We start from the raw sequence: 57,671 nt of genomic DNA, 5'->3' as shown, positions 1-57,671 counted from the left end.
GTCGAGGAACAGACACGCAACTGCCTTGCCACCATCGGCAAGGTTTTGGTCGATGCCGGCTTTTCCTTCGAGGATGTCGTGCGCTGCCACTATTACGTGACCGAAGCCGCCTTCGCCGACCGTGTCTTCCCGATCCTCGGCGAAACCTTCGGCACGATCCGCCCAGCCGCCACCATGGTCGTCTGCGATCTCATCCGGCCGGAAATGCGGATCGAAATCGAAGTCACGGCACTCCGGCAGAGCTGAATCGTCAGCGCAAAATTCTTTCGTTTCGGCGATTTTCCTTGAACGGAAGTTGCGCTAAGAAGCGCGCGACCCATTCGTGACATCAAGGAAAATCCCATGACAGCGCGTAACCTCCTCCTCCTGCCCGGCGACGGCATCGGCCCGGAAGCCATGGCGGAAGTCCGCAAGATCATCGCCTATATGAACGCCGAGCTCGGCGCCGGTTTTACGACCGACGAAGGCCTCGTCGGCGGCTCGGCCTATGACGCCCATGGCGTGGCGATCTCGGAAGGCGACATGGAGAAGGCGCTTGCGGCGGATGCCGTGCTGTTCGGCGCCGTCGGCGGCCCGAAGTGGGATGCCGTTCCCTATGAGGTGCGCCCGGAAGCCGGCCTGCTGCGCCTGCGCAAGGACCTGAAGCTCTTCGCAAACCTGCGCCCGGCCATCTGCTACCCGGCGCTTGCCAACGCGTCCTCGCTGAAGCCGGAACTCGTCGAAGGCCTCGATATCCTCATCGTGCGCGAACTGACGGGCGGCGTCTATTTCGGCGAGCCGAAGGAAATCATCGATCTCGGCAACGGCCAGAAGCGCGGCATCGACACGCAGGTCTATGACACCTACGAGATCGAACGCATCGCCGGCGTCGCCTTCGAACTCGCCCGCACGCGCGGCAACCGCGTCTGCTCGATGGAAAAGCGCAACGTCATGAAGTCGGGCGTTCTGTGGAACCAGGTCGTCACCGAAACGCACAAGCGCGCCTATTCCGACGTACAGCTGGAACACATGCTGGCCGACGCCGGCGGCATGCAGCTCGTCCGTGCGCCAAAACAGTTCGACGTCATCGTGACGGACAACCTGTTCGGCGACATGCTCTCCGACGTCGCCGCCATGCTGACCGGCTCGCTCGGCATGCTGCCGTCGGCCTCGCTCGGTGCGCCGGACGCCAAGGGCCAGCGTAAGGCGCTCTATGAGCCCGTGCACGGCTCGGCACCCGACATCGCCGGCAAGGGCATCGCCAACCCGATCGCCATGATCGCCTCCTTCGCCATGTGCCTGCGCTACTCGTTCAACATGGTCGCGGAAGCCGACAACCTCGAAAAGGCGATCGCCGACGTGCTCGACAGCGGTATCCGCACCGGCGACATCATGTCGGAAGGCAGCCGGCAGGTCGGCACGACCGAAATGGGCGACGCCATCCTCGCGGCGTTCAAGACACTCTCGGCCTGAGCCGAAACCCGTCGCTGAAAAGGCTCCCGGCGCAACTGCTCCGGGAGCCTTTTTCGTTTTCATCCCTTGAAAAGCCGCGTTGCGCCAGCACATGGAAGCGACGCCATTTGCAAGGGATGACCATGAACCGATCGCTCGCGACCTCCTCGCTCTGGATCCTCGCCGCCACCGTCGTGCTCGTCGTGGCGCTTCTTCCCTTCGATCCCGCCATTTCGCAACGCGCCCAGGGACTTCCCGGCGCCGTCGTCACCTTCAACCAGCGCATCACCGATTTCGGCACGTTCAGCTGGATGATCTACGGCTCCGGCTTTCTCGTCATCCTCGCCTATGTCGCGCACCGGATCAGCCGCAACGAGACGCTGACGGGCAAAACGCGGACTGCGTGGCGGCTGCCGCTCTATTTTTTCGTGACGACAGGCGCGACCACCACACTCGTGCATCTGGTCAAATTGCTCGTCGGCCGGGCGCGGCCGGAACTGTTTGCCGACCATGGCGCCTACAGCCTGACGCCCTTCGCCTATAACGACCTCTATTCCAGCTTTCCCTCAGGCCATTCGGCGGCCGTGGGGGCATTTTTCGGCGCGTTTTCCATGCTCGTGCCGCGCCTGCGGCCGCTCTTCCTGCTCGGTGCGCTGGTAATCGGCCTTTCGCGCATCATCGTCGGTGCGCATTATCCGAGCGATGTCGCCGCCGGCCTGCTGCTCGGCCTCTGGACGGCCGTTGCCACCGCCTTCTTCTTCGCCCGCAGGGACTGGCTCTTCCGCTTCGACGAGCGCGGCTGGCCCTTGCCGAAATCCATGCTGCCAAGACCCTGAAACGAAGAACCCGGCGCGTGTTGCCACGCGCCGGGTCCGCCAAGGATTGTTCGGAAGGGGGAGATCAATCCATGGCGTGGATGTCGCGGTCCTTCGTTTCCGGCAGGAAGAGAAGACCGATGACCAGCGTGATGCCTGCAAAGACGATCGGGTACCACAGGCCGTAGTAGATATCGCCCTGGGCAGCGCTCATCGCGAAGGCCATTGCCGGCAAAAGACCGCCGAACCAGCCGTTGCCGATATGATAGGGCAGCGACATGCCGGTGTAGCGGATGCGGGTCGGGAACAGTTCGACCAAGAGCGCGGCGATCGGGCCGTAGACCATCGTGACATAGATCACGAGCACGGTCAGCACGGCGATGATCGTGATCCAGTTCACCTGGGCCGGATCGGCGACCATGGTATAGGCACCACCGCCGGCAATCGAGTAGACGGCCATGTCGGTGACGCCGGCGGCTTCCTCGGCCGTCAGCAGCTTGCCGGAGACGAGATCGGCGGCAGGCATGCTGGCCTTTTCACCGGCGCGGATGGCCGCTGCATCGAGCTTCAGCTCCGGGTTGGCGGCAACGAAGGCGTCAAGCTTCGCATCCGGCACCTTTGCGACGCCACGGACCAGCGGGTAGCCGGCATCGTGCAGCGCCATGTTGGTCTGCTTCTGGAAGGCGCCGTCGAGCGCCTTGGCCTGATCACCGGCAGCAACAGCGTCGTAGCTGTTGATCGTCTGCTCGCCGATCTTCACCGTCGCCGCCGTGCCGGCCGCCGCCGTGGTGACGACGTCATAGGGCACGGAGTTGCGGGTCAGGAACGAGGTCGCGATATCGCACGAGGTGGTGAACTTCGCCGTGCCCGTCGGGTTGAACTGGAACTTGCAGTCGCCGGGGGCTGCGGTGACGGTCGCGCGGACCGTGTCCTGTGCCGTGGCGAGTGCCGGATTGCCGGCCCAGGTCAACGCCTTGAACAGCGGGAAGTAGGTGAGCATGGCAAGCAGCAGGCCGGCCATGATGATCGGCTTGCGGCCGATCTTGTCCGACAGCCAGCCGAAGAAGACGAAGAAGCCGGTGCCGATCAGGAGCGAGCAGGCGACCATGATATTGGCCGACTGGCCGTCCACCTTCAGCACGCCGGTCAGGAAGAACAGCGCGTAGAACTGGCCGGAATACCAGACGACGGCCTGGCCGACGACGGCGCCGAACAGCGCGAGCAGCGCGATCTTGGCATTGCGCCACTGGCCGAAGGCTTCCGTCAGCGGTGCCTTGGAGCCCTTGCCCTCTTCCTTCATCTTCGCGAAGGCCGGCGATTCGTTCATCTTGAGACGGATCCATACGGAAACGCCGAGCAGAACGGCTGAAAGCAAGAACGGAACGCGCCAGCCCCAGGCCGCGAAGGCTTCCTTGCCGAGAAGGAACTGCACGGCGAGAATGACCACAAGCGACAGGAACAGGCCGAGCGTCGCCGTCGTCTGGATCCATGAGGTGAAGTAACCGCGCCGTCCATCCGGCGCATGTTCGGCGACATAGGTCGCCGCACCGCCATACTCGCCGCCGAGCGCCAGGCCCTGCAGCATGCGCAGCAGGATCAGGATGATCGGAGCGGCGATGCCGATGGTGGCGGCATCCGGCAGCAGGCCCACGACGAAGGTCGAAAAGCCCATGATCAGAATGGTGACGAGGAAGGTGTATTTGCGCCCGACGAGATCGCCGAGGCGGCCGAACACCAGCGCACCGAACGGGCGCACCAGAAAGCCGGCGGCGAAGGCGAGCAGCGCGAAGATGTTGCGCGTCGTTTCCGGATACTGGCTGAAGAAAGCGGACGCGATATAGAGCGTCAAAGAGCCGTAGAGATAGAAATCGTACCACTCGAAAACGGTGCCGAGAGAAGAGGCGAAGATCACCTTCTTCTGCTCGCCGGTCATGGGCGCCGACTTGGCGGTGCCCACCGTCGAAACATTTGCCATTTGTTTGTCCTCCACAAAAACGGCGTGTCGGGGCAGCCCGTATGAGGTCCGATCTTTCTCCCTAAAAACATCGGACAGGGTGCGCCTGATGGAAGGATGGCAGAAAACGAAACGCCGCATCAGCACTGCTTTGGACTTATGACTTTCGGTGTAGGACTTAAGTCGGAGGCAGGGAGCGGCCGTGATTTGTCCGAACCGGCACGCAAGGCTTGACTCTTCGGCAGATGAGCGTATTCAGCACGCACGCAAGGGAACCGCCATGTACCGCTTTGGACAGTCCATCGCCCGCATGATCGCTCCGGCCTTCAACGCCGGACGGGTTCGCTATTGCGTATCGATTTCCAAAACAATGGCCAAAACGACGACGAAAACCGTCTGACGTCTCTGGCCACCGCTCTCTCCCCGGTATGGCCGGGGACAGAAACCCGCGCTCATGGCCGGCGGGTTTCCCTCCAAAACCCGCGGAGAGACAGAGAAAGAGAGCTTTAGTCATGGGTTTCAAGATCGCAGTCGCCGGCGCGACCGGCAATGTCGGCCGGGAAATGCTGAACATCCTTTCCGAGCGTGGTTTCCCGGCTGATGAAGTCGTGGCGCTCGCTTCCAGCCGCTCCCAGGGCACCGAAGTCTCCTTCGGCGACAAGACGCTGAAGGTGCAGAACCTCGAAAACTACGATTTCTCCGACACGGACATCTGCCTGATGTCGGCCGGCGGCACGGTATCGCAGAAGTATTCGCCGAAGATCGGCGCCCAGGGCTGCGTCGTCATCGACAACTCCTCGGCCTGGCGCTACGACGCCGACGTTCCCTTGATCGTTCCGGAAGTGAACCCCGACGCCATCAGCCTGTTCACCCGCAAGAACATCATCGCCAACCCGAATTGCTCGACCGCCCAGCTCGTCGTCGCGCTGAAGCCGCTGCATGACCGCGCCAAGATCAAGCGCGTCGTCGTCTCGACCTACCAGTCGGTGTCCGGCGCCGGCAAGGAAGGCATGGACGAACTGTTCCAGCAGACCCGCGCCGTCTTCGTCGCCGATCCGGTCGAATCGAAGAAGTTCACCAAGCGCATCGCCTTCAACGTCATTCCGCATATCGATAGCTTCATGGAAGACGGCTACACGAAGGAAGAGTGGAAGGTTCTCGCCGAGACCAAGAAGATGCTCGACCCGAAGATCAAGGTGACCTGCACGGCCGTGCGCGTCCCGGTCTTCATCGGCCATTCCGAATCCGTCAACATCGAGTTCGAAAACGAGATCACGGCGGACGAAGCCCGCGACATCCTGCGCGAGGCACCGGGTTGCCAGGTCATCGACAAGCACGAGAACGGCGGCTACATCACGCCTTACGAATCGGCCGGTGAAGACGCCACCTACATCTCGCGTATCCGCGAGGACGCGACCGTCGAAAACGGCCTCAACATCTGGGTCGTCTCCGACAACCTGCGCAAGGGTGCCGCCCTCAACGCCATCCAGATCGCGGAACTGCTCGTTGCCCGCGGCCTGATCAAGGCGAAGAAGCAGGCCGCCTGATTTTTTGGAAGGGGTCGCGCATTTCGGTGAAATGTGGCAACGATCCTTTAACCAAGTTTAAATAAAAGTCCCGGTTGTTCCGTTTGAGAACAATCGGGACTTCGCTTTGAACCAGCCTTGCGGCCACGGCTCACGGCAAGGTGCGATGACAGGAACAAGGGAGCATGCCATGCTCCCGCAGCGGAATTCACGAGATCACGGGGTTTTTCATGGGCATGATCAAGAGCGTGGCCAAGGTGCTGGCCGCAATGATCGCCACGGCGGCGGTACCGGTAGCGGCTCAGGCCGCCAAGTGCGGAAATGATGCAGGCGGTTTTCCGGCCTGGGTCGAATCCTTCAAGGACGAGGCGGCCGGCCGCGGCATCAGCCGTTCGACGCTCGACAAGGCCTTCGCCAATGTCAGCTATGCCCGCGCCACGATCCGCGCCGACCGCGGCCAGAAGAGCTTCAAGCTCTCGCTCGACCAGTTCATGCAGAAGCGCGGCGGCAAGGCTATCATCAGCCGCGGCAAGAGCATGAAGAAGCAGAACGCCGCCCTGTTCGATCGTATCGAAGCCCGCTACGGCGTCCCGGCCGGCCCGCTGATCGCCATCTGGGGCATGGAAACCGGTTTTGGCGGCTTCCTCGGCAAGGAGCACACGCTGTCTGCCGTCGCGACGCTCGCCTATGACTGCCGCCGCACGGAATACTTCACCAACCAGCTCTACGCCGCCCTGCAGCTCGTGCAGAACGGTACGCTGAGCACCACGGCGCGCGGTGCAGCCCATGGCGAAATCGGCCAGACGCAGTTCCTGCCGGCCAACGTGCTGAAATACGGCGTCGACGGCGACGGCAACGGCCGCATCGACCTCGTCGGCTCGAAGGCCGACGCGCTTGCCTCCACCGCAAACTTCCTGCGCGGCCACGGCTGGAGCGCCGGCGGCGGATACCAGCCGGGCCAGGGCAATTTCGGCGCCTTGCAGGGCTGGAACGCGGCGAGCGTCTATCAGCGCGCGATCGCCATCATCGGTGCGGAAATCGACGGCGACTGATCACCGATCGCCCTGAAATTGAAAAAGCCCGGCTTGGGAGACCAAGCCGGGCTTTTTGTTGCCGCACTGTCCGGACTTACTTATGCACTCGGGCGTTTGAAGTCGCCGGTGGCGGCGTCCATGATCCAGAGCTCGCCGGTCGAGATGTCGAACCAGGCGCCATGCAGCTGGATACGGCCCTTCTCCTCGAGAATGCGCACGCAGGGAAACGTCCTGAGATTGGCGATGGAATTGCGGATCGAGACGCGCTCGAGCGCGCGCTGGCGCTCGCCCTGGGTCAGGATTTCCGCGCTCTGGATCTGCTCGGCGACGGGCTTCAGCATGCCCATCCACTTGCCGATGAAATCGCCCGGCGACAGCGGCTCGGCATCCGGATCGAGGGCCGCGGCAATACCGCCACATCGGCCGTGGCCCATCACCACGATATCGGTGACTTTCAGCGACTGGACCGCGAATTCCAGGGCGGCGGATGTCGCGTGGAACTGGCCGTCCGGCTCATAGGGCGGCACGAGATTGGCGACGTTGCGCACCACGAACAGTTCGCCCGGACCGCTGTCGAAGATCGTCTCCGGTGCCGCGCGGGAATCGCAACAGGCAATGACGAGGGTTTTGGGTTTCTGGCCGGTTTCGGCCAGCGCCCGGTAGCGGGCGGATTGTTCGGCATAACGGCCGGACATGAAATTGCGATAGCCATTCAGAAGACGATCGGGAAAGCGGTTCATAGGTCGGAATACCCCCGTGATACGATCCACCGGAAGAGGCTCCATCCGGTTTCCCGCATAAACCACTCGACGGGGACAGACGCAAGTCAGGATCGGCGCGGCTGCGCCGGATGAACGAGACGGCGCATGTGCACCATGGCCATCGGTGTGGAAATGCTGGAGGCATCCTGCTCCAGCGTCAGCTCGTCCGCGCCGCGCTTGGCGGTGCGCGCCACGATCTCGAAGACGCTCGCCGTGGCCAGCATCAGCGCCCGCTCCTCGGGCAGGTTTTCCATCAGCCGCGACAGGAAGACGGCGGCGAGCAGGTCGCCGGTGCCGTTCGGCGGATTGTCCACCAGCCGGTGCTCGGCCAAAAGCGCACTGCGTCCCGACAAAAACAGATTGCCCGTGCTGCCCGCCATCAGCGGCAGCGAGGAGGTGACGAGCATGCGCGCCGGACCGAGCGAAAGCGCGGCCTCCACGATCGCGTTGTTGGTCTCCAGCGGCGCCCCCGCGAGCCAGGCGAGCTCGAAGCGGTTCGGTGTGGCGATCGATGCGAGCGGGAGCAGGCTGTCGCGAATTGCCACCGCCGTCGCCTCCGGCACGTAGAGCCCGCGCTCATCACCGCAGACGGGGTCGCACATATAAAGAAGCTCGGGATTGTCGGCCCGCAGGCTAGCCACCAGCCGCGCCACGGACCGCGCCTGCGCCGCGCTGCCAAGATAACCTGACAGCACCGCCTTCACCTCCCCGCGCCAGGGCGAGCGGATCATGTCGGAGATGATCGCGTCGAAATCATCATCCGATATCGCGACCCGCGTCGCGCGGCCGTGACCGGGATGCCAGGGCAGGATGACCGTCGGCAGGGCCCAGACCGGGTGCCCCAGCGTTTCGAGCGCGAAGACGGCCGCCCGGTTGCCCACCGTGCCGCGCACCACATGGCTCGAAATGACGATGACGGTGCCCTTGTCGCTCTCGCTCATAGCCGGCTTCCTTCGTTTCGTCCGAGTGATGGCAAGGGGGTCAGGACCTGTCAACGGTCGCGCCGCATTTGGCACCTTACCGCAGAGCGGCATAAACGGAGTTCGGCCGGTTTTTGGCTGCTTTTCGACGAAAAAGCACGAATTTGGCGACGAAACGACAGCAAAACTGACCTATCTCGGACAAAATCGATTGAATTTTCTCGCAAATGCACAAATTTCGTCGCGTGTATTTTTTCTTCTGCTAACGTCCGGCCATCGGATTCGAGGGAGAATTCCATGGGTGCCCGGACTAACGTGAAACGAGAAAAACACATCGAGGCCGCAAAGGCCGCAGCCGCCGCTCTCGGCGCAAAAACACTCAACCCCGACATCCTTTTCGGGCGTGCCAGCAAGGACGATCTGGAGCACTATACCGGCCCGATGCTTGCCGCCGCCGCCGCCCATGCCATGGCGGAAATCGAGGCCTGGGACGGCAGTGAACCACGCGTCACCGTCACCACGCTTGCCGACGTCAAGCCGCAGGGCCAGCCGGTCTCCGTCCTCTCCGTCACCGACCGCAACCAGCCGTTCCTCTATGATTCGGTGATGGGCGAAGTGACGAGCACGCACCGCGATATCCATCTCGCAATCCATCCGATCCTCGTCGTCAACAAGGACGAAGCACCGAAACTCTTCTCGCCCGACGAGGAGAGCGAGCCGACGCAACGCGTCAGCCATATCGAAATCCACCTTTCCGAACTGGCGCCCAATGAAGCCGCAGCGCTGGCCGACCGGGTGATGCATGTGCTCAACCAAGTGCATCTGGCAGTTGACGACTGGCCCGCCATGCTGGAAAAGCTCAACGGCGCCACCGCCGACATGGAGCGCTACGCCAAGGACAAGCCCGGCAAGGGCGAGGCGCTCGCCTTCCTCGACTGGCTGCGCGGCAACAATTTCACCTTCCTCGGCATGCGGGAATATTCCTATTCCGGCAAGGGCGAACAGGCGACGGTGGAACGCGGCGGCGACGGCCTCGGCATTCTCTCCGATCCCGATGTGCGCGTGCTGCGACTGGGCAAGGACGCCGTGACGACGACGCCGGAAATCCTCGAATTCCTCGAAGGCCCGGATTTCCTGATCGTCACCAAGGCGAATGTGAAATCCGTCGTGCACCGCCGCGCCTATATGGATTATGTCGGCCTCAAGCGCTTCGACGAGAAGGGCAAGGTGGTGGGAGAACTCCGCATCGTCGGCCTTTTCACTTCAACGGCCTATACGCATGCCGCCGGCCAGATCCCGCTGCTGCGCTCCAAGGTCGAGGCGGTCATCGATCATTTCGGCTACGACCCGAAGAGCCATTCCGGCAAGATGCTGATCAACACGCTGGAATCCTATCCGCGTGACGACCTCTTCCAGATCGATCCCGGCCTGCTCGCCACCTTCTCGGAACAGATCAACGAGCTTTCCGACCGCCCGCGCATCCGTGTGCTGCCGCGCATCGACCGCTTCGACCGCTTCGTCTCCGTCATCGTCTACGTACCGCGCGAACAGTACGATTCCGATGTGCGCGAAAAGATCGGTACCTATCTGAAGTCGGCTTACGATGGCCGCGTCTCGGCCTATTACCCGGCTTTCCCAGAGGGTGGCCTTGCCCGCGTGCACTTCATTATCGGCCGCTCCGGCGGCAAGACACCGCGCATTGCGCAGAACAAGCTGGAACAGGCGGTGCGCGAGATCGCCACGCGCTGGAGCGACCGCTTCGAGGCGCTGTCCAGCGCCGACGGCCTGCGCCTCGCCACCGATCCCGGCTATCAGGAAGATTTTACGCCGGCCGAAGCCAATGCCGACCTCGCCCTCATTTCGACGGCGACCTCGGAAAACCCGATCCGCATCTCCTTCTACCGCAAGGCCTGGAACACCGACCTTGCCTCGGTGGAGCTGAAGATCTTCCACGCCGGCGAACCGGTTTCCCTGTCGCGCCGCGTGCCGCTGCTCGAAAATCTCGGCTTCAACGTCATCAGCGAGCAGACGCACGACCTGACACTCTCGACTTTCGACGGCCATGAGCGCCGCGTAATCCTGCATGACATGGAGCTGAAGCAGCGCGACGGCCTGGAGATCAACCTCGCCAAGCTGAGCCCCATGCTGGAGGAAGCCTTCCTGGCGGCATGGCACGGCGAGGTGGACGACGACGCGCTGAACCGCCTCGTTCTGACCGGCGGTCTCTCGGCCCGCGAGATCATGGCGCTGCGCACCTATTCGCGCTACCTGCGCCAGACCGGCATCGCCTATTCGCAGGGCTATATCGCCGATACGCTGAACAAGTATCCGGCCATTGCCGCCAATCTCTTCCGCCTGTTCGAGACCCGTCTCGACCCGAAGCTCACCGAGCGCCAGCGCGAGAAGAAGTCCGGCGACGTCTCCACCGCAATCGAAGAAGCCTTGGCCAACGTGCCGAGCCTAGACGAGGACCGGATCCTGCGCCGCTACGTCAACGCCATCCAGGCGACGCTTCGCACCAACTATTTCCAGCATGATGCCGACGGAAAGCCACGCAGGACCTTCGCGATCAAGCTCGATCCGAAGGCCCTCGACGGCCTGCCGGAACCGCGCCCGTTCCGCGAGATCTTCGTCTATGGCGCGGAAGTCGAGGGCGTGCATCTGCGCTTCGGCAAGGTCGCCCGCGGCGGCCTGCGCTGGTCGGACCGCGCCCAGGATTACCGCACGGAAGTGCTGGGCCTCGTCAAGGCGCAGCAGGTCAAGAACTCGGTCATCGTGCCGGTCGGCGCCAAGGGCGGCTTCTATCCGAAGCAGCTTCCCGTCGGCGGCAGCCGCGACGCGATCTTCAAGGCCGGCACCGAGGCCTACAAGACCTATATCCGCACGCTGCTTTCCGTCACCGACAACATCGTCGGCCAGGATGTCGTGCCGCCGGCCGATACGGTGCGCATCGACGGTGACGACCCCTATTTCGTCGTCGCCGCCGACAAGGGCACCGCGACCTTCTCCGATACCGCCAACGGCCTGGCGCAGGAGGCCGGCTTCTGGCTCGACGACGCCTTTGCATCCGGCGGCTCGGCCGGCTACGACCACAAGAAAATGGGCATCACCGCCCGTGGTGCCTGGGAAACCGTCAAGCGCCACTTCCGCGAGATGAACATCGACATCCAGAAGACGCCGTTTACGGTCGCCGGCGTCGGCGACATGTCGGGCGACGTCTTCGGCAACGGCATGCTGCTGTCGCGCAAGATCAAGCTCGTCGCGGCCTTCGACCACCGCGACATCTTCATCGATCCGTCGCCGGATACCGATACGTCCTTCGCCGAGCGCCGCCGCATGTTCAACCTGCCGCGCTCGAGCTGGCAGGATTATGATCGCTCCGTGCTCTCCAAGGGTGCGATGATCATCCCGCGCACGGAGAAATCCGTAACGCTGACGCCGGAGGCACAAGCCGTCATCGGCCTCGACAAGGCCAAAGCCACCCCGTTCGAGATCATGACGGCGATCCTGAAGGCGCCGGTCGATCTGATGTGGTTCGGCGGCATCGGCACCTATATCCGCGGCCAGAACGAGACGGACGCCGAAGTCGGCGACCGCGCCAACGACCCGATCCGCATCGTCGGCGAGGATGTTCGCGCCAAGGTGATCGGCGAAGGCGCCAATCTCGGGGTCACCCAGCGCGGCCGTATCGCTTTCGGCCTCAAGGGCGGCCGCAGCAACTCGGATGCCATCGACAACTCGGCCGGCGTGAACTCGTCGGACGTCGAGGTCAACATCAAGATCGCGCTCGCCTCGGCGATGCGCGACGAGCGGCTGACCCGCGCCAAGCGCAACGTGCTGCTCGCCTCGATGACCGACGAAGTCGGCCATCTCGTGCTGCGCAACAACTACCTGCAATCGCTGGCGATCTCGCTGACGGAAAAGCAGGGCACCGCCAACCGCGCGCCGCTCACCCGCCTGATGGACCGCTTCGAGGCGGCAGGCCTGCTCAACCGCAAGGTCGAGACGCTTCCCGACGACCGGACGCTTGCCGAACGCTACCAAGCCGGCAAGCCGCTGACGCGGCCGGAGATCGGCGTGCTGCTCTCCTATGCCAAGCTGGTGCTGTTCGACGAGATCGTTCATACCGATCTGCCGGACGAGCCCTATTTTGAACCGACGCTGACCGGCTACTTCCCGGCGAAGATGCAGAAGACCTATGCGGACGATATCCGCTCGCATCGCCTGCGCCGCGAGATCATCGCGACGATCCTCGCCAACGAGGTGATCAACCGCGGCGGCCCGGCCTTCATCAACGGCCTGACCGACGGCACCGGCTTCGGCCCGGCGGATGCGGTGAAGGCGGCGGTGATCGCCCGCGACGGCTATGGCCTCGCCGCGCTCTATGCCGGCGTCGATGCGCTCGACAACCAGGTCGCCGGCACCTTGCAGAACGAGCTCTACGAAGAGATCGGCCGCATCTATGCCAACGTCACCAGCCTGCTTCTGACCACCGGCGCCGTCTCCGGCCCGCTGGACCAGGCGGTGCACAAGCTGAAGCAGGCGCTGAAGCAGCTGCGTCCGCAGCTCTCCACGCTGGTTTCGGATGCCGCCGGCGACGAGGCGCGCCGCAAGGCCCATGCCTATGAGGACGAGGGCGTTCCGGCCGAGCTCGCGGAGGAAATCGCGACCCTCTCCATGCTCACCTTCGTGCCAGAGGTCATGCTGATCGCCAACGCGACCGGCGATTCGCTCGCCAAGACGGCGCAGACCTTCGCCGGCATCAGCGCGACGCTGAATATCGGCCGTCTGCTCTCGTCGGCAAGCCGCATCCCGACCGGCGATCTCTACGAGGCGCTCGCCCTCCAGCGCAGCCTCACCGACATCGCCAATGCCCGCCGTGACCTCGCCACCGTGGTGCTGACGCGCCACAAGGGCGACAAGGCGCCGCTCGCCGCCTGGCAGCAGGGCGACAAGGAACGGCTCACCCGCGTGACGGCAAACCTCTCGGCGCTGACGGAAGCCGGCGAAGCAACGCTGGCCAAGGTCTCGGTCGCTGCCGGCATCCTGAGCGACCTTGCGCAGGAAAGAGCGAAATGACACAGTCCCCTGCCGGCTGACAGAGCCTGTTAGCCGGCTTGAGGACGGGCGCGGTCATCGCCCCGACACCATACGGGAGGGGCGATGACGGTTGTCACGGAAGGCCGGGAGCCACGCACGGGCCGGCTCGGGATAACAGGCTGGATGCTGTTCGACTGGGCGGCACAGCCCTTTTTCACCGTTATCACCACCTTCATCTTCGGCCCCTATCTCGTCTCACGCCTGACAGAGGACCACGCCGCCGGCCAGGCCGCCTGGAGCTACACGCTCACCCTCTCCGGCATCGCGATTGCGTTGCTCGCCCCCATCATGGGCTCGATTGCCGACGCCTCCGGTGCGCGAAAACCCTGGATCGCCGTCTTTGCGGCCATCAAGATCCTCTCGCTTGCCGCGCTGTGGTATGCCGCCCCCGGCAGCGGCCTCCTCTACGCCATGGTGCTGATCGTTCTGGCGACGGTGGCGGCCGAATTCTCCATCGTCTTCAACGATTCCATGATGCCGCGGCTCGTGCGTCCGGAAGATACCGGCCGCATCTCCAACATCGCCTGGGGTCTCGGCTATCTCGGCGGCATGATCGTGTTGATCGCGGTCGTCACACTTCTCGCCGCCAATCCGGAAACCGGCAAGACCGCCATTGGCATCACTCCACTCTTCGGCCTTGATGCGAACGCCGGCGAGGATGCCCGCATCACGGGGCCGATCTCGGCGCTGTGGTATTTCGTCTTCATCCTGCCGATGTTCTTCTTCACGCCGGACCAGAGCAAGGGCCTGCCGATCGTTGCCGCCGTGCGCGCCGGCTTCGCCGACCTCTCCGAAGCGCTGAAGGACCTGCGCAGCAAGCCCGGCATCTTCCGCTTCCTCGTCGCCCGCATGATCTATCAGGACGGCGTCAACGGCCTGCTGGCGCTCGGCGGCACCTTCGCCGCCGGCATGTTCGCCTGGCAGACCTTCGAACTCGGCATCTACGGCATCATCCTCAATGTCGTCGCCATCGGCGGCTGCCTCTATGCCAGCCGGCTCGATACGCGCCTGGGCTCCAAGACCGTCGTCGTCATGAGCCTCGTCTGCCTGACCATCGCAACCATCGGCATCGTCTCGACCGGCCCCGGCTTCACCCTGTTCGGCCTGATCCCGCTTCCAACAGAGGATTCCGGCGGCCTCTTCGGTACCGCAGCGGAAAAGGCCTATATCCTCTACGGCCTGCTGATCGGCGTCGCCTTCGGCCCCGTGCAGGCCTCCGCGCGCTCCTATCTCGCAAGAAGCATCCATCCGGACGAGGCCGGCCGCTATTTCGGCCTCTACGCCCTCTCAGGCCGCGCCACGTCCTTCCTGGCGCCGCTCTCGGTCGCGCTCATCACCACCGTGACGGGCTCAGCCCGCGCGGGCATGATGGCGCTTATCGTCTTCCTCGTGGTGGGCTTCCTGCTCCTGCTGCGCACGCCCTATCCGGCCGCGAAAGTCGGCGCCTGAAACGCAAAACGCCCCGCAAGGGGGGGCGTTTCTATTTTTCGGATGATTCCGGCTAAGGATCAGTGGCGGAAATGGCGCATGCCGGTGAAGACCATGGCGACGCCCGCTTCATCCGCCGCCGCGATGACTTCGGCATCGCGCATCGAACCACCCGGCTGGATGACCGCCGTCGCACCGGCGGCAATCGCCGAGAGCAGGCCGTCAGCGAAGGGCAGGAAGGCTTCCGAGGCGACAGCGGAGCCGCGTGTCAGCGGTTCGGCCAGCCCCATGGCCTTGGCCGCTTCCTCGGCCTTGAGGCCAGCGATGCGGGCGGAATCGACGCGGCTCATCTGGCCGGCGCCGATACCGGCCGTCTGGCCATCCTTGGCGTAGACTACTGCATTCGACTTCACATGCTTGGCGACCTTGAAGGCGAACTTCATGTCGACAAGCTCCTGCGCCGTCGGCGCGCGCTTGGTGACGACCTTGAGCTCGAGGTCCTCGACCATGCCATTGTCGCGGCTCTGAACCAGCAGGCCACCGGAGACCGTTTTTGCCGAAAGACCGGGAATGCGCGGATCGGGCAGGGCACCCGTCACCAGCAGGCGCAGGTTCGGCTTGGAGGCGATGATGGCGCGGGCCTTCTCATCGGCATCGGGCGCGATGATGACCTCGGTGAACAGCTTGACGATCTCTTCCGCCGTCTCGCCGTCGAGTGTCGAATTCAGCGCGATGATGCCGCCGAAGGCCGAAACCGGATCGCAGGCGAGCGCCCGCGCATAGGCATCCTTCAGCGTCTTGCCGGTGGCCACGCCGCAGGGATTGGCGTGCTTGATGATCGCGCAGGCCGGACCGTTTTCCGGAAGGAACTCGGCGACCAGCTCGAAGGCGGCGTCGGTGTCGTTGATATTGTTGTAGGAGAGCTGCTTGCCCTGCAGCAGCGTCGCAGTGGCCACGCCGGGGCGGTTCTCGCCCGTGACATAGAAGCCCGCCTTCTGGTGCGGGTTCTCGCCGTAGCGCATCTCTTCCTTCAGCACGCCGCCGAGCACGCGGTGGCGCGGCATGGCGATATCGAGCGCCTCGGCAAACCAGTTGGAAATCGCAGCGTCATAGGCCGCCGTGCGGGCATAGGCCTTTGCAGCAAGACGCTGGCGGAAGGCATAGGAGGTCGAACCGTCGGCCAGCTCCTCCAGCAGCGCCGGATAGTCCGAGGGATCGGTGACGATGGTCACATAGGCATGGTTCTTCGCCGAAGCGCGGATCATCGCCGGGCCGCCGATATCGATATTCTCGACCGTCGTCGGATAGTCGCCGCCCTTGGCGCGAACCTCTTCGAACGGATAGAGATTGATGACCGCCAGATCGATCGCGCCGATGCCGTGCGCCTTCATCGCCTCGACATGCTCGGCATCGTCGCGGATCGCCAGCAGGCCGCCATGCACCGACGGGTGCAGCGTCTTCACGCGGCCATCCATGATTTCGGGAAAACCCGTGACCTCGGAAACGTCGGTGACGGCGAGGCCCGCATCGCTGAGCGCCTTGTGCGTGCCGCCCGTCGAGAGCAGGCGAACGCCCTTGTCGGCCAGCGCCTTTGCAAGCTCGACGATGCCGGCCTTGTCGGACACGGAGAGAAGCGCGGTGCGGATGGCAACGCGATCAGGGGCGGGGATTTTCTTGGAAACAACGGCCATGGGGCGCTCCGTTCTGCGGCCCCGGGAGGAGGGGCAAATGGTCATGCGCCCCGTTATCACAGGCGCGGGCGGGAGAAAACCTTGAAAGGCTGAATTCTCAACGTTGCCGCGCCAGCGACCACTGAACCTCGGGCATCTCGGAAAGCGGCATGGTCAGCGTCAGCTGCCGGGACGGGCGCACGCCTGAGGGGTCGGCGAAGAAAACGTCCTCTTCCTCCTCGACCGGCACATCCAGGCAGGTCAGCGCCCAGGCCTCGCCATCCGGCGCCACCAGCCGCGTCTCGTTGGCCGAGGCGCGGTAGAGCTGGATCGTCGGATGGACATGGAAGCGCACGACGGCCGTGCCCTTCTCGATGGGTGCATTCGGCGCGGCAATCTTGAAGAAGCGCTCGCGGCCGCGAATTTCGCCGCCCGTCGCCGACACCAGGATATCGCGCTCGTAAATGAGGCCGAAGCGCTTGAGATAACCGTCATGGCTGGCCGTCACGCCATCGGCACCGGAATCGCGCTCGATCCGCGCGACATTCACCTTGCTGACGCCGCCGATGATGATCGGCCCAAGGAAGCGCGAGGAGGAGATGCGCGAGGAGGACGTGTCGTTCAGCGTCGCCACCGAATGCGCTGCCGTCATGCGCGACATCTGCCGCATCGCCTCGCCGGCAAAACGCGGCCGGCCGGAATTGACGATGAAGCGGTTCTTTCCCGAGGAAATTTCGATGGAAAGCGTGCCGGCCGCCGCTGTCGACGAGAGATCGACGGATTTCGGCATGCCGGTATCCATGACCACGACGGTGTCCTTCACCGCCACCCGGTCATAATTGATCGAGGGCAGGGCCTTGAAGGGCGCGCCGCCGGTCTCGTCATAGCGCAGTGCCGACATCAGTTCGTTCGCCAGCGTATAGGTCGCGCCATTGAACAGCGCGAGTTCGCCGCCCTGATGGCGGAAGAAGCGCAGCGCCGGATAGATGCGGTCGATGCAGGGAATGAGCTGCGCCGGCATGTCATGGCCGAGATTGACATAGGTCTGGCGCAGCGGCAGCAGGTCAAGCAGCAGATCAAGCGCGGCGCGCGGATTGCGCGAGCAATGGCCGCCGTCCGGCAGGATCTGCCGGTCCAGCTCCTCGTCGAGATGGCGCGCGGCCTTGCGCATCTTGGACGGCGAGGAGGGCATGGCGATGGAGGCCATTGCAAGTGCGATGCGCACGCGCAGCCGCGGCTCACCGTCACGCGTCGTATCGGCGACATGGCGCAGGTAGCGCACCTGGAAGGCGAGGCTCTTCAGGAAACGGCGGTAGAAAGGATAATCGGCATCCTTCAGCACAACGGGCGAATGGGAGAGCCAGGCGATGATGCGCTGCGCCGTGACATCCGGCCGCCAGGCAAGCCCGCCGATGACGCGGCCATGGCTTTGCAGCCAATCGTCGACGATGAAGCGGGTGGTGTGCGCCGCCTTTTCCGGATCGACGAGGCGCATATGGCGCAGCCAGCCGAAGCAATGCAGGCGAACGGCGAACTCTTCCGACGGCAGTTCCAGCGCGAAGGGTGATTCACCCTCGCATTCGAGGCTGCGGCCGGCGAGCGGAAAACGGCCGGCCATGATTTCTTCGCCGGCAAAAGAATCGGCGGGATGCAAATCCGTCGGCGCGACGATCAGTCGATCGGGCGTGCCGCCGGAAAAACGCATGGCGCTGATCCGGCCCAAGGCAAGCCTGCGCGAGAAGCGCCGCCAGCCCTCACGCATATACAGATAGGATAGCCGCTGCCGGTCGGAAAGCTGCATGGTTAACGAATGCCTCCAAGCCTATAGGTAGGCCGAGGAGAGGAGCGTCGTCAATTCATCGCCTGCTGATGGACTGTTGATGACCTCGGCAATATTTTGGGATGATTTTGCGCTCAACCGGCTTTCCGAAGCCTTACCGCGTAAAATCCATCCAATCCGCCGGCATAGTCGCCCGTGGCCGGCAGCATGGCCGGCGTGGTGCGAAGCTCGCCGCGCGGTGAAACCGCATCCTCCAGACCCGGCCAGTCGGCGGGATCGGCGGGGATGATTCGCCAGTCCGGGTTGTCGGCGAGAACGCGCGAAACCATGTCCTCGCCCTCGTTGGGATCGAGCGAGCAATTGGAGAAGACGAGCTCGCCGCCGGGTTTGACCAGCGTCAGAGCATGGCGCAGCAGGCGCTCCTGCAGACGCGCGAGCTTTTCGATATCCTCGGGGCCTTTGGTCCAGAGCACGTCGGGATGTTTGCGGATCGTGCCGGTCGAGGAGCAGGGGGCATCGAGCAGAACGGCGTCGAAGAGATCGTCGGTGCGGAAATCCGCCATGTTGATCTCCTGCGTCGTCGCCGAAAGACCGAGACGCTCGAGATTGCCGACAAGCCGCTTCAGGCGGTTGCCGGACTGGTCGAGCGCCACGACGTCAGCGCCGGCGAGCAGCAGCTGCGCCGTCTTGCCGCCCGGTGCGGCACAGAGATCGGCGACGCGCTTGCCCGTGAGATCGCCAAACAGCCGCGCCGGCAGGCTCGCCGCCGCATCCTGCACCCACCATTGACCGTCCTCGAACCCTTCGAGCGCGGGAATCGCGCCGGAGGCGGCGGGAAGGCGGACGGATCCCGTCGGCAGGACGAGACCGCCGAGCCTTGCGGCCCAGCCTTCGGCATCCGACTTGACCGTCAGGTCGATGGCGGAAGGCTCCAGCATCGCCTCGGCGATGCTGGCGGTATGCTCCCGGCCGTAGATGGCGGCGAAGCGGTCATAGAACCAGTCGGGAATAACCGGAATGGCGCGGGTCGCGGTGAGATGCGTGGCCTTTTCGCGCGACAGCCGGCGCAGCACCGCATTGGTGAGGCTGGCGAAACGGCGGTTTCGCGGGTCGAGCTGCGCCTGCTCCACCGCGAGATCGACGGCCGAGTGGTCCGGCACGTCGAGATAAAGGATCTGCGCGGCGGCAACGGTCAGGACATGATGCAGCGCGCGGGCACCGTCCGGCAGCGGCGTGCCGACGAGCGTATCGAGAATGGCCTCGATGCGGGGGAGATGGCGCAGCGCCGTGTTGAGGATGGCGCGCACCAGTGCCCGGTCGGCATCGTTCAGCTGGCGATAGGCAGGGTTGCCGTTTTCCAGATCCAGCATGCCGTCGAGCGACGTCCTGCGATCGACCACGGCCGCGAGAATTTTTGCCGCCGCCTGCCGGGCGCGAAGACCAGGCTTTTCCGGCTGGCTTTCAGCCACCGCTTCCGGCGCGGGTCGTCGGGGGCCGCCGTGGCGTTTCGGATAGGGTTTGTTTCTGCGCGTGTCGTCGTTCAAGACCAGGGACCTTTGGGCGGTTCGGAACCACCGCGTCCCCAGCCCGTCGTCGGTACGGAGCGCGATTTGCGTGAGGCAGTATCAGCCCGGACCGGTTCCGTCGAGCGGGCCTGCATGGTGCGGGCCATTTCCTGAAGCGCCGCGATGCGGTTCTCCGTGTTTGGATGCGTCGAAAACAGGTTGTCCATACGTTCGCCCGAAAGCGGGTTGATGATGAACATATGCGCCGTCGCCGGATTGCGCTCGGCATCATTGTTGGGAACACGGCCGGCTGCGACAGCGATCTTGCCAAGAGCCGAGGCCAGCCACAGCGGGTTGCCGCAAATCTCCGCGCCTCGCTTATCGGCGGAATATTCGCGCGTGCGGCTGATCGCCATCTGCACCAGCATGGCGGCGAAGGGCGCGACGATCATCGCAATCAGCACACCGACGAAGCCGAGCGGATTGTTGTTCTCGCGGTTGTTGCTACCGCCGAAGAACATGGCGAAGTTGGCGAGCATGGAAATCGCACCGGCAAGCGTCGCCGTCAGCGTCATGGTCAGCGTGTCACGGTTCTGGATATGCGCCAGTTCATGGGCCATAACGCCCGCCACCTCTTCGTAGGAGAGCGCTTTCAGCAGGCCAGTGGAGGCGGCGACGGCGGAATTTTCCGGATTGCGGCCAGTCGCGAAGGCGTTGGGCTGGTCGCTGTTCATGACGAAGACGCGCGGCATCGGCAGGCCGGCGCGAGCAGCGAGATCCCGCACGATGCCGTAATATTCGGGTGCCGTGCGCTCATCGACCTGCTTGGCGCCATACATGGACAGCACCATCCGGTCGGAATTCCAGTAGGAGAAGACGTTCATGCCGATTGCGACGACGAGTGCGATCATCATGCCGCCCTTGCCACCGATGAGCAGGCCCACGCCCATGAAAAGCGCCGTCATGACGGCGAGCAGCATGGCTGTGCGAACGATGTTCATGCGTTTTCGGCTCCTGTATAAGGCTTCACCCGGTCGGCATTCCCAGGTGTCAAGGACATGTTTCACGTGAATCACCGCTTTCCACAGCGTCTTCACGCTCCTATAGGATGGGAAACCACCCGCACTTCTTCAATATCCCGGAAGGATGCCGATTTTCATGGACAGCGACAACGACAATCATTCCGACGGCCGCAAAGTGCTTTCGCCCGCAGCCCAGCGTGCCTTGCAGGAGGCCGAGGAGCGCCGCAAGTCGTCCCAGCCCGTCGAGCGTGCCGAGGAGATCGGCGGCCGCGGCGGCGAGGACCCTGCACGGTTCGGCGATTGGGAGATCAAGGGCAGGGCGATCGATTTTTGAGAGCGGAAGAATCCGGCTCAGGAATCCACTCGGTCTCATGCATCTCTGCCGCCACCTCTCCTCCGTCATCCTCGGGCTCGACCGGAGGATGACGTTTAGGGGGAGGAAGGGCGTTGCCCCATTCGAACGATCTCACAGGCAATCCCCCAAAACGAAAACGGCGGCCATCGGCCGCCGTTTCACTTTATTCGCTCCGCAAATCGGACCGCTTAGCCGCCAGCCTTGTTCTGACGATTCGCGATCAGGTCGTCCACTACGGCCGGATCAGCCAGCGTCGAGGTATCCCCGAGTGCGCCAAAATCGTCCTCGGCGATCTTGCGCAGGATGCGGCGCATGATCTTGCCGGAGCGGGTTTTCGGCAAGCCGGGTGCGAACTGGATTTTATCCGGCGTGGCGATGGGGCCGATTTCCTTGCGGACGTGTTTGACAAGGTCCTGGCGCAAAGCGTCGTTGCCCTCCTCGCCGGCCATCAGCGAGACGTAGCAATAGATGCCCTGGCCCTTGAGGCTGTGCGGATAGCCGACGACGGCGGCTTCCGACACGAGATGGTGCGAGACGAGGGCCGACTCGATTTCGGCCGTGCCGAGGCGGTGGCCGGAAATATTGAGCACGTCATCCACGCGACCGGTGATCCAGTAATAGCCGTCCTCGTCGCGGCGGCAGCCGTCGCCGGTGAAATACTTGCCCTTGTAGGTGGAGAAGTAGGTTTCGACGAAACGCTTGTGATCGCCATAGACCGTGCGCATCTGGCCCGGCCAGCTGTCGGTGATGCAGAGATTGCCGTCGGCCGCGCCTTCCAGCACATTGCCCTCGTTATCGACAAGCTCGGGCTTCACGCCAAAGAACGGCCGCGTCGCCGAACCCGGCTTCAGATCCGTCGCCCCCGGCAGCGGGGTGATCAGGATACCCCCGGTCTCCGTCTGCCACCAGGTATCGACGATCGGCGAGCGGCCTTCGCCGACCACGTTGTAATACCATTCCCAGGCTTCCGGGTTGATCGGCTCGCCGACCGAACCGAGCAGGCGCAGCGACGACCGGTCGGATCGCTTGACGAAATCGTCGCCGGCACCCATCAGCGCGCGGATCGCGGTCGGCGCGGTGTAGAAGATGTTGACCTTGTGCTTGTCGACCACCTCCCAGAAGCGGCCGGCATCCGGGAAGTTCGGCACGCCCTCGAACATCAGCGTGGTGGCGCGGTTCGCCAAGGGACCGTAGACGATATAAGAATGGCCGGTGACCCAGCCCACGTCGGCCGTGCACCAGTAGATATCGCCGTCCTGGTAATCGAAGACATATTTGTGCGTCATCGAGGCATAGACGAGATAGCCGGCCGTGGTGTGCAGCACGCCCTTCGGCTTGCCGGTCGAGCCCGAGGTGTAGAGGATGAACAGCGGGTCTTCCGCCTTCATCCTGGCCGGCGGACAATCGCGCGGCACGCTCAGCACTTCCTTGTGATGCCAGATGTCACGGCCGGGCGCCCAGCCGATCTTGCCGCCGGTGCGGCGCACGACCAGCACCTTGTTGACGATGACATGCTGCTTGGCGGCGATGTCGATGGCCATATCGGTGTTTTCCTTGAGCGGGATCGGCTTGCCGCCGCGCACGCCCTCGTCACAGGTGACGACGAAGGTCGATTCGCAGTCGACGATGCGGCCGGCCAGCGCGTCCGGCGAGAAGCCGCCGAAGACCACCGAATGGATGGCGCCGATGCGCGCGCAGGCGAGCATGGCATAGGCCGCTTCGGGGATCATCGGCATGTAGATGGTGACGCGGTCACCCTTCTTCACACCGTGCTTCTTCATCACGTTCGCCATGCGGCAGACGTGTTCGTAGAGCTCGTTATAGGTGATCTTCTTGTCGATATACGGGTTGTCGCCTTCCCAGATGATGGCGACGTCGTCGCCATGCGCCTTCAGGTGACGGTCGATGCAGTTGTAGGAGACATTGGTGATGCCGTCCTCGAACCACTTGATCGGGACCTTGCCGGAAAACGAGGTGTTCTTGACCTTCGTATAGGGCTTGAACCAGTCGATGCGCATGCCGTGTTTGTCCCAGAAGCGCTCCGGGTTCTCGACGCTCTCGCGATACCATTTCTGATAGGTATCGTTGTCGATGAGCGTACGGCTTTTTGCGGATTTCAGGACCGGATAGGTCTTTGCGGACATGGATGCCTCCCTATGGACTGCGCATGCGCGGGAAACCGTGTTTCTCCTCCGGTCCCGCCACTCCTGGGCGCATTCATATCAGGTCAAAGCATTACGGCAATTAGACAAAGGTCATTTGTCTCTTGAAGAATTGCATTTCTGCGACAGTGAGGGTATAGAGGGCGCAATTCCCGGAACATAGTGGTTAACTACCCGACGACCCGCGACACCGGCGCGGACGCACAGAAGGACTATATGCATGGCTCAGCAGCTCCTCATGCCAAAGGCGACCGCGGTCTGGCTGGTCGACAACACGGCGCTGTCGTTCGAACAGATCGCGACTTTCTGCAAACTGCATCCGCTTGAAGTGAAGGCGATCGCCGACGGCGAATCAGCCCAGGGCATCAAGGGCCTCGACCCGATCTCGACCGGCCAGCTGTCGCGCGAAGAAATCGCCCGCGCCGAAGGCAACCCGAACCACAAGCTGAAGCTTTCCGAGCCGAAGGTTCGCGTTCCCGAATCCAAGCGCAAGGGCCCGCGCTACACGCCGGTCTCCAAGCGCCAGGATCGCCCGAATGCCATTCTCTGGCTGGTGCGCAACCATCCGGAACTCAAGGACGCACAGATCTCGCGTCTCGTCGGCACCACCAAGTCGACGATCGAGCAGATCCGCGACCGCACCCACTGGAACTCGACGAACCTGACGCCGATGGATCCTGTCACGCTCGGCCTGTGCTCGCAGATCGATCTCGACCTCGAAGTCGAACGCGCCTCGAAGGGCCGCCCGCTGCCGACGGCCGCCGAACTCGGCGCCACGCTCGAATCCGCCCAGGAAACGGAAAAGCTGCCCTACAGCGACCGTGAAGAGGAAAAGGAAATCGACGCCGACGCCGTCTTCGCCAAGCTCAAGTCGCTCAAGTCCTCCACCCCGGACGAGGACGAAGACGACCGCTTCTAAGCATCGTCGCCATCACGGAATGACAAGACCGGTCGCCAAAAGCGGCCGGTTTTTTTGTGCCCGAACCGCCCCCTCTCCTCCTCTCCGTCATCCTCGGGCTTGACCCGAGGATCCATGCCACAGGCAGGACGGTGCGGATGCGTGGATCCTCGGGTCAAGCCCGAGGATGACGGAGGATAGGGAAGCGGGCTTATCTCCCAAGCCTGGCCTTGTGCGCAAACAGAAATCCCTAGCTGATCCGCCGCCCCGAGAGGACTTCGGCGATTTCATCCAGAATGGCCGGATCGTCGATCGTCGCCGGCATCTTCCAGTCTTCGCGGTCGGCAATCTTCTGCATCGTGCCGCGCAGGATTTTTCCCGAGCGGGTCTTGGGCAGACGCTTCACGCAGATCGCCGTCTTGAAGGCGGCGACGGGGCCGATCTTTTCGCGCACAAGGCGCACCACCTCCGCCTCCACGAGCGATGATTCACGTGAAACATTGCTCTTCAGCACGAGAAATCCGGCCGGCACCTGGCCCTTAATTACATCGGCAACGCCGATGACGGCGCATTCGGCGACGTCGGGATGGCCGGCGCAGACCTCCTCCATCGCGCCCGTCGAAAGACGGTGACCGGCGACATTGATGATGTCGTCGGTGCGCGACATGATGAAGACATAACCGTCATCGTCGATATAACCGGCATCCGCCGTCTTGTAGTAGCCGGGGAATTCCGAGAGGCAGGCGGTGCGAAACCGTTCGTCGGCATTCCAGAAGCTCGGCAGGCAGCCCGGAGGGAGGGGGAGCTTGATGGCGATATTGCCAAGCGTACCGGCCGGCACCTCATGGCCCGCATCGTCGAGCACATGGAGATCGTAGCCCGGCATGGGCACGGTGGGCGAGCCGTGTTTCACGGGCAGCACATCGAGGCCGAGCGGATTGCCGACGATCGCCCATCCGGTCTCCGTCTGCCACCAGTGATCGATGACGGGAACGCCGAGCACGGCTTCGGCCCAGCGCAGCGTATCGGGGTCGGCCCGCTCGCCGGCCAAGAACAGCGCCCGCAGACTGGAGAGATCGTAGTGCTTCACAAGCACTCCTTCGGGATCCTCCTTGCGAATGGCGCGGAAGGCCGTCGGCGCCGTGAAGAGCACGGAGACCTTGTACTCCTCCACCACCCGCCAGAAGGCGCCGGCATCCGGCGTACCGATTGGCTTGCCCTCATAGAGCACCGTCGTGCTGCCGTTCAGCAGCGGCGCATAGACGATGTAGGAATGGCCGACGACCCAGCCGATATCCGACGCCGCCCAATAGACCTCACCGGGTTTCACGCCGTAGAGCGCCCGCATGGTCCAGGCGAGCGCGACCATATGGCCGCCATTGTCGCGGATGACACCCTTCGGCTGGCCCGTCGTGCCTGATGTGTAGAGGATGTAGAGCGGATCGGTCGCCGCCAGCGATGCGCAGGTGACGGTGCGCCAACGGGCCGCGTCTAGCGCCGCACCCAGATCGATATCCCGGTCATCCTGCAGCGTCGCGGCAAGCTCCGGCCGCTGCAGCACGAGACAACGATCCGGCTTGTGGCGGGCCAGGTCGATGGCGGCATCGAGCAACGGCTTGTAGGCGACGAGGCGGTTCGGCTCGATGCCGCAGCTCGCCGTCACGACAAGCTTGGCCGTCGAATCGTCGATGCGCGCGGCAAGCTCGCTTGCAGCAAAACCACCAAACACCACGGAATGGATCGCGCCGATGCGCGCACAGGCCAGCATGGCGAAAATCGCCTCGGGGATCATCGGCATGTAGAGGATGACCCGGTCGCCCTGTTCCACGCCCTGATCGACCAGCACCGCCGCCATGGCGTTTACGCGCTCCAGCAGCTCGGCATAGGTGAAGAGGGCCTTCCGGCCGGTCACCGGGCTGTCGTAGATCAGCGCCGCGACATCGCCGCGGCCCGCCGCTACATGGCGGTCGACGCAGTTGTGGCAGGTATTGCCGCGCGCATCGGGAAACCAGCGGCCATAGACGCCCTGGGCAGCATCGAAGATGTCCGTCGGCTCCGTGAACCAGTCGATCGCCCGCGCGGCCTCACGCCAATGCGTCTGGTGATCGTCCTTCCACGCCCGATAAATCTCGGCATAGGTTTTTTGCATCGCTTCCTCCCGCCATGCGCAGCCGATTAACGGCCGGTTCCTCGGCAGGAAGAATAGGAGAGGGCAGGCAATCCGCAAAGCCAGACCAAAGCCTCAAAAGGCCGGCCCGTTTCTTGCCGTTCGTCAAACTGGGAACGGCGCGTTCCCGACGTCAGCGCGTTCCGAAGATCGCTGACCCGACGCGCACCGAGGTCGCGCCAAAACCGATGGCAACGTCGTAGTCGCCCGACATGCCCATGGAGAGCTTTTCGAGAGCGCAGCGCTCGGCGAGCTTGGCCAGCAACGCGAAATGCGGACCGGGATTTTCCTCTGCTGGCGGAATGCACATCAGCCCCTCGATCGACAGGCCGAGCTCCTCGCGGCAGAAAGTGACAAAAGCGACCGTATCGTCAGGTGCGATGCCCGCCTTCTGCGGCTCGAGGCCGGTATTGACCTGGACATAGAGCCGCAGGCTGCGGCCCTGCCGCTTCATTTCGTCGGCGATGCTGCGGGCGATCTTCTCGCGGTCGACCGTCTCAATGACATCGAACAGCGCCACGGCCTCGGCCGTCTTGTTGGATTGCAGCGGGCCGATCAGGTGCAGCTCGATGCTGTCGGTCTCGGCGCGCAGTTCAGGCCACTTGCCCTGCGCTTCCTGCACGCGATTTTCGCCAAAAACCCGCTGGCCGGCGGCGATGGCCGGGCGGATGGAATCGGCATCGAACGTCTTCGACACCGCGACAAGCGTGACCGCATCCGGCTTGCGGCCGGCTTCCGCCGCCGCCTTCTTCATCCGGCCCTGAACCTCTGCGAGGCGGTCCTGAAGCTCCATCGTCACTCTCCTCTGGTATCGAGGGTCAGGACCTAGCGAAAACGACGCCGCTTGCCAAGCGCGACAAGCCGGCCCGAGGCCGGAAAACTTGACGCTTCGGCGGTTTCATGATGAAGGTCTCGCCACTATATTCGCATGGGCGAACCGCTCGCCAAAACTCCCAAAAGACTTCCGGAACATCAAAGACATGGCCACCGAACGTTACAATCCGCGCGATGCCGAGCCCCGCTGGCAGGCAAAATGGAACGACGAGAACGTCTTCCTGACCGACAACGACGACCCGCGCGAAAAGTATTACGTCCTAGAGATGTTCCCCTATCCGTCGGGCCGCATCCATATGGGCCATGTGCGCAACTATGCGATGGGTGACGTCGTCGCCCGTTACAAGCGCGCCCGCGGCTATAACGTACTGCACCCGATGGGCTGGGACGCCTTCGGCATGCCTGCCGAAAACGCCGCCATGCAGAACAAGGTCCACCCCAAGGGCTGGACCTATGAAAACATCGCGACGATGCGCAAGCAGCTGAAGTCGATGGGCCTGTCGCTCGACTGGTCGCGCGAATTCGCCACCTGCGACGTGGAATATTATCAGCGCCAGCAGCACTTGTTCCTGGACTTCCTGGAAAAGGGCCTCGTCTACCGCAAGCAGTCCAAGGTGAACTGGGATCCGGTCGACCATACGGTTCTCGCCAACGAGCAGGTCATCGACGGCCGCGGCTGGCGTTCCGGCGCGCTCGTCGAGCAGCGCGAGCTGACCCAGTGGTTCTTCCGCATCACCGATTTCAGCCAGGACCTGCTCGATTCGCTGGAAACCCTCGACCAGTGGCCGGAAAAGGTCCGGCTGATGCAGAAGAACTGGATCGGCCGTTCCGAGGGCATGCTGGTGCGCTGGGAAATCGCTGAAGGCGCCCGCACCGCCGAGAAAGACGTGACCGTCTATACGACGCGTCCCGATACGATGTTCGGCGCCTCGTTCCTGGCGATTTCGGCCGATCATCCGCTGGCCAGGGAAGTGTCCGCCACGAACCCTGACATCATGGCCTTCTGCGAGGAATGCCGCCGCGCCGGCACGTCGCTTGCAGCGCTTGAGACCGCCGAGAAGAAGGGTATGGACACGGGCATCCGTGTGCGCCATCCCTTCGATCCCAGCTGGGAACTGCCGGTCTATATCGCGAACTTCGTTCTGATGGATTACGGCACGGGCGCCATCTTCGGCTGCCCCTCCGGCGACCAGCGCGACCTCGACTTCGCCCGCAAATACGACCTGTCCGTCGTACCCGTCGTCATGCCGAAGGACGGCGACGCCGCCACGTTCACGATCGGCGACGAGGCCTATGTCGGCGACGGCGTGATGATCAATTCGCGCTTCCTCGATGGCCTGAGCACCGAAGAGGCCTTCGAAGAGGTCGCCAAGCGCCTCACGGCGGCCACCCTGGGCAACGCGCCGCAGGGCGAGCGCAAGGTGAATTTCCGCCTGCGCGATTGGGGCATCTCGCGCCAGCGCTACTGGGGCTGCCCGATCCCAGTCATCCATTGCGAGGCCTGCGGCGTCGTGCCCGTGCCGAAGGCCGATCTGCCGGTGCAGCTGCCCGACGACGTCACCTTCGACAAGCCGGGCAACCCGCTCGACCGTCACGCCACCTGGCGCCACGTCGCCTGCCCTCAGTGCGGCAAGGATGCCCGCCGCGAGACGGACACGATGGACACCTTCGTCGATTCGTCCTGGTATTTCGCCCGCTTTACGGCACCCTGGGAAAACAATCCAACAGACCCGGTCGCGGCGAATGCCTGGCTGCCGGTCGATCAGTATATCGGCGGCATCGAGCATGCGATCCTGCACCTGCTCTATTCGCGCTTCTTCACCCGCGCCATGCAGGTCGCCGGCCATCTCGACCTGAAGGAGCCCTTCAAGGGCCTCTTCACACAAGGCATGGTCGTGCACGAAACCTATAGCCGCGCCATCGACGGCAAGCGCGAATGGGTGACGCCGGCTGAGATCCGCATCGAGGAAGTCGACGGCAAGCGCCGTGCGGTGCATCTCGAATCCGGCGAAGACATCGCCATCGGCTCCATCGAGAAGATGTCGAAATCGAAGAAGAACGTCGTCGATCCCGACGATATCATCGCCTCCTACGGCGCCGATACCGCCCGCTTCTTCGTCCTCTCGGACTCCCCGCCGGACCGCGACGTCATCTGGTCGGAAGCCGGCGTCGAAGGCGCCCACCGTTTCGTCCAGCGCGTCTGGCGCCTCATCTCCGAAGCAGCTCCTGCGCTGAAGGGCGCCGAAAGCCGCCCCGGCACGGATGGCGAAGCGCTGGCCATTTCGCAGATCGCGCACAAGACGCTGAAGGCCGTTCAGGCCGATTACGACAAGCTCGCCTTCAACAAGGCCGTCGCACGCATCTATGAATTCGTCAATGCGCTGGCCGCACCGCTGACCAATGCCGCCGCGGGCACCGCTTCGGCCGATCTGGTCTCGGCGCTGCGCGAAGCCGTCGGCATCCTGATCCGCATCGTCGCCCCGATGACGCCGCATCTTTCGGAAGAAGCCTGGCGCGAGATCGGCGGCGAGGGTCTCGTCGCAACCGCTGCGTGGCCGGCCTATGAAGACCGGCTGGTCGCGGAAAACGAAATCACCCTGCCGGTGCAGATCAACGGCAAGAAGCGTGCAGATTTGACAATCGCCCGCGATGCGGACCAGAGTGCAGTCGAAGCGGCCGTGCTCGCGCTCGAGCCCGTCCAGGCCGTGCTCGCCGGCCAGCGTCCCAAGAAGATCATCGTCGTACCGCAGAGGATCGTGAATGTTGTTGTCTGACGGAACCGGTCTTTCGCGCCTTGCAAAACTCGTCGCCGGCATCGCGCTTGTCAGCGCGCTGGCGGGCTGCCAAGTGCGTCCGCTCTATTCGACCGGTTCCGGTACGGATACGAAGCTGGCGGCCGTCGAGATTTCGGAGGCCGATACCCGTGTGGAACAGCAGGTCCGCAACGATCTGGTTTTCCTCTTCGCTGGGGGCGCCGGCGAACCCCAATCGGCGCTCTACCATCTGGAACTGAACGTATCGGTGCGCAACATCGGCGTGCTCGACGACGTGACCACGGATATCGCTCGCGCCGGCCGTATCGTCGTGTCCGCGGACTATAACCTGACGAAGTCCGACTCCGGCGAAACATTGGCTTCCGGAAAGCGCTCGAGCGTTGCCCTTGTCGATTTCCCGGTCCAGGAATTCGCCAAGCTGCGCGCCGTGCGTGACGGCGAAAACCGCGCTGCCCGCGAACTCGCCGAGCTCATCCGCGCGGACGTCGCGTCGGCTCTCGGCCGGCGTTGAGCCGGCTATGGCCGAAATCAAGTCGCACGAATTCGATGCTTTCCTGAAACGGAAACCTCTGCCCGTGCGGCTCTTCCTCATCTATGGACCGGATCGCGGCCTCGTTTCCGAACGCGCCGCAGCCCTTGCGGCTGCAAGCGGCGTTAATCTGGCGGATGCCTTCTCCGTCGTGAAACTCGACGCCGGAGAAATCGGCAACCAGGCCGGCAAGCTGATGGACGAGATGAATGCCATCGGCCTGTTCGGCGGCGATCGCCTCGTCTGGGTCCGCAATGCCGGCAGCGAAAAGGGCGTTTCGGATGCATTGGAGATGCTGGCCAAAATGCCTCCGGGCGATTCCACGCTGCTGATCGAAGCCGGTGACCTAAAAAAGGGCGCTGCGCTGCGCAAGGCGGCCGAGTCGTCGTCTCAGGCCGTCGCCATCGCCTGCTATGCCGACGATGGACGCGCCCTACAGGCGCTAATCGACCAGGAACTGGCAAGTGAAGGCCTGCGCATTTCCCCAGCCGCCCGTGACCGCCTGATGGAGACGATCGGCGGCGACCGCCTGGCCTCCCGCAACGAAGTGCGCAAACTCGCGCTTTATTGCCGTGGCCAAGAAACCATCGAGGAACAGGACGTCGAAGACATCGTCGGCGACGCCAGTGCTATTTCCACCGACGATGCCATCGACGCCATTCTCAAGGGCGACCGCGAAGGATTTCTGCACGCCATCCAGAAGATCGTTTCGTCGAAGACGCCGGTCTTCCTTGTCCTGCAAGGATGCCTGCGGCAGTTCCAGCTGCTGGAAATCATGCGCGCCGAAATGGATGAAAAGCGCGCGCCCGCCGGTCAGGTTATCGCGACGCTGGGCCGCCACCTGCATTTCCGCCGCAAGCCGATCGTGGAAAGTGCCCTGAAGACTTGGACCGGGCCGGCCATCCGCCGGGAAACCCAGCGCCTGCAAGCCGCAATCCTGCAAAGCCGCCAGCGGGCGTCGCTTGAGGATACAATCGCCATGCAAACCATGCTGGCAACCGTGCTGCAATCCGCAAGACGTTGAATCCGGCTAAATAGCCGGCTTTACCGCGATTGCTCAGCGGCGCTCGAGAAGCCGGCAGATTTCTTCCAGCTGCTCGAGGGTCTTGTAAGCGATCCTGAGCTGGCCGCCGGTCCCCTTGTGGTTCACGGTGACATCGAGACCGAGCACGTCGGACAGTGTGCGCTCCAGCGCCAACGTGTCCGCATCCTTCACGTCCTTCGGCGCCGTTTGGCCGTGGTTCGGGTCGCTCTGCGCCTTGATATCGTTCTGGGCCAACCGCTCGGCGTCGCGCACCGACATGCCCTTGGCAACGACAGCCTTGGCAAGCGCGATGGGATCCGACGTCGGAATGAGTGCACGCGCATGCCCGGCAGAGAGCGTGCCGGAAGCCAGCATGTCGCGCACCGGTTCCGGCAGCTTCAAGAGGCGAAGACTGTTTGCCACATGGCTGCGGCTCTTACCGATGATTTCACCGAGATCGTTCTGCGTGTAGCCATGGTCCGCGATTAGCAACTCATAGCCCATCGCTTCTTCCAGCGGATTGAGATCCGAACGCTGGACGTTCTCGACGATGGCGATTTCCAGCGCCGTGCGGTCATCGACATCCCGGATGATAACGGGGATTTCGATCAGGCCGGCAAGCTGCGCCGCCCGCCAGCGCCGTTCGCCTGCGATGATCTCGAAGCGGTTGTCCGCCGTGGTTCGGACGACAACCGGCTGCACGATACCATGCTGGCGGATCGAGGAGGCCAAATCCTGCAGTTCCGATTCATCAAAATAGCGGCGCGGGTTGCGCGGGTTGCGGCCGACAAATTCGATGGGCACGAGCCGATCCGGATTAACCGTTGGGCGCGCATCGATATCAGCGGCCGGAAGCTGGTCCATTTCACCGATCAGGGCTGCAAGGCCGCGGCCAAGGCGCCGCTTTGAGTTGTCATCATTCATCGGTTCTACTCACGGATACTAAAATCAGGCAGCTTTGCGCTGCCTTTCACGCTGGATTACTTCGGAAGCAAGCTGAAGATAGGCCTGGCTTCCGGCGCATTTGAGATCGTAGAGAATGGCCGGTTTGCCATAGGACGGCGCCTCGGACACACGCACATTGCGCGGGATAAGCGTATGATACACCTTTTCGCCGAGATGCGTACGAACATCGTTGACGACCTGCTGCGCCAGATTGTTGCGCGAGTCGAACATGGTCAGCACGATGCCCTGGATATCGAGCCGCGGATTGACAGTGCGCCGCACCTGATCGACAGTCTCGAGCAGCTGGCTCAGGCCCTCAAGAGCGAAGAATTCGCATTGCAGCGGCACGAGCACGGAATGCGCTGCCGCCAGCGCGTTCATCGTTAGAAGATTGAACGACGGCGGGCAATCGACGAGCACGTAAGAGTAAGACAATGCTTCAGGGGAGGCCAGCGCGCGCTTCAAGCGAAAGACGCGGTCATTCTGCTGGGCGATCTCCATCTCGACACCAAGCAGGTCCATTGTCGAGGGAATGATCGAGAGATTGGGGACGGCTGTCTGCATGACCGTCTCAACCACACCATGGCTGCCGACCATCAGGTCGTAGGAGGAAAGCTCGCGACTGCGGCGGTCGATCCCCAGGCCGGTGCTGGCGTTGCCCTGCGGGTCGAGGTCGACGATGAGCACACGTTCACCGATCGCGGCAAGGGCCGTTGCGAGATTTATAGCCGTCGTCGTCTTGCCGACGCCGCCCTTCTGGTTCGCAATGGTAATGATCCGGTTCTTTTCGCCTATCATGGACGCCGCCAATCCCTAGGAAGTTCGTGAGAGCTTGGACAGTTCGAGCACGACAGAATCCGGCTCGACGACACTGGCATGTTTTACCAGATCGAATCTCCAGCGACCAAGCGCTTTATCGACCTCGCGCTGGTAATCCCTGCCTTTATGGAGGAAAAAGCGCAAATCCGAATTGCGCTCCGCCCAGGGAGCCCCGAATTCCATCAGGAGATCGAGGTCGGCGAGGGCCCGTGCGGAAATCGCATCGCATTTCGCAATGACCGACGGCGCTTCTTCGATTCGAATCGGATGTACGGACGCGCGAGCTCCCGTCTCAAGGATCGCCGTTCGCAGGAAAGCCGCCTTCTTATTGTTGCTCTCTACAAGATGGACCCATCCGCCACCCGCGCCGCAGAGCAAAATGCCCGTCACAATGCCCGGAAAGCCGCCACCACTGCCCAAATCCGCCCAGATTCGCGGGCCGGGATTGAGCGCATAAATTTGCGCGCTGTCAGCGACATGTCGGCTCCAAACTTCCGCCAATGTAGAGGGAGCTACCAGATTGATCGCCTTTGCCCACTTTTGGAAAAGGGCTACAAAGGTGTTCAGCCGGTCGATCGTTTCACGTGAAACATTCAGACCGTTCAATTCGCGCGGCAGACTCGTCATGCGTGAGAAACCTGTGCCTGATCTTCCTCCGGCAAGCGCTTAAGGTGCACCAACAGCAGTGTCAACGCCGCCGGCGTCATACCATCAACCCGTGCCGCTTGGGCAAGATTGGCCGGCCGTGATATCGACAGCTTCTGCCGCAGCTCGATGGACAGGCCGGGAAGCGTACTATAGTCGAAATCTACCGGTATCCTCCGCTCCTCTTCCCGTCGCGTTTCGACGATGTCGCTCTGCTGACGGTTCAAATAAACTGCATAGGCTGCTTCGATCTCCACCGCCTCCCGCACGCGGGGCGCATACCCGCCAAGGGCCTCCGGCCACACGGAAACAAGTCGCGCGTAGTCGATCTCGGGATAGGCCAACAGATCGTAGCCGGTTCGACGAACACCGTCTTGATTGAGCTTCAATCCATGAACGGCAGCCTCGTTTGGGGATAGACGGAGGTTCTTTAACGTCTCGCGCGCCGCGGTCATCTCGCCGGACCAATCCGCAAAGCGCCGTCTGCGATCATGGCCGACAAGACCGAGCTCCAGACCGAGCGGGGTCAGGCGCGCATCCGCATTATCGGCACGAAGAGACAGGCGATATTCAGCACGGGAGGTAAACATACGATAGGGTTCGGTCACGCCGCGTGACGTCAAGTCATCCAGCATCACGCCGATGTAGCTCTCAGTGCGGCTCAAGATATAGCCATCGCGGCCACCAGCGCGCCGGGCAGCATTCATGCCGGCAATCAGGCCTTGCGCGGCGGCCTCCTCATATCCCGTGGTCCCGTTGATCTGCCCGGCGAGAAAGAGGCCCGGCTGACTTCTGACCTCCAGCGTCGCCGACAATTCACGGGGATCGATATGATCATATTCGATCGCATAACCCGGCTGAAGGATCGTTACCTTTTCGAGGCCCGGAATCGTCCGAATAAATACATCCTGAACATCAGCCGGCAAGGATGTGGAGATGCCGTTCGGGTAGACGGTATGATCATCCAGACCTTCGGGCTCAAGAAAGATCTGATGACCGTCACGCTCGCCAAATTTGACGATCTTGTCCTCGATAGAGGGGCAATAGCGTGGGCCAACCCCTTCGATCTGTCCGGAATACATCGCCGACTTGCCGATATTTTCTTCAATGATTCTGTGCGTTTCCGGTGTGGTGCGCGTTACTCCGCATTCGATCTGCGGCGTGGTGATACGATCCGTCATGAAGGAGAACGGCACCGGCTCTTCGTCAGCGCCCTGGCGTCCAACGGCAGCCCAATCAATCGTTCGGCCATCGATACGGGCAGGCGTGCCCGTCTTGAGACGGCCAAGCCGCAAACCCAAGCGTTCAAAAGTCGCGGAAAGGCCAATGGACGGTTCTTCCCCAACACGGCCAGCCGGAATCTTTTCGTTTCCGATATGAATAAGTCCGCGTAGAAACGTGCCCGTGGTCACGACCACGGCATCGCAGGAAAGATACCGGCCGTCCTTCATTCGGATGCCGGCCATATTGCCATTTTGAATATCAAGATCAAAAGCGTCGCCTTCGATCACATCGAGATCGGCGATTTCACCAATCTCATGCTGCATCGCTTCCCGATAGAGTTTCCGGTCAGCCTGTGTGCGGGGACCACGCACCGCCGGGCCCTTGCGACGGTTCAGCAAGCGGAATTGGATACCGGCACGATCCGCGACCCTTCCCATCAAACCATCCAGCGCATCCACTTCACGAACAAGGTGGCCTTTTCCAAGGCCGCCGATCGCTGGGTTACAGGACATAACACCGATCGTTGCGGCTTTATGGGTTACCAGGGCCGTCTTTGCGCCCAGGCGGGCTGATGCCGCGGCCGCTTCAACGCCGGCGTGCCCGCCGCCAATAACGACAACATCATAACGTTCTTTGGTCATCACCGTTCACCTGCTTGTTTCACGTGAAACGCGCCATAAGACTCGCGCACGTTGTGCTGTTTCACGTGAATCATTTGCCGACGCAAAATTCCGAGAAAATAACGTCGAGAAGATTTTCAACATCAACTCTACCAGTCACCCGCCCCAATGCCTGGCCGGCGAGACGGAGGTGTTCGGCTTGAATGTCTAAGCCAACTGCTTCCGCCGCCAAAGCACGCTCGATATGCTCGCGCGCTTCCTGCAGATTGGAAAAATGCCGCTCGCGGGTCGGCAAGGACAAAGCACCACCGGATTCCAAATCCGGCAAGAATGCTCGCACCGCGTCCATTAGCTTCGGCATGCCTTGCCCGGATTTCACCGAGATCATAACATCTACATTGCCATGCGGCCAAGATACCCGCTGCACATCGGCTTTTGTCAGAACGCGGATGGTTGGACCGGTATAGGGTCCTGCGAGGCTCTGCCAGTCAATATCTGCCTCGCTCGAGAGGAGCAGCACGAGATGGGCGCTGTCAATCGACTGCTGCGTTCGCCGGATACCCTCGCGCTCGACAACATCATCCGTCTCCCGCAAGCCCGCCGTGTCATGCAGACGGACTGCATAACCAGCAATATCCAAATCGACATGCAGGATATCACGCGTCGTTCCCGGAATATCGGTGACGATCGCGATATCTCTTTGCGCTAAATAATTGAGGAGGCTTGATTTTCCCGCGTTCGGCGGACCTGCGATCACGACGTTCAGGCCATCGCGCACGATCTCCCCCGCCCGACCACCCGAAAGATGGTTAAGAATCTCCTGCTGCAACTGCCGCATGTCGTGCCAGATCGTCGATGCAATCGAACCCGGAACGTCATCCTCGTCGGCGAAATCCAGCTCCGCCTCGATCATCGCACGTGCATGCGTTAAACGTTTCGCCCACGAATCGTAAAGCGCTGAGAGATGGCCGGAAGCGTGCTCCGCAGCGAGACGGCGCTGCATTTCTGTCTCGGCAGCGATCAGATCGGCCAGTCCCTCCACCGCAACGAGGTCCATTTTTCCATTCTGGAACGCGCGGCGAGAGAATTCCCCGGCTTCGGCAGCGCGAAGACCGGGCAGGGTTCCAAGCGCGGATAGAACCGCTTTCACGGTGGCGCGGCCGCCATGAATCTGGAGTTCTGCGGTGTCCTCGCCACTAAAGGACGTAGGGCCGGGAAAGAAAAGCACTAGACCTTCATCCAGCAGCAAACCGTTTCGATCACGAATCGGTAAAAGAGAAGCGTGCCTGGGCGCTGGGACACGGCCGCATGTCGTTTCAACAGCAAACCGGCATTGCGGGCCGCTCAGCCGTATGATCGCTACGCCGGAGGGCAGGCTCCCGCTCGACAGGGCAAAGATCGTATCCTGGCTCACAGCATCATCCGGTTAAAAGTTACTGATACGAATAGATCGGATCGTTTCGGAAAAGAATCGGTATTCCCGCTTAAAACGAAAATGGCCCCACCTTGCGGCGGGACCACGAGATTCCGACAGGATCGAGACCGATCAGGTGTTCATCGAATCGAAGAAGTCGCCGTTCGTCTTGGTCTGCTTCAGCTTGTCGATAAGGAACTCGATCGCATCGGTCGTGCCCATCGGCGCAAGGATACGGCGCAGGACAAAGATCTTCTGGAGATCCTGGCGCGGCACGAGCAGGTCTTCCTTGCGGGTGCCGGACTTGAGAATGTCCATGGCAGGGAAGATGCGCTTGTCGGCCACCTTGCGGTCAAGCACGATTTCCGAGTTGCCGGTACCCTTGAACTCTTCGAAGATGACTTCGTCCATGCGGCTGCCGGTGTCGATGAGCGCGGTCGCGATGATCGTCAGCGAGCCGCCTTCCTCGATGTTACGGGCCGCACCGAAGAAGCGCTTCGGGCGCTGCAGGGCATTGGCGTCCACACCGCCGGTCAGAACCTTACCCGAGGACGGCACGACCGTGTTGTAGGCGCGGCCGAGACGGGTGATCGAATCGAGCAGGATGACCACGTCACGGCCGTGCTCGACGAGGCGTTTGGCCTTCTCGATGACCATTTCGGCAACCTGGACGTGGCGCGTCGCCGGTTCGTCGAAGGTCGAGGAAACGACCTCGCCCTTCACCGAGCGCTGCATGTCCGTCACTTCTTCAGGACGTTCGTCGATGAGGAGGACGATCAGGTAACATTCCGGATGGTTCGCGGTGATCGAATGCGCGATGTTCTGCAGGAGAACGGTCTTACCCGTCCGCGGCGGGGCGACGATCAGGCCGCGCTGGCCCTTGCCGAGCGGCGCGACGAGATCGATGACGCGCGGCGAGAGATCCTTCGAGGTCGGGATCTCCAGCTCCATCTTGAAGCGTTCGTTCGGATAGAGCGGCGTCAGGTTGTCGAAATGAACCTTGTGGCGGATCTTCTCCGGGTCGTCGAAATTGATCGTGTTGACCTTGAGAAGCGCAAAATAACGTTCGCCCTCCTTGGGACCGCGGATCGGACCTTCGACCGTATCGCCCGTCTTCAGCGAGAAACGGCGGATCTGCGAGGGGGAGATGTAGATATCGTCCGGGCCGGGCAGGTAGTTCGCATTGGCCGAGCGCAGGAAGCCGAAACCGTCCTGCAGCACTTCCACCACGCCCTCACCGATGATTTCGACATCCTGCGAGGCCAGCATCTTGAGGATGGCAAACATCAGTTCCTGTTTGCGCATCGTGCTCGCGTTTTCGACCTCGAGTGATTCGGCAAAGGCCAGGAGGTCGGTCGGAGTCTTGTTCTTGAGGTCTTGTAGCTTCATTTCGGCCATGAATGGTCCATGCTGCAGGGTATCGGATGGGAAAAGGCGTGCGGGTCAAGGACGAACTGCGGGGAAACGGTGCAGTTCACTGAACGAATACACATGCCATGAAGATGAGATGGACGGAAAATAGCGGTTCCGGGGCGCCGTCGCAAGGGGCCTCGTGCATTTCGTCCGTTTTGTCGCGGTGTGGCTGAAGCATTTCCGGCCGAAGCGGGTTCGCTTCGGCGTCGGAGAATGCGGTAAAACACAGCCCTAGAACGGCTTGACGACAGCCATGATGACGATGAGGACCATCAACAGCGCCGGAGCTTCGTTCCAGATGCGCCATTGGCGGCCGGTTTTTTCATTGCGGTCTTCGGCGAAAGCCTTCACGGCGCGGCCGAAATAGTGGTGAACGCCCGTCAGCAACATGACGAAGGCGAGCTTGGCATGGAGCCAACCGCCCTGGAAACCGTAAACGGACCAGGCGAGATAGAGGCCGAGCAGCCAGGCAAGCCCCATCGCCGGCTGCATGATCGTGCGATAGAGCCGCCCCTCCATCACCTTGAAGGTTTCCGACTGGGCGGACCCTTTTGGCGCGTCGGTGTGATAGACGAAAAGGCGCGGCAGGTAGAGCAGGCCGGCCATCCAGGAGATCACCGCCATGATGTGCAGGGCCTTGATCCACAGATAGAGATTATCGGGCGGATAGAGGATCAGCAGAAGCGCAAGCAGGGCAAAGACCGTGAGTGCGGCGGCAGCGCGCAGTCGCGCCTGGCGCCCGGCATTTTCGCTCGTCTGTTTCTCGCTCACCGATTTTCTCCACGCACCCGCGCTACAAGACGCGTGACATGCTCCGGATCGGCCTGCGGCGTGATGCCGTGGCCGAGATTGAAGATCAGCGGACCGTTTCCAAGCGCCTGCAGGATGGCATCGACGCCTTCATCCAGCGCGGTACCGCCGGCAACGACGCGCATCGGATCGAGATTGCCCTGGACGGGGCCGTCCTTCTGCAATTCGGCGGCAAAGGCGAGCGGCACGGACCAGTCAAGCCCGATGGCATCGGCGCGTGTCGCCTGGCGATAGGTCTTCAGGAAGAGGCCGGCGCCCTTGGCAAAGGCGATGATCTTGGCCTGCGGCCTGCGGGCCTTCACGGAATCCACGATTTTCCGGACCGGCTTGATGGAGAATTCCGAAAATTCCTTTTCGCCGAGGACACCCGCCCAGGAATCGAAAATCTGCACGGCATCGGCACCCGCATCGATCTGCGCGACGAGATAATCGGCCGAGAGATCCGCCAGCGTATCGAGGAGATGCGCGAAGGCCTTCGGTTCCTTGTAGGCGAAGAGGCGGGCGGGCGCCTGGTCGGGCGTGCCGTGTCCGGCGATCATGTAGGTCGCAACGGTCCAGGGTGCGCCGCAGAAGCCGAGCAGGGTCGTTTCCTCGGGGAGGGCGCCCCGGATGCGACCAACGGCCTGCATGACCGGCTGGAGGTGATCCAGGACACCTTTGCCATCAAGAGCCAGGATTCCATCGACATCGATCGGGTCAAGGCGCGGTCCATGCCCTTCTTCGAAGCGCACATTCCGCTTCAATGCGTCGGGGATGACGAGAATGTCGGAAAACAGGATCGCCGCATCGAAGCCGTAACGGCGGATCGGTTGCAGCGTCACTTCAGTTGCCAGTTCCGGCGAATAACAGAGATCGAGGAAACTTCCCGCCGCAGCGCGCGTTGCTCTGTACTCCGGTAGGTAGCGTCCTGCCTGGCGCATCAGCCACAGGGGAGGGGGAGAGATCGTCTTCCCGTTGAGGACATCGACGATCTTCCGGCTTTTCGAGCTCACTGTGGGCTTCTCCCAATAAAGAAATAATCTCTTAAAAGAGGTTTCTATTTCTTAGAGTCGGTGACTATCAAGGATTAAATCCTTTCCACATGAGTCCTGCTTTGTTCCACGAGCTGGGGAAAACGGCAGAGCTATTCCCAGCTTTCGGGAGGAAATCGAGGAAAAGCGGATTCACTCAATTGAATCAAAATGATCCGCCAGAGCTGAAAAATAACCGCTTGTGGATAGCTTGTGGAGAAGCGCGACACTTTGCCGTGTCATGAGTCTTATCCACATGCCGGGACAATCGCTCTCCCGCAAACCGCCAATTGTGGACAACTTTCCAGTTATCCCCTTGCGTCCGGACCCCTCCCGCTTTTAGCTCACGCTTGTCCCAGTCCATCAACAGGGCGCGGAGGATATTGTGGAAAGCACGAAAAATTACTTCCATCTGCACCTGATATCGGACTCGACCGGCGAGACGCTGATCGCCGCGGGCCGGGCGGCTGCGGCGCAATTCCAGTCCTCGCAGGCGCTGGAACATGTCTATCCGCTGATCCGTAACCGCAAGCAGCTGATGCCGGTGCTCGATGCGATCGACGGCGCGCCGGGCATCGTGCTCTATACGATCGTCGACCGCGAGCTTTCCGACATCATCGACCAGCGCTGCCGGGAGATGGGCGTGCCCTGCGTGTCCGTGCTCGAACCGGTCATCGATCTCTTCCAGTCCTATCTCGGCGCGCCGTCGCGTCGTCGGGTCGGCGCGCAGCATGTGATGAATGCGGAATATTTCGCGCGCATCGAAGCGCTGAATTTCACGATGGACCATGATGACGGCCAGCTGCCGGCCGATCTCGACGAGGCCGATGTCATCCTGATCGGCATCAGCAGGACCTCGAAGACACCGACAAGCATCTATCTGGCCAACCGCGGCATCAAGACGGCCAATGTGCCGATCGTGCTTGGGGTTGCCTTGCCCGAACGGCTGTCGACGGCGACGAAGCCGCTGATCGTCGGGCTCATCGCCACGACGGATCGCATCGCCCAGGTACGGCAGAACCGGATTCTCGGCCAGACTCAGGAATTTCGTGGTGATGACTATATCGACCGGGCACAGATTTCCGAGGAGCTGAAATATGCCCGTGCGCTCTGTGCCCGCAACAATTGGCCGATCATCGACGTCACGCGCCGCTCCATCGAGGAAACCGCCGCCGCTATCGTTGCTCTTCGTCCGAAGAGCCGGTAACGCGGAAAGATGAATCGGGAGAAATCGATGACGCTGATTCTTGCCTCGCAGAGCCCCTTTCGGCGTATGCTGATGGAAAATGCCGGCCTCGCCTTCACGACGGAAGCGGCCCGCATCGACGAGCGCGCGGTAGAAAGTGCCCTTGCTGCGCAAAATCCCTCGCCGCAAGACGTCGCCGAGACATTGGCGATCGAGAAGGCGCGCGACGTCGCGGGCCGCCATAACGGTGCCCTGGTGATCGGTTCGGATCAGACCCTATCGCTCGACGGCCGCGTGTTTCACAAGCCGGCCAATATGGTTGAGGCGAAATCGCATCTTGCTTCTATGTCGGGCCGCACCCATTCCCTGAACTGCGGCATTGCACTGGTGCGCGACGGCGAGATGCTGTGGAGCCATGTCTCCATCGCCCATCTCACGATGCGGCCGCTGTCGGATGCCTTCATCGATCGTCATCTGGCTCGTGTCGGCGACCGGGTCCTGGCGAGCGTCGGCGCTTATCAGTTGGAGGGCGAGGGCGTGCAGCTGTTCGAGCGGATCGACGGCGATTATTTTACCATTCTCGGCCTGCCGCTGCTTCCGCTGCTGGCTAAGCTTCGCGATCTCGGTGCTATCGATGCATGATTCACGTGAAACATTGTTAAGAAATGCCTTCGTCACGGGCTGTCCCGTCAAACATTCCCGTTCGCCGTTGATTCATGGCCATTGGCTGGAGGTGCTGGGTCTTCAAGGATCCTATACGCGGCAGGAGGTAATAACGGAAGATTTCGCCGGCTTCATATCCCGTCTAAAGCGTGGTGAATCCGGCTTCGTCGGTGGCAATGTCACCATTCCGCACAAGGAGACGGCGTTCAAGCTCGCCGACCGGCCGGATGCGTTGAGCGAGGAGCTGGGTGCCGCCAACACACTCTGGCTCGAGGACGGCGCGCTTCATGCCACCAACACGGATGGCTACGGTTTCCTTGCCAATCTCGATGCGACGGCGCCGGCTTGGGACAAAACCGACCGGGCCGTGATCCTCGGCGCGGGCGGAGCCAGCCGGGCGATCATCCAGGCGGTGCGGGATCGTGGCGTCGGCGAAATCCATGTGGTCAACCGCACGGCGGCGCGTGCGCAGGAGCTTGCCGACCGCTTCGGTGTGAAGGTGCACGCCCATGCGATGGCGGCGCTGCCGGAGGTGATGAAAGATGCCGGGCTGTTCGTCAACACGACCTCGCTCGGCATGGATGGTGACGAGGCGCCGGAATTCGATTTCTCGCCGTTGGCAAACGGCGCGGTCGTTACCGATATCGTCTATGTACCGCTGGTCACGCCGATCCTCCGCCAGGCGGTCGATCAGGGTTTTGCCGTGGTCGATGGTCTCGGTATGCTCTTGCACCAGGCAGCACCCGGCTTTGAAAAATGGTTCGGCGTACGCCCTACCGTGGATGATGCGCTGCGCCAGCTGATCCTCGCGGATATGGAGAAACATTGATGATCGTGCTCGGCCTCACCGGATCGATCGGGACAGGAAAGTCGACGACCGCGGCAATGTTCCGCGATCTCGGCGTGCCGGTGCATGATGCCGATGCGACGGTGCATGATCTCTATCGCAACGAGGCCGTGGCCCCGGTCGCAGCGCTTTTTCCCGAAGCGCTCAGGGGTGGCGTGATCGACCGGAAGGTTCTCTCCGCCATTCTGGCGCAGGCGCCGGAGCGGTTCCGAGAGCTGGAAGCGGTGATCCATCCCTTGGTGCGGGCGCGCGAAACGGCTTTTTTGCAAACACAACGGCAGAACGGTTCGGCCCTCGTCGTGCTCGATATCCCGCTTCTCTACGAAATCGGCGGCGAAAAGCGCGTCGACAAGGTCGTGGTCGTCACTTGCGGTGCCGAAACGCAGCGCCGGCGCGTGCTCTCCCGTCCCGGTATGACCGAGGAGAAATTCGCGCTCATCCTCTCCCGCCAGATGCCCGATGCTGAAAAGCGCAAGCGCGCCGATTTCATCGTGTTTACCGACGCCGGGCTTGAAGCGGCGCGCAAACAGGTGGAAGAGGTGATCGAAACCTTGAGAGAAGAGCGGGACTGATGCGCGAGATCATCTTCGATACGGAAACCACCGGCCTCGACAACAAGCTCGACCGCGTCATCGAAATCGGCGGCGTCGAGCTGGAAAACCATTTCCCGACCGGCCGCACCCTGCATCTCTATATCAATCCGGGTGACCGCAAGGTCCATCCCGACGCGCTTGCGGTGCACGGCATCACGGACGAATCGCTGAAGGACAAGCCGTCCTTCGCCGAGGTGGTCGATCAGATCCTCGACTTTTTCGGCACCGCGCGCTGGGTCGCGCACAATGCCAATTTCGACATGGGCTTCATCAATGCCGAGCTCGACCGGCTCGGCCGCCCGCCGATCCTTCAGGAGAACGTGACGGACACGCTGGCGCTTGCCCGCCGCAAACATCCGATGGGGCCGAACTCGCTCGATGCGCTCTGCCGCCGTTACGGCATCGACAATTCACACCGTACGCGCCACGGCGCGCTGCTCGACTCCGAGCTGCTCGCGGAAGTCTATATCGAGATGATCGGCGGCCGGCAGGCAGCACTTGGTCTCGGGTCTGCGGAAAACGGCCGCAAGACGCTGGTCGAAAACGAGGACGAGGTGATCCAGCCGCTCGGCCTGCGGCCGCGGCCTTTGGCCCCCCGCGTCACGGAAGCCGAGCAGGCGGCGCACAATGCGATGGTGGACAAGATGGGCGGCAAGGCGATCTGGGCAAAATACGGCGCCTGAATCCGGCTCAACAATTTGAACGCAAAGAAAACGCCCGGTCACAAGGTGGCCGGGCGTCTTTGTTTCAGAGGTGAGGTTTGGCTTAGTTGGCCTGAACCTTGGCCTTGACCTGTTCTTCCGCCATGCGCTGGGAGAACATCTGAGCGAAATCGATCGGGTCGATCATCAGCGGCGGGAAGCCGCCATTGCGGGTCGCGTCGGAAATGATCTGGCGGGCGAAGGGGAAGAGCAGGCGCGGGCACTCGATGAAGAGGACCGGCAGCATGTGCTCCTGCGGGAAGCCCGTGACCCGGAAGACGCCGCCATAGGCGAGTTCGGCGTTGAACAGGATCTTGTCGCCATCCTTGGCTTCGGCGTTCAGCGAGAGGATGACGTCGAAGTCGGTCTCGGAGAGCGGGTTGGCGTTGACATTGACGCTGATATTGATGGCCGGAGCCTTGTCGCGCGCCTGCAGCGACCGCGGAGCACCCGGGTTTTCGAAGGAGAAGTCCTTCACATACTGCGCCAGGATGTTGAGCGACGGGCTTGCGCCGTTGGTCTCGGTTGCTGCTTCGGTCATGGAAAGTATCCTTGGAGACTCTGGAAAGTCAGGCCATCTAGCATTTCAGCCCCGGCCTTACAACCCGGTGCTTAGGGCCGGTCGCCGCGATGAAAATCGGTTTCGTCGAGATCGATCGTGCGCTGCGCTCCGGTCTGCGGCTGCTCCGGGCCGGGGTGCACACCGCCGACATTGACGACAACGACGTTGCGCATCAGCCGGTTCCAGAGAAAGGTCCGGACCGGCGGCAGGAACAGCGCAAGGCCGACGATGTCGCTGAGGAAGCCGGGGATCAGAAGCAGGATGCCGGCAATCAGGATCATGGCCGCGTCGAGCAGTTCCTTGCCCGGCGCGCGGCCGTCCTGGCCGGATCGCCTCAGTCGCGTCAGCACGCCGAAACCCTGAATGCGCATCAGCACGATGCCGGCGACGGCCGAGAGCACGACGAGCGAGAGCGTCGGCAGGAGACCGATCCGCCGTCCGACGAGAATGAAACAGGCAATCTCCGCCAGCGGCAGGAGAAGAAAGAAGAGGGGAAGAAGGATTCTCAACATACGGTCCCAATCTCGCACAGATTTGCGTCGTTCGATACTGCCGGCGAGCCTTCCGCGCGTCTTCGCCGCATTCACGTCATCGCCATTTGAATGATGCGGGTTTGCGGACTATATGGAAAAGGAACAAAAAACAGAAACCGCAGCGGATCGATAATGGGCTCATTCGACTTTGTAACGATTTTCTTCCTCGTGGCTGCGGTGGTCATCTTCCTGCAATTGCGCAGCGTGCTTGGCCGCCGCACCGGCAGCGAGCGTCCGCCCTTCGATCCCTATTCGAAGCGCGAAGGCGCGCCCGAGGCTGATTCGGCCGATCGCGGCAAGGTGGTGACGCTGCCGAAGCGCGACGCAGACGAGGAGGAAAATCCCTACGCCGCCATCGATGCGTTCACGCCGGCTGGCACCCCGCTCAACGAACAGCTGCGCGCCCTGGTCAAGACCGACCCGTCTTTCGACCCGAAGGAATTCGTCAATGGCGCCCGCATGGCCTATGAGATGATCGTCGTCGCCTTCGCCGATGGCGACCGCAAGACGCTGAAGAACCTTCTGTCGCGTGAAGTCTACGAGGGTTTCGATGCGGCGATCTCCGAGCGCGAGAGCAAGGGCGAAGTGGTTCGCTCCAGCTTCGTCGGCATCGAGAAGGCCGATCTCATCGGCGCGGAGGTCAAGGACAGCGAGGCCAATGTGACGCTGCGCATCGTCAGCCAGCTGATCTCCGCCACCTATGACAAGGCCGGCACGCTGATCGACGGTGACGCGGAAACGGTGGCCGAGGTCAACGACCTCTGGACCTTTGCCCGCGATATCCGCTCGCGCGATCCGAACTGGAAGCTGATCGCCACCGAATCGGAAGGCTGAGCGAGGCACGCAAATGGAGTATCGCCTGGTTCCGGCCCGGTTTGCGGCGCTTCCCGGTTGGGACGAGGACGATCCCACACCGCTGATGGCGGTAATGCGCCGCTGTCGCGATCATATCCGCGACGTCAAAGCCTATAAGACAGGCTCGCTCGGCATCACCGCCGGCGAGCTTTTGATGTTGCTGGACGCAGCGGACAGGGAAAAACCGGAGGGCGCCGCCGCCGTGCGCGCCTTCTTCGAGACGCAGTGCGTGCCGTTCCTGATAGAGAAGGCAGATGGCTCCGCCGGCTTCGTCACCGCCTTCTATGAGCCGGAAGTGGCGGTGAAGGCCGAGCCGGACGCGGATTACCGCTATCCTTTCTACCGCCGCCCCGATGATCTCGTCGATGTGGATGACGCCAATCGACCGGATGGCTACCCGCAAGGCTATGCCTTCGGCATGCGGAAGGACGGCGTGATCGTCGAACATCCCGATCGTGGCGCCATCGAGCGCGGCTATCTCGATGGCCGAGGCCTCGAAATCGCCTATGCACGCTCGAAGGTCGACGTGTTCTTCGCCCATGTGCAAGGTGCGGCGCGCCTCGTCTATCCCGACGGAACGGTGAAGCGCATCACCTATGCCGCCAAGACTGGCCATCCGTTCTCGGCCATCGGCAAGCTGCTGATCGATCGCGGCGAGATCGATGCCGCCACCGTCTCCATGGCCTCGATCCGCGACTGGCTGGCGCGGCATGCGGACCAGGTGGACGACGTGCTCTGGCACAACCGCTCCTTCATCTTCTTCAAGGAGGCGGCGGTCGAAGGCCTGGCGCTTGGGCCTATTGCGGCCGCCAAGGTGCCGCTGATCGCCGGCCGCTCGCTGGCCGTTGATCGCATGATCCATACCTTCGGCCTGCCCTTCTTCATCTCGAGCGACAGCCTCACTCATATGGATGGCGGCAAACCGTTCCGCCGGCTGATGCTGGCGCTCGATACGGGCACGGCCATCGTCGGCCCGGCGCGCGGCGATATCTTTACCGGATCGGGAGACGTGGCCGGCGCGCTGGCGGGCCATGTCCGCAATGCCGCGACCTTCCACATCCTCATCCCGAAGGCGGCAGCGGAGCGCTACCTCCATGCCCAGGGATAAGACGCTTTCCAGCGAGGACCGCATCCTCTGGGGCAAGGTGGCACGCTCGACCCGCGCCATGCCGGGCAAGCTCGACGCGTTGACGGAATTCGAAGCCGTTTTTGCCGAGAAAATCCCGGAGGAAAAAGCCCCCGAGCCGAAGAAAACCAAGGCCGGACAGCCGCCTGCCGAAGGCATCGCGCTCACCATCGGTCGCGGCAAGGAAACGAAACACCATCCGCTGGAGCGCCCGGTCAAGCGCAAGATCGCGAAGGGCCGTCTGGCACTCGAAGCGCGCATCGACCTGCATGGCATGATCCAGAGCGAGGCGCACGGCTTCCTGCTTGGCTTCCTCATCAAGGCGCATGAGCGGGGTCTGCGCCATGTGCTTGTTATCACTGGCAAGGGCACCTCGCTCGGCAGCGACGGCGCCCTGAAGCGCGCGGTGCCGCTCTGGTTCTCGCTGCCGGAATTCCGCCCGCTGATCTCCTCCTACGAGGCGGCCGCCCGTAACCACGGCGGCGAGGGCGCGCTCTATGTCCGCCTCGCTCGCCACCCCGGTGACAAGCGATGACGACACCCTTCGGCAAGGCCGTGCGGCACCTTCGGGATCGCAAGGGCGTTTCGCAGAAGGAGATGGCGGCGGCTCTCGGCGTCAGCCCGGCCTATCTCTCGGCACTGGAGCACGGCAAGCGCGGCATGCCGAGCTTCGATTTCCTCCAGCGCGTCGCCGGCTATTTCAACGTCATCTGGGACGAGGCGGAAGAACTGTTCCGCATCGCGCAGATTTCCGATCCGCGCGTGGTGGTCGATACATCGGGCCTGCCGCCGGAATATACGGCCTTCGCCAACCGCGTTTCGGCCGAAATCGCCAACCTTCCGCCCGAGACGGTACGCCGTCTTGCCGGCATTCTTGAAAAAGCGTGCAATAACCGGGTAAAACCCTGACGATCCCCTGAATTCTGCCGCCTTTGCGGTGCTCGGATTTGGAACTATGGGGCAAAATCCCTATATTCCAAGACTTGGAAAGCGGTGATTCGCCGCGCTTCCCGCCGTCCCGCGAGACCCCGGTCCGCGAAACTCTGGAAAGACGTTTGAATGACTGACACACCCGAGACCGAAAACGGCCCGGCCGAGTATGGCGCAGATTCGATCAAGGTCCTCAAGGGCCTCGATGCCGTGCGCAAGCGCCCAGGCATGTATATCGGCGATACCGATGACGGCTCGGGTCTGCACCACATGGTCTATGAGGTCGTCGACAACGCGATCGACGAAGCGCTTGCCGGCCATGCGGATATCGTGACGGTCACGCTCAATGCGGACGGCTCGGTGACCGTGACGGACAACGGCCGCGGCATCCCGACCGATATCCACAAGGAAGAGGGTGTTTCCGCCGCCGAGGTCATCATGACCCAGCTCCATGCCGGCGGTAAGTTCGACCAGAATTCCTACAAGGTCTCCGGCGGTCTGCACGGCGTGGGCGTCTCGGTGGTGAACGCGCTGTCGGTCAAGCTGAAGCTGAAGATCCGCCGCGCCGGCAAAATCCACGAGATGAGCTTCACCCACGGCGTCGCCGATGGCCCGCTGGTGGTGACGGGCGAGTGCGGCAGCGAGACCGGCACGGAAGTCACCTTCCTGCCCTCGAGCGAAACCTTTACCAACATCGAATTCGTCTATTCGACGCTCGAACATCGCCTGCGTGAACTCGCCTTCCTGAATTCCGGCGTGCGCATCCTGCTCACCGATCGCCGTCACTCGGATATCAAGCAGGACGAGCTGATGTATGAGGGCGGCCTCGAAGCCTTCGTGCACTATCTCGACCGCGCCAAGAAGTCGCTGGTCTCGAAGCCCATCGCCATCCGCGGCGAAAAGGACGGCATCACCGTCGAAGTCGCGATGTGGTGGAACGACAGCTACCATGAGAACGTGCTCTGCTTCACCAACAACATCCCGCAGCGCGACGGCGGCACGCATATGGCGGGCTTCCGCGGCGCGCTGACCCGCCAGGTCGTCTCCTATGCCGATACGTCCGGCATCATGAAGCGCGAAAAGGTGACGCTGCAGGGCGAGGATTGCCGTGAAGGCTTGACGGCGGTGCTGTCGGTAAAGGTTCCCGATCCGAAATTCTCCTCGCAGACCAAGGACAAGCTCGTCTCCTCGGAAGTGCGACCGGTCGTCGAAAACCTCGTCAACGAAGCGCTCTCCACCTGGTTCGAAGAGCATCCGGCCGACGCGAAAATCCTCGTCGGCAAGGTCGTCGAGGCTGCCGCAGCGCGCGAAGCCGCGCGCAAGGCCCGCGAATTGACGCGCCGCAAGGGCGCGCTCGACATCTCGTCGCTGCCCGGCAAGCTCGCAGACTGCTCGGAACGCGATCCGGCCAAATCCGAAGTCTTCCTCGTCGAGGGCGATTCGGCGGGCGGTTCGGCCAAGCAGGGCCGTTCGCGCGAAAACCAGGCCATCCTTCCCTTGCGCGGAAAGATCCTGAACGTCGAGCGCGCCCGCTTCGACAAGATGCTCTCCAGCCAGGAAATCGGCACGCTGATCACCGCGCTCGGCACATCGATCGGCAAGGACGAGTTCAACGCCGACAAGCTGCGCTATCACAAGATCATCATCATGACGGACGCCGACGTCGATGGCGCCCATATCCGTACCCTGCTGCTCACCTTCTTCTTCCGCCAGATGCCGGAGCTGATCGAGCGCGGCCATCTCTATATCGCCCAGCCGCCGCTCTATAAGGTGGCGCGCGGCAAATCGAGCCAGTACCTGAAGGACGAAAAGGCGCTGGAAGAATACCTGATCAATGCCGGCTTGGACGATGCGACGCTGGAGCTGGGCTCCGGCGAAGTGCGCGCCGGCCAGGATATCCGCGAACTGATCCAGGATGCGCTGCGCCTGCGCACACTGATCGACGGCCTGCATTCGCGTTATAGCCGCTCGATCGTCGAGCAGGCGGCGATCACCGGTGCGCTGAACCTCGAACTCAGCCATGACCGGGACGCCTTTGCTGCAAAGGCGGAGGAGGTTGCCCGGCGTCTCGATCTCATCGCCGAGGAGACGGAGCGCGGCTGGACCGGGTCCGTCGCGAACGATGGCGGCCTGCGCTTCGAGCGCATGGTGCGCGGCGTCAAGGAATCCGCCCATATCGACATGGCGCTGATCGGCTCGGCCGATGCCCGCCACATCGATCAGCTCTCGCCGCGTTTCTTGGATGCCTACCGGGTGCCGCCGATGCTGCGCCGTAAGGATGGCCAGACGGAAATCAACGGCCCGCGCGCTCTGCTCGATGCCGTTTTCGCGGCCGGTCGCAAGGGCCTGTCGATGCAGCGCTACAAGGGGCTGGGCGAGATGAATGCCGAACAGCTCTGGGAAACGACGCTCGATCCGAACGTCCGCTCGCTGCTGCAGGTCAGGGTCAACGACGCGACCGATGCCGACGGCCTGTTTGCCCGCCTGATGGGCGACGAGGTGGAGCCGCGCCGCGACTTCATCCAGGAAAACGCGCTGAGCGTCGCAAACCTCGATATCTGATCGATATCGGAAAGCCCGCCGTCATGCGGCGGGCTCGTCCGGCTTGCAGCGTTTGCAGGCCCGGTAGCCGGCTTCCGATGCCTTGGCCGGACTCGCATAAAAGCGGACATTCTTCCTGAGCGGCGGCCGGGACGGGCAGCCGAAGCGGCAATAGATGCCGCTCGACGCGACGGCATAGACGCCGTCCTGTCTTTTGTCCCGTCCCGTCAGTGCCGCCCAGAGGCGGTCGTCACCAAAACTATCCATGATATTGCTCCGGCTGGCCGAATCAGGGGGCGATGAAGCGTCCCTCGGAGACGAACTCCGCGACCTTCTTGCGCCCGCTCGGCACCTCGCGTTTCAGGAGGTCCTCCGGCAGGGTTTCCTTCGGTGCAATCTTGCCGATGGCGACGGCCGCTTCCACCCGAAAACCATCGGGAATGCCCAGAACATCTTTCGCCTTGTCCCTGTCGATGCCGCCCATGCCATGGGCGTGATAGCCGGCATGGATCGCCTGTAGCGCGAGATAACCCCAGGCGGTGCCGGTGTCGAAGGCATGCGTATAGGCCGGGCGCATCTCGCCGGCCGCATTCTTGCGGTGCGTCTGGGAGACGATGACGATAAGCACGGACGCCTTGTCGGCCCAGCGCCGGTTGCCCTCGTCGAGCGTGTCGTAGATCGTCTGGAACGCCTCGGTGCCGCGATGGCCGTAGACGAAATACCAGGGCTGGCCGTTGGCGGCCGACGGTGCCCAGCGCGCGGCCTCGAACAGCGATAGCAGCACCTCCTGCGGCATGGCCTCGCCGGTGAAGGCGCGGGGCGACCAGCGGTCGAGGAAGATGGGGGCAATGGCGTGGTCGGCGGTGCGGCCGGTGGGATGGGTCATTGTTAAGCCTCGTATCAAATCAGCGGGCCGACCTTAGACCGGCCGGCCAGCGCCGCGAAGCGTCAAAATCGCATGTCTGCCGCATTGTCGAAGGGGTGGGGGAGGCAATATAACGCTTGCGACACAAATGACGGCATCGCAATGGGAGAACGCCGATGACACTGAAAGACCCGAGCCTTTTGCGCCAGGCGGCGCTGGTTGGCACGCGCTGGATCGAAGCTGACGGCAGCGGCATCGCGGTGAAGAACCCGGCGACGGGCGAGCTTGTCGGCTACGTGCCGAAGCTCGGTGCCGCGGAGACGAAGGAAGCCATCGATGCCGCAGCCGTCGCCCAGAAGGGCTGGGCGGCGAGGACCGCCAAGGAGCGCTCCGGCATCCTGCGCAAGTGGTTCGAGCTGATGATCGACAACAAGGACGATCTCGGCCGTATCCTCACCATGGAACAGGGCAAGCCGCTCGCCGAAGCCACCGGCGAGATCGTCTATGGCGCCAGCTTCGTCGAATGGTTCGCCGAAGAGGCCCGCCGCCTCTATGGCGATATCATGCCCGGCCACCAGAAGGACAAGCGCATCCTGGTGATGAAGCAGCCGATCGGTGTCGTGGCGGCGATCACGCCCTGGAACTTCCCCAATGCCATGATCACCCGCAAGGCCGGCCCGGCCTTTGCCGCCGGCTGCGCCATGGTGCTGAAGCCCGCCTCGCAGACGCCGTTCTCGGCGATTGCAATCGCCATCCTCGCCGAACGCGCCGGCCTTCCCGCCGGCCTGTTCAGCGTGATCACGGGTTCTGCCCGTGAGATCGGCGCGGAAATGACCGGCAATCCAACGGTGCGCAAGCTGACCTTCACCGGTTCGACTGAGATCGGTGCGGAGCTTTACAAGCAGTGCGCCCCGACCATCAAGAAGCTCGGGCTGGAGCTTGGCGGCAATGCGCCCTTCATCGTGTTTGACGACGCCGATCTCGATGCGGCGGTCGAGGGTGCGCTGATCGCAAAATTCCGCAACAACGGCCAGACCTGTGTCTGCGCCAACCGTCTCTACGTACAGGAGGGTGTCTATGACGCCTTCTCCGAAAAGCTCGCGAGCGCCGTCGGCAAGCTGAAGACCGGCAACGGTTTCGACGAGGGTGTCATCCTCGGCCCGCTGATCGACAATGCGGCCCTTGAAAAGGTCGAAGAGCATGTCGCCGACGCCGTGAAGAAGGGTGGCCGTGTGGTGCAGGGCGGCAAGCGCCATGCGCTGGGCGGCACGTTCTATGAAGCGACCGTGATTGCCGATGTGACGCCGGATATGGCCGTCGCCCGCGAAGAGACGTTCGGTCCGGTCGCGCCGCTGTTCCGGTTCAAGGACGAGGACGATGTGATCGCGCAGGCGAACGACACGGAGTTCGGGCTTGCCTCGTATTTCTATGCCAAGGAACTCTCCCGCGTCTTCCGCGTGGCGGAGGCGCTGGAATACGGCATGGTGGGTGTCAACACCGGCCTGATCTCGACGGCGGAGGCGCCGTTCGGCGGCGTCAAACTCTCCGGCCTCGGCCGCGAGGGCTCGCGCTACGGCATCGAGGAGTTCACCGAGATCAAATATGTCTGCCTTGGTGGCATTGCATAAGCAGTATTCAGTCTGATGACCCGGCCGGCGAACATCGCCGGCCGGCTTATGTCGAGAGGGAAAATCGTGACAGCACCCAAAAACGCCTTCAAGGCAGCCCTTCGCGAGGGTCGGTTTCAGCTTGGTCTCTGGGCAGCACTTGGCAGCGCCTATGCGGCGGAAATCCTCTCGACCAGCGGCTATGACTGGCTGCTGATCGACGGTGAGCACGGCCCTAACGACATGCCGCTGATCAGCGCGCAGATCGGGGCGCTGCGCCACACGCCCACCCATGCCATGGTGCGCCCGCCGATGGGCGAGGCCTGGATCTTGAAACAGTTGCTCGACCAGGGCGCCCAGACCTTCCTGATCCCGATGGTCGAATCGGCCGAGGAGGCCAAGGCTCTAGTGCGCGCCCTGCGCTATCCGCCGCACGGCATCCGCGGCGTCGGTGCCGGCCTTGGCCGGGCAAGCGATTTCAACCGAACACCGGATTACATCACGACCGCCAATGACCAGATTTGCCTGATTGTGCAGGTCGAAAACCGCGCGGGCCTTGCGGCGGTCGACGAGATTGCTGCCGTGGACGGCGTCGACGGCATCTTCATCGGTCCGTCGGATCTGGCGGCCGATATGGGCCATCTCGGCAATCCCGGTGCGCCGGAGGTGCTGGAAGCGATCAAGCATATTTTCGCGCGCACCAAGGCGCACGGCAAGGCGCGGGGCATCATGACCGTCTCGCTGCCGCAGGCGGAGGTCTATCGCGATCTCGGCGCGGATTTCCTGGCGATCGGCACCGATGTCAATTGCCTCGTTTCGGCGGTCGAAAACCTGCGCCGCAGCTTCCTCGGTGAAAAGGAAGCGGAAAAGCGCGGCGGCGGTTACTGACCGCCGGCCATCGCCAGGAGTTCGGGCTTGGGCACTTCGGGTGTCCAGGCATGGAAATCCACAATGCGGCGGACGAGTTTTTCCGCATGATGATTGGCGATGTCGCGAAGCCGGTGATCGAGGAAGGGATTGTCGAAGCGATCCAGCGTCGCGGCGACATAGGTTTCCGCCTCGTTCCTAAGCCCCTTGGCGGCAAAGCTCGGGATGACCTCCTGCCTGTAGAGAAAGAGCAGCCGTTCGCGAACGCTGATGTCCGCAAGGATCGCCTTCACGGTCTCGTCCGCGGGCCGGTTTTCTTTCAGCCAGATATCCGCCAGCACCGTATGGCCGAGATTGAGGATATGCAGCTTCAGCTTCTCATAGGGCGTGAGATCGTCGACGACGAGAATGTTTTGATGCGTGCACGGCACGGTCAGGCCTGGCTGCTTTTCGATTGCCCAGAGCGCATAGGGTTCCGCCACGGCACCGGCCGGCTCGATCGGCTCGGAGACGATGCGGTCAACAAGCGTATTGGCCCAGATCATATCCTTCGATAGCCAGTTTCGAAAGCCGGACTCCGGGTAACGATCGGATTGCAGATCGAGGATCAGGCGCCTGAGCACATCGCCGTTGCGCGCAATGAGTTCGCAGGGCAGCACCGTCAGGCCGGGCCGGTCGGCGCGGAAGCGATCGTGAAGAAGCACCAGTAGCTTGCCCGGAAACGAGGCGGGCACGGCACCGGCCCGATCGTCAGGGCCGACCTGGTAGCCGGTATCGCCCGTATTGGAAATGACGACCTCGGCCTCATCGCGAAAGGCCGCTTTCACTGCATCCCAGTCCGTCACCGTCGAAAGGGTGCGGGCAATGCTGGTGACGCACTGCCGGCTGTCGATATCCCGGCCATCCCGCCGGCCGCGAATGATGACGGGATACCCTTCCGGCGCGGCAAGAGCCGCAAGCCGGCCGGCGCGTTCCGGTGATCCCGTCGTCTGCACGACGGCGATGCGGCCCAACGCCGCGCCGCGTTCCAGCGCTTCGCTGACGAAGAGGTCCGCATGGGCCTGCAAAAAGCGGCTCGTTCCGAATTGCAGGATGGGCGTTGCCATGGATTTCCCGTCAGTTGATCGATTGCAGGAGGGTTTCGCGCGCCGATTTCAGGTGCCGGCGGCAGGCGTGTTCGATCCGCGCCGGATCACGCGAGCGTAGTGCCGCGATATAGGCGAGATGCTCTTCCAGCGCCCGCGCATTGCGCTCGCGCGCATTCGTCTTGTTCCACTGGTAATGATAGTGGAAGACGATGGCGATCACGTCGTAGAAATCGACGACGAAGCGGTTCTTCGAAGCACGGTGCACGAGGAGGTGGAAGCGCTCGTCGAGCTCGGAAAAGTCGAGATAGCGGTTTTCGATATCGGCGAGGATGGCGTGATGCACCGCCTCGATGGCGTCGAGCTCCTGCCAGGCCGGATGTTCCCCAGGCAGATGCGCGAAGGCGGCGGCGGAGCGCAGCTCGAACATTTCGCGCACCTCCGTCAGCTCCAGCGCGAAATCGCGGGTGAAACCCTTCAGCACCCAATGGCTGTTCGGCCGTTTCTCGATCAGGCCGAAGCGGCTGAAGCGGATGAGGAATTCGCGCACGCTCGTCGTGCCGATGCCGATCTCGCGGGCGAGCTCCAGCTCGTTGATCTGCATGCCGGGCTCCGCACCCCCGGCCAGAATCCGGCGCATGAAGCTGCGCTCGATGATTTCCGACAGCGAATCTGTTTCCTCCGTCGGGAAATAATCGGCCGCCACGGGTTTGCGCAGCACGATCTTCCGGCGCTTCTCCCAAGTGAGCAGGCCGACCTCTTCAAGCCGGGTCAGGATTGCGCGCACAGTCGTGCGGCTCACGCCGAGTGTCGCACCAAGCTCCGGCTCTGAGGGCAGGCTTGCGGTCTGCTCCAGCAGTTTGAGGCAGCGATTGAAGGCGTCCTTGAAGACGGTGTTCTGTTTGGCCATGGGTGCCGCCGGTTGTTGGGGTTCGCGTCCCTTAGAGCAATCCCAGCAAAATTGCGCAGCGGTTTTGCGTCCGGGATTGCGCGAAAACTAACAATCAGAGCGTTTTCGCGATTCGAAGAAAAGCAGAAATGCTCTAGTGGTTGACCGGGAAAATGGCCAGACGCACGGCTGTCGCACCATGCGTCCCATTCCTCCCGGCTCCTCCTGTCGTCATATTACCCATTGACGGCAATCTGTCTATTGTCGATAAAAGACAAAAGCGCTGGCGGGAGGACGCCGGCCGGGAGGAGACATGAAGACGCGGACCATCGGGAGGACGGGCCTTGCCGTGACCGAATTCAGTTTCGGCACCGCCGCTCTTGGCGGGCTCTACCGCGCCTGCCCGCGTGACGTGGCGATGGCGACATTGCAAGCCGCCTGGGACGAAGGCCTGCGCTATTTCGACACCGCCCCCTGGTATGGCTTCGGCCTCGCCGAGCGTGTCACCGGCGATTTTTTGCGCGACAAGCCGGGTGGCTACGTGCTTTCCAGCAAGGTCGGGCGCATCATGTTTCCGGTACCGGACGACAAAGTGCCGAACTACGGCTATGTCGATCCGTTGCCCTTCGATGTGCGTTACGATTACAGCTATGACGGCATCATGCGCTCGGTCGAGCTCAGTCATGCCCGGCTCGGCCTCAACCGCATCGATATGCTCTATGTGCACGATATCGGCGTCTATACGCACGGCGCCGAGCGCAATGCCTTTCATATGCGCCAGTTCTTCGACTCCGGCTTAAGAGCGTTGCATGCGCTGAAATCGTCGGGCGCCATCAAGGCCTTCGGTCTCGGGGTCAACGAGATCCCCGTCTGCCTCGACGTGCTGCGCGAGGCCGATCTCGACTGCATCCTTCTCGCCGGCCGCTACACGCTTCTGGATCGCTCAGCGGTGGCGGAACTGCTGCCGCTTTGCGAGACGAAAGGCACGTCGCTAGTGGTTGGCGGCGTGTTCAATTCCGGTATTCTTGCGACCGGCCCGGTCGAGGGTGCGCATTTCGATTATATGCCGGCAACTCCAGAAATCGCCGGCAAGGTCAGTGCGATGATGGAGATTGCGAAAAGGAGAGGTATTCCACTTGCCGCACCGGCACTGCAGTTTCCGCTGGAACATCCAGCCGTCGCGTCCGTGCTGATCGGCACCGCCAAGCCGGAGAGCCTGCACCGCAACATGG

At 62.6% G+C, this 57,671-nt stretch carries 48 protein-coding genes and 2 pseudogenes (2 of these 50 only partly in view); 26 read left to right on the top strand and 24 right to left on the bottom strand.

The window, feature by feature from the left end; translation table 11 throughout:
• The 3 genes from AC27VQ_RS15480 to AC27VQ_RS15470 form a co-directional block, all read left to right on the top strand.
• Window positions 1-246 carry the 3' portion of a RidA family protein gene (locus AC27VQ_RS15480; protein WP_488716954.1) on the top strand. It extends 135 nt beyond the left edge of the window, so 246 of the gene's 381 nt are visible here — the last part of the coding sequence; its start codon lies off the left edge, out of view; the stop codon is at window positions 244-246.
• Between the two features lie 96 nt (window positions 247-342).
• A complete protein-coding gene (leuB, locus tag AC27VQ_RS15475) occupies window positions 343-1,452 on the top strand; it encodes a 3-isopropylmalate dehydrogenase (protein ID WP_313524077.1) in 1,110 nt (369 codons plus the stop codon).
• 122 nt (window positions 1,453-1,574) lie between these two features.
• Window positions 1,575-2,267, top strand: coding sequence for a phosphatase PAP2 family protein (locus AC27VQ_RS15470; protein ID WP_488716953.1), 693 nt, complete (start codon window positions 1,575-1,577; stop codon window positions 2,265-2,267).
• Window positions 2,268-2,331: 64 nt separating this feature from the next.
• Here the strand turns inward: AC27VQ_RS15470 and AC27VQ_RS15465 are convergent, their stop codons facing one another.
• The gene (locus AC27VQ_RS15465) at window positions 2,332-4,221 is read right to left on the bottom strand and encodes an MFS transporter (RefSeq protein WP_488716952.1); all 1,890 of its coding nucleotides are present in this window, start codon (window positions 4,219-4,221) and stop codon (window positions 2,332-2,334) included.
• Window positions 4,222-4,712: 491 nt separating this feature from the next.
• On the opposite strand from AC27VQ_RS15465, the gene AC27VQ_RS15460 reads away from it, so the two are divergent.
• Window positions 4,713-5,747: an aspartate-semialdehyde dehydrogenase gene (locus AC27VQ_RS15460; RefSeq protein ID WP_313524069.1), complete on the top strand. Its 1,035-nt coding sequence runs from the start codon at window positions 4,713-4,715 to the stop codon at window positions 5,745-5,747.
• Window positions 5,748-5,956: 209 nt separating this feature from the next.
• Window positions 5,957-6,778, top strand: coding sequence for a lytic murein transglycosylase (locus tag AC27VQ_RS15455; RefSeq protein WP_313524066.1), 822 nt, complete (start codon window positions 5,957-5,959; stop codon window positions 6,776-6,778).
• A gap of 80 nt (window positions 6,779-6,858) precedes the next feature.
• On the opposite strand, the gene AC27VQ_RS15450 is transcribed toward AC27VQ_RS15455, so the two are convergent.
• Both AC27VQ_RS15450 and pdxY read right to left on the bottom strand, forming a co-directional pair.
• The gene (locus AC27VQ_RS15450; RefSeq protein ID WP_314089864.1) at window positions 6,859-7,500 is read right to left on the bottom strand and encodes a carbonic anhydrase; all 642 of its coding nucleotides are present in this window, start codon (window positions 7,498-7,500) and stop codon (window positions 6,859-6,861) included.
• Window positions 7,501-7,586: 86 nt separating this feature from the next.
• On the bottom strand, window positions 7,587-8,462 hold the full coding sequence (gene pdxY / locus AC27VQ_RS15445; RefSeq protein ID WP_488716951.1) for a pyridoxal kinase PdxY: 876 nt from the start codon (window positions 8,460-8,462) through the stop codon (window positions 7,587-7,589).
• Window positions 8,463-8,738: 276 nt separating this feature from the next.
• On the opposite strand from pdxY, the gene AC27VQ_RS15440 reads away from it, so the two are divergent.
• Together AC27VQ_RS15440 and AC27VQ_RS15435 are read left to right on the top strand one after the other, a co-directional pair.
• The gene (locus tag AC27VQ_RS15440) at window positions 8,739-13,520 is read left to right on the top strand and encodes an NAD-glutamate dehydrogenase (RefSeq protein WP_488716950.1); all 4,782 of its coding nucleotides are present in this window, start codon (window positions 8,739-8,741) and stop codon (window positions 13,518-13,520) included.
• An 84-nt stretch (window positions 13,521-13,604) separates the two neighbouring features.
• A complete protein-coding gene (locus AC27VQ_RS15435) occupies window positions 13,605-14,990 on the top strand; it encodes an MFS transporter (RefSeq protein WP_488716949.1) in 1,386 nt (461 codons plus the stop codon).
• A gap of 59 nt (window positions 14,991-15,049) precedes the next feature.
• Here the strand turns inward: AC27VQ_RS15435 and purH are convergent, their stop codons facing one another.
• The 4 genes from purH to htpX form a co-directional block, all read right to left on the bottom strand.
• Window positions 15,050-16,660, bottom strand: a complete 1,611-nt coding sequence (purH, locus tag AC27VQ_RS15430; RefSeq protein ID WP_488716948.1) for a bifunctional phosphoribosylaminoimidazolecarboxamide formyltransferase/IMP cyclohydrolase — start codon at window positions 16,658-16,660, stop codon at window positions 15,050-15,052.
• A gap of 97 nt (window positions 16,661-16,757) precedes the next feature.
• On the bottom strand, window positions 16,758-18,440 hold the full coding sequence (locus AC27VQ_RS15425) for a heparinase II/III family protein (protein ID WP_488716947.1): 1,683 nt from the start codon (window positions 18,438-18,440) through the stop codon (window positions 16,758-16,760).
• Between the two features lie 113 nt (window positions 18,441-18,553).
• Window positions 18,554-19,888, bottom strand: a complete 1,335-nt coding sequence (locus tag AC27VQ_RS15420; protein WP_488717063.1) for an RsmB/NOP family class I SAM-dependent RNA methyltransferase — start codon at window positions 19,886-19,888, stop codon at window positions 18,554-18,556.
• Window positions 19,889-19,959: 71 nt separating this feature from the next.
• Window positions 19,960-20,925 (bottom strand): zinc metalloprotease HtpX, encoded by a 966-nt coding sequence (gene htpX / locus AC27VQ_RS15415; protein WP_488716946.1) that lies wholly within the window; start codon window positions 20,923-20,925, stop codon window positions 19,960-19,962.
• A 157-nt stretch (window positions 20,926-21,082) separates the two neighbouring features.
• Here htpX and AC27VQ_RS15410 point away from each other — a divergent pair, with 157 nt between their 5' ends.
• Window positions 21,083-21,280, top strand: coding sequence for a DUF1674 domain-containing protein (locus AC27VQ_RS15410; RefSeq protein WP_488716945.1), 198 nt, complete (start codon window positions 21,083-21,085; stop codon window positions 21,278-21,280).
• Window positions 21,281-21,489: 209 nt separating this feature from the next.
• On the opposite strand, the gene acs is transcribed toward AC27VQ_RS15410, so the two are convergent.
• Complete coding sequence (gene acs, locus AC27VQ_RS15405) at window positions 21,490-23,445, bottom strand: acetate--CoA ligase (protein ID WP_488716944.1); 1,956 nt, start codon at window positions 23,443-23,445, stop codon at window positions 21,490-21,492.
• A 238-nt stretch (window positions 23,446-23,683) separates the two neighbouring features.
• On the opposite strand from acs, the gene AC27VQ_RS15400 reads away from it, so the two are divergent.
• A complete protein-coding gene (locus AC27VQ_RS15400; protein WP_313524030.1) occupies window positions 23,684-24,382 on the top strand; it encodes a DUF1013 domain-containing protein in 699 nt (232 codons plus the stop codon).
• Between the two features lie 229 nt (window positions 24,383-24,611).
• On the opposite strand, the gene AC27VQ_RS15395 is transcribed toward AC27VQ_RS15400, so the two are convergent.
• A complete protein-coding gene (locus AC27VQ_RS15395) occupies window positions 24,612-26,510 on the bottom strand; it encodes a propionyl-CoA synthetase (RefSeq protein ID WP_488716943.1) in 1,899 nt (632 codons plus the stop codon).
• Window positions 26,511-26,661: 151 nt separating this feature from the next.
• The gene (locus AC27VQ_RS15390) at window positions 26,662-27,321 is read right to left on the bottom strand and encodes a YggS family pyridoxal phosphate-dependent enzyme (RefSeq protein WP_421590013.1); all 660 of its coding nucleotides are present in this window, start codon (window positions 27,319-27,321) and stop codon (window positions 26,662-26,664) included.
• Window positions 27,322-27,508: 187 nt separating this feature from the next.
• Here AC27VQ_RS15390 and leuS point away from each other — a divergent pair, with 187 nt between their 5' ends.
• The 3 genes from leuS to holA are packed head-to-tail and all read left to right on the top strand — an operon-like array spanning window position 27,509 to window position 31,689.
• The gene (gene leuS / locus AC27VQ_RS15385; protein ID WP_488716942.1) at window positions 27,509-30,136 is read left to right on the top strand and encodes a leucine--tRNA ligase; all 2,628 of its coding nucleotides are present in this window, start codon (window positions 27,509-27,511) and stop codon (window positions 30,134-30,136) included.
• Window positions 30,123-30,647 carry a hypothetical protein gene (locus AC27VQ_RS15380; RefSeq protein ID WP_488716941.1) on the top strand — a complete coding sequence of 175 codons (525 nt, stop codon included), beginning with the start codon at window positions 30,123-30,125 and terminating at the stop codon, window positions 30,645-30,647. Before leuS ends, AC27VQ_RS15380 begins: the two co-directional genes overlap by 14 nt.
• Window positions 30,648-30,654: 7 nt before the next feature.
• The gene (holA, locus tag AC27VQ_RS15375; RefSeq protein WP_488716940.1) at window positions 30,655-31,689 is read left to right on the top strand and encodes a DNA polymerase III subunit delta; all 1,035 of its coding nucleotides are present in this window, start codon (window positions 30,655-30,657) and stop codon (window positions 31,687-31,689) included.
• Between the two features lie 33 nt (window positions 31,690-31,722).
• On the opposite strand, the gene AC27VQ_RS15370 is transcribed toward holA, so the two are convergent.
• The 8 genes from AC27VQ_RS15370 to hemE form a co-directional block, all read right to left on the bottom strand.
• Window positions 31,723-32,613, bottom strand: coding sequence for a ParB/RepB/Spo0J family partition protein (locus tag AC27VQ_RS15370; protein WP_313524013.1), 891 nt, complete (start codon window positions 32,611-32,613; stop codon window positions 31,723-31,725).
• A 24-nt stretch (window positions 32,614-32,637) separates the two neighbouring features.
• A complete protein-coding gene (locus AC27VQ_RS15365) occupies window positions 32,638-33,432 on the bottom strand; it encodes a ParA family protein (protein ID WP_488716939.1) in 795 nt (264 codons plus the stop codon).
• Window positions 33,433-33,447: 15 nt separating this feature from the next.
• Window positions 33,448-34,080, bottom strand: a complete 633-nt coding sequence (locus AC27VQ_RS15360; RefSeq protein ID WP_488716938.1) for a 16S rRNA (guanine(527)-N(7))-methyltransferase RsmG — start codon at window positions 34,078-34,080, stop codon at window positions 33,448-33,450.
• On the bottom strand, window positions 34,077-35,963 hold the full coding sequence (gene mnmG, locus AC27VQ_RS15355) for a tRNA uridine-5-carboxymethylaminomethyl(34) synthesis enzyme MnmG (protein WP_488716937.1): 1,887 nt from the start codon (window positions 35,961-35,963) through the stop codon (window positions 34,077-34,079). Before mnmG ends, AC27VQ_RS15360 begins: the two co-directional genes overlap by 4 nt.
• A gap of 70 nt (window positions 35,964-36,033) precedes the next feature.
• Window positions 36,034-37,356, bottom strand: coding sequence for a tRNA uridine-5-carboxymethylaminomethyl(34) synthesis GTPase MnmE (gene mnmE / locus AC27VQ_RS15350; RefSeq protein ID WP_488716936.1), 1,323 nt, complete (start codon window positions 37,354-37,356; stop codon window positions 36,034-36,036).
• 132 nt (window positions 37,357-37,488) lie between these two features.
• Window positions 37,489-38,754, bottom strand: coding sequence for a transcription termination factor Rho (rho, locus tag AC27VQ_RS15345; RefSeq protein WP_117371985.1), 1,266 nt, complete (start codon window positions 38,752-38,754; stop codon window positions 37,489-37,491).
• Window positions 38,755-39,000: 246 nt separating this feature from the next.
• Complete coding sequence (gene hemJ / locus AC27VQ_RS15340) at window positions 39,001-39,540, bottom strand: protoporphyrinogen oxidase HemJ (RefSeq protein ID WP_488716935.1); 540 nt, start codon at window positions 39,538-39,540, stop codon at window positions 39,001-39,003.
• Window positions 39,537-40,499 (bottom strand): uroporphyrinogen decarboxylase, encoded by a 963-nt coding sequence (gene hemE, locus AC27VQ_RS15335; protein ID WP_488717062.1) that lies wholly within the window; start codon window positions 40,497-40,499, stop codon window positions 39,537-39,539. Before hemE ends, hemJ begins: the two co-directional genes overlap by 4 nt.
• Window positions 40,500-40,974: 475 nt before the next feature.
• Here hemE and AC27VQ_RS15330 point away from each other — a divergent pair, with 475 nt between their 5' ends.
• From AC27VQ_RS15330 to dnaQ, 5 genes are read left to right on the top strand one after another with little or no spacing between them, the layout of a single operon-like run.
• Window positions 40,975-41,796, top strand: a complete 822-nt coding sequence (locus tag AC27VQ_RS15330; protein WP_117371982.1) for a pyruvate, water dikinase regulatory protein — start codon at window positions 40,975-40,977, stop codon at window positions 41,794-41,796.
• Between the two features lie 27 nt (window positions 41,797-41,823).
• Window positions 41,824-42,417 carry a Maf-like protein gene (locus AC27VQ_RS15325; protein ID WP_488716934.1) on the top strand — a complete coding sequence of 198 codons (594 nt, stop codon included), beginning with the start codon at window positions 41,824-41,826 and terminating at the stop codon, window positions 42,415-42,417.
• On the top strand, window positions 42,410-43,267 hold the full coding sequence (locus AC27VQ_RS15320; protein ID WP_488716933.1) for a shikimate dehydrogenase: 858 nt from the start codon (window positions 42,410-42,412) through the stop codon (window positions 43,265-43,267). Before AC27VQ_RS15325 ends, AC27VQ_RS15320 begins: the two co-directional genes overlap by 8 nt.
• A complete protein-coding gene (coaE, locus tag AC27VQ_RS15315) occupies window positions 43,267-43,857 on the top strand; it encodes a dephospho-CoA kinase (protein WP_488716932.1) in 591 nt (196 codons plus the stop codon). The genes AC27VQ_RS15320 and coaE overlap by 1 nt, the downstream gene beginning before the upstream one ends.
• Window positions 43,857-44,561: a DNA polymerase III subunit epsilon gene (dnaQ, locus tag AC27VQ_RS15310; RefSeq protein WP_313523981.1), complete on the top strand. Its 705-nt coding sequence runs from the start codon at window positions 43,857-43,859 to the stop codon at window positions 44,559-44,561. The genes coaE and dnaQ overlap by 1 nt, the downstream gene beginning before the upstream one ends.
• An 82-nt stretch (window positions 44,562-44,643) precedes the next feature.
• On the opposite strand, the gene secB is transcribed toward dnaQ, so the two are convergent.
• Together secB and AC27VQ_RS15300 are read right to left on the bottom strand one after the other, a co-directional pair.
• Window positions 44,644-45,120: a protein-export chaperone SecB gene (gene secB / locus AC27VQ_RS15305; protein WP_313523978.1), complete on the bottom strand. Its 477-nt coding sequence runs from the start codon at window positions 45,118-45,120 to the stop codon at window positions 44,644-44,646.
• 71 nt (window positions 45,121-45,191) lie between these two features.
• Window positions 45,192-45,653 carry an FxsA family protein gene (locus AC27VQ_RS15300; RefSeq protein ID WP_488716931.1) on the bottom strand — a complete coding sequence of 154 codons (462 nt, stop codon included), beginning with the start codon at window positions 45,651-45,653 and terminating at the stop codon, window positions 45,192-45,194.
• A 153-nt stretch (window positions 45,654-45,806) separates the two neighbouring features.
• On the opposite strand from AC27VQ_RS15300, the gene AC27VQ_RS15295 reads away from it, so the two are divergent.
• The 6 genes and pseudogenes from AC27VQ_RS15295 (at window position 45,807) to gyrB (ending at window position 51,147) form a co-directional block, all read left to right on the top strand.
• Complete coding sequence (locus AC27VQ_RS15295) at window positions 45,807-46,508, top strand: Tim44/TimA family putative adaptor protein (RefSeq protein WP_488716930.1); 702 nt, start codon at window positions 45,807-45,809, stop codon at window positions 46,506-46,508.
• A gap of 13 nt (window positions 46,509-46,521) precedes the next feature.
• Complete coding sequence (gene mltA / locus AC27VQ_RS15290; RefSeq protein ID WP_488716929.1) at window positions 46,522-47,637, top strand: murein transglycosylase A; 1,116 nt, start codon at window positions 46,522-46,524, stop codon at window positions 47,635-47,637.
• Window positions 47,624-47,726: pseudogene (locus AC27VQ_RS15285) on the top strand (Smr/MutS family protein); the annotation flags it as partial. The gene mltA and the pseudogene AC27VQ_RS15285, both read left to right, overlap by 14 nt.
• A 119-nt stretch (window positions 47,727-47,845) precedes the next feature.
• Window positions 47,846-48,190, top strand: a pseudogene (locus AC27VQ_RS15280) (Smr/MutS family protein); the annotation flags it as partial.
• Window positions 48,187-48,564 (top strand): helix-turn-helix domain-containing protein, encoded by a 378-nt coding sequence (locus AC27VQ_RS15275; protein WP_313523963.1) that lies wholly within the window; start codon window positions 48,187-48,189, stop codon window positions 48,562-48,564. The pseudogene AC27VQ_RS15280 and the gene AC27VQ_RS15275, both read left to right, overlap by 4 nt.
• 150 nt (window positions 48,565-48,714) lie before the next feature.
• Window positions 48,715-51,147: a DNA topoisomerase (ATP-hydrolyzing) subunit B gene (gyrB, locus tag AC27VQ_RS15270; RefSeq protein ID WP_488716928.1), complete on the top strand. Its 2,433-nt coding sequence runs from the start codon at window positions 48,715-48,717 to the stop codon at window positions 51,145-51,147.
• Between the two features lie 21 nt (window positions 51,148-51,168).
• Here gyrB and AC27VQ_RS15265 read toward each other — a convergent pair whose 3' ends face one another.
• The gene (locus tag AC27VQ_RS15265) at window positions 51,169-51,393 is read right to left on the bottom strand and encodes an Ada metal-binding domain-containing protein (protein ID WP_488716927.1); all 225 of its coding nucleotides are present in this window, start codon (window positions 51,391-51,393) and stop codon (window positions 51,169-51,171) included.
• A gap of 22 nt (window positions 51,394-51,415) precedes the next feature.
• The gene (locus AC27VQ_RS15260; RefSeq protein WP_488716926.1) at window positions 51,416-52,012 is read right to left on the bottom strand and encodes a nitroreductase family protein; all 597 of its coding nucleotides are present in this window, start codon (window positions 52,010-52,012) and stop codon (window positions 51,416-51,418) included.
• Window positions 52,013-52,167: 155 nt separating this feature from the next.
• Between AC27VQ_RS15260 and gabD the strand changes: the two genes are divergently transcribed.
• Both gabD and AC27VQ_RS15250 read left to right on the top strand, forming a co-directional pair.
• Complete coding sequence (gene gabD, locus AC27VQ_RS15255) at window positions 52,168-53,619, top strand: NADP-dependent succinate-semialdehyde dehydrogenase (RefSeq protein WP_488716925.1); 1,452 nt, start codon at window positions 52,168-52,170, stop codon at window positions 53,617-53,619.
• Window positions 53,620-53,685: 66 nt separating this feature from the next.
• Entirely contained in the window at window positions 53,686-54,486 is an 801-nt protein-coding gene (locus AC27VQ_RS15250; RefSeq protein ID WP_117372229.1) for an HpcH/HpaI aldolase family protein, read from the top strand.
• Here the strand turns inward: AC27VQ_RS15250 and AC27VQ_RS15245 are convergent.
• Window positions 54,480-55,571: a mannitol dehydrogenase family protein gene (locus AC27VQ_RS15245; RefSeq protein WP_488716924.1), complete on the bottom strand. Its 1,092-nt coding sequence runs from the start codon at window positions 55,569-55,571 to the stop codon at window positions 54,480-54,482. The two genes, AC27VQ_RS15250 and AC27VQ_RS15245, sit on opposite strands and share 7 nt — an antisense overlap.
• Window positions 55,572-55,581: 10 nt before the next feature.
• Window positions 55,582-56,460: a GntR family transcriptional regulator gene (locus AC27VQ_RS15240; RefSeq protein ID WP_488716923.1), complete on the bottom strand. Its 879-nt coding sequence runs from the start codon at window positions 56,458-56,460 to the stop codon at window positions 55,582-55,584.
• 292 nt (window positions 56,461-56,752) lie between these two features.
• Here AC27VQ_RS15240 and AC27VQ_RS15235 point away from each other — a divergent pair, with 292 nt between their 5' ends.
• Window positions 56,753-57,671, top strand: the 5' portion of a protein-coding gene (locus tag AC27VQ_RS15235) for an aldo/keto reductase (protein ID WP_488716922.1). It continues 98 nt past the right edge of the window; only the first 919 of its 1,017 coding nucleotides appear in the window; the start codon lies at window positions 56,753-56,755; the stop codon falls past the right edge of the window.

It is taken from the genome of Shinella sp. 20P9.1.1 (assembly GCF_057798995.1).
This window is presented reverse-complemented; position numbering and strand designations above follow the sequence as displayed.

Excerpts from the sequence above, each read along its gene's own strand:
- leuB (WP_313524077.1), top strand. The coding sequence starts at position 343 with ATGACAGCGCGTAACCTCCTCCTCCTGCCCGGCGACGGCATCGGCCCG.
- AC27VQ_RS15470 (WP_488716953.1), top strand. The coding sequence starts at position 1,575 with ATGAACCGATCGCTCGCGACCTCCTCGCTCTGGATCCTCGCCGCCACC.
- AC27VQ_RS15465 (WP_488716952.1), bottom strand. The coding sequence starts at position 4,221 with ATGGCAAATGTTTCGACGGTGGGCACCGCCAAGTCGGCGCCCATGACC.
- AC27VQ_RS15460 (WP_313524069.1), top strand. The coding sequence starts at position 4,713 with ATGGGTTTCAAGATCGCAGTCGCCGGCGCGACCGGCAATGTCGGCCGG.
- AC27VQ_RS15455 (WP_313524066.1), top strand. The coding sequence starts at position 5,957 with ATGGGCATGATCAAGAGCGTGGCCAAGGTGCTGGCCGCAATGATCGCC.
- AC27VQ_RS15450 (WP_314089864.1), bottom strand. The coding sequence starts at position 7,500 with ATGAACCGCTTTCCCGATCGTCTTCTGAATGGCTATCGCAATTTCATG.
- pdxY (WP_488716951.1), bottom strand. The coding sequence starts at position 8,462 with ATGAGCGAGAGCGACAAGGGCACCGTCATCGTCATTTCGAGCCATGTG.
- AC27VQ_RS15440 (WP_488716950.1), top strand. The coding sequence starts at position 8,739 with ATGGGTGCCCGGACTAACGTGAAACGAGAAAAACACATCGAGGCCGCA.
- AC27VQ_RS15435 (WP_488716949.1), top strand. The coding sequence starts at position 13,605 with ATGACGGTTGTCACGGAAGGCCGGGAGCCACGCACGGGCCGGCTCGGG.
- purH (WP_488716948.1), bottom strand. The coding sequence starts at position 16,660 with ATGGCCGTTGTTTCCAAGAAAATCCCCGCCCCTGATCGCGTTGCCATC.
- AC27VQ_RS15425 (WP_488716947.1), bottom strand. The coding sequence starts at position 18,440 with ATGCAGCTTTCCGACCGGCAGCGGCTATCCTATCTGTATATGCGTGAG.
- htpX (WP_488716946.1), bottom strand. The coding sequence starts at position 20,925 with ATGAACATCGTTCGCACAGCCATGCTGCTCGCCGTCATGACGGCGCTT.
- AC27VQ_RS15410 (WP_488716945.1), top strand. The coding sequence starts at position 21,083 with ATGGACAGCGACAACGACAATCATTCCGACGGCCGCAAAGTGCTTTCG.
- acs (WP_488716944.1), bottom strand. The coding sequence starts at position 23,445 with ATGTCCGCAAAGACCTATCCGGTCCTGAAATCCGCAAAAAGCCGTACG.
- AC27VQ_RS15400 (WP_313524030.1), top strand. The coding sequence starts at position 23,684 with ATGGCTCAGCAGCTCCTCATGCCAAAGGCGACCGCGGTCTGGCTGGTC.
- AC27VQ_RS15395 (WP_488716943.1), bottom strand. The coding sequence starts at position 26,510 with ATGCAAAAAACCTATGCCGAGATTTATCGGGCGTGGAAGGACGATCAC.
- AC27VQ_RS15390 (WP_421590013.1), bottom strand. The coding sequence starts at position 27,321 with ATGGAGCTTCAGGACCGCCTCGCAGAGGTTCAGGGCCGGATGAAGAAG.
- leuS (WP_488716942.1), top strand. The coding sequence starts at position 27,509 with ATGGCCACCGAACGTTACAATCCGCGCGATGCCGAGCCCCGCTGGCAG.
- AC27VQ_RS15380 (WP_488716941.1), top strand. The coding sequence starts at position 30,123 with ATGTTGTTGTCTGACGGAACCGGTCTTTCGCGCCTTGCAAAACTCGTC.
- holA (WP_488716940.1), top strand. The coding sequence starts at position 30,655 with ATGGCCGAAATCAAGTCGCACGAATTCGATGCTTTCCTGAAACGGAAA.
- AC27VQ_RS15370 (WP_313524013.1), bottom strand. The coding sequence starts at position 32,613 with ATGAATGATGACAACTCAAAGCGGCGCCTTGGCCGCGGCCTTGCAGCC.
- AC27VQ_RS15365 (WP_488716939.1), bottom strand. The coding sequence starts at position 33,432 with ATGATAGGCGAAAAGAACCGGATCATTACCATTGCGAACCAGAAGGGC.
- AC27VQ_RS15360 (WP_488716938.1), bottom strand. The coding sequence starts at position 34,080 with ATGACGAGTCTGCCGCGCGAATTGAACGGTCTGAATGTTTCACGTGAA.
- mnmG (WP_488716937.1), bottom strand. The coding sequence starts at position 35,963 with ATGACCAAAGAACGTTATGATGTTGTCGTTATTGGCGGCGGGCACGCC.
- rho (WP_117371985.1), bottom strand. The coding sequence starts at position 38,754 with ATGGCCGAAATGAAGCTACAAGACCTCAAGAACAAGACTCCGACCGAC.
- hemE (WP_488717062.1), bottom strand. The coding sequence starts at position 40,499 with ATGCGCCAGGCAGGACGCTACCTACCGGAGTACAGAGCAACGCGCGCT.
- AC27VQ_RS15325 (WP_488716934.1), top strand. The coding sequence starts at position 41,824 with ATGACGCTGATTCTTGCCTCGCAGAGCCCCTTTCGGCGTATGCTGATG.
- AC27VQ_RS15320 (WP_488716933.1), top strand. The coding sequence starts at position 42,410 with ATGCATGATTCACGTGAAACATTGTTAAGAAATGCCTTCGTCACGGGC.
- coaE (WP_488716932.1), top strand. The coding sequence starts at position 43,267 with ATGATCGTGCTCGGCCTCACCGGATCGATCGGGACAGGAAAGTCGACG.
- dnaQ (WP_313523981.1), top strand. The coding sequence starts at position 43,857 with ATGCGCGAGATCATCTTCGATACGGAAACCACCGGCCTCGACAACAAG.
- secB (WP_313523978.1), bottom strand. The coding sequence starts at position 45,120 with ATGACCGAAGCAGCAACCGAGACCAACGGCGCAAGCCCGTCGCTCAAC.
- AC27VQ_RS15300 (WP_488716931.1), bottom strand. The coding sequence starts at position 45,653 with ATGTTGAGAATCCTTCTTCCCCTCTTCTTTCTTCTCCTGCCGCTGGCG.
- AC27VQ_RS15295 (WP_488716930.1), top strand. The coding sequence starts at position 45,807 with ATGGGCTCATTCGACTTTGTAACGATTTTCTTCCTCGTGGCTGCGGTG.
- mltA (WP_488716929.1), top strand. The coding sequence starts at position 46,522 with ATGGAGTATCGCCTGGTTCCGGCCCGGTTTGCGGCGCTTCCCGGTTGG.
- AC27VQ_RS15275 (WP_313523963.1), top strand. The coding sequence starts at position 48,187 with ATGACGACACCCTTCGGCAAGGCCGTGCGGCACCTTCGGGATCGCAAG.
- gyrB (WP_488716928.1), top strand. The coding sequence starts at position 48,715 with ATGACTGACACACCCGAGACCGAAAACGGCCCGGCCGAGTATGGCGCA.
- AC27VQ_RS15265 (WP_488716927.1), bottom strand. The coding sequence starts at position 51,393 with ATGGATAGTTTTGGTGACGACCGCCTCTGGGCGGCACTGACGGGACGG.
- AC27VQ_RS15260 (WP_488716926.1), bottom strand. The coding sequence starts at position 52,012 with ATGACCCATCCCACCGGCCGCACCGCCGACCACGCCATTGCCCCCATC.
- gabD (WP_488716925.1), top strand. The coding sequence starts at position 52,168 with ATGACACTGAAAGACCCGAGCCTTTTGCGCCAGGCGGCGCTGGTTGGC.
- AC27VQ_RS15245 (WP_488716924.1), bottom strand. The coding sequence starts at position 55,571 with ATGGCAACGCCCATCCTGCAATTCGGAACGAGCCGCTTTTTGCAGGCC.
- AC27VQ_RS15240 (WP_488716923.1), bottom strand. The coding sequence starts at position 56,460 with ATGGCCAAACAGAACACCGTCTTCAAGGACGCCTTCAATCGCTGCCTC.